The following is a 56618-nucleotide window of genomic DNA, read 5'->3' as shown; positions in this document are numbered from 1 at the left end:
GCACCCCGACCATCGCGGTGATGAAGAGGAACTCGGCGACGAAGTCGCGGTCGGCGACGGCGTCCATCGAGTTGGCGAAGGACGTACGGAAGCCCAGCTCCTTGGAGACGGCCACCGGGTCCAACGGCAGGCCGGAGCCGGCGAGCGCGCCCGCGCCGAGCGGGCTGATCGCGGCCCGGTGGTCCCAGTCGCGCATCCGGTCCAGGTCGCGCAGCAGCGGCTGCACGTGGGCCAGCAGCCAGTGGCCGAAGGTGACCGGCTGGGCGTGCTGGAGGTGGGTCATCCCCGGCGCGGCGGTGTCGACGTGCCGCTCGGCCTGCTCGACGAGGGCCTCGGCCAGCTCGACCAGCCGGGCGGCCACGCCCCGGGCGTGGTCGCGCAGGTACAGCCGCAGGTCGGTGGCGACCTGGTCGTTGCGGGACCGGCCGGCGCGCAGCTTGCCGCCGAGGCTGCCGAGCCGCTCCAGCAGCCCGCGCTCCAGGGCGGTGTGCACGTCCTCGTCGTCCACGGTGGGGCGGAACGCCCCGGAGGCGCAGGCGGCCTCCAGGTCGTCGAGGGCGGCGAGGATCCGGCCCAGTTCCTCCGGGTCGAGCAGGCCCGCGCCCGCCAGGACCCGGGCGTGCGCCCGGGACCCGGCGAGGTCGTACGGGGCGAGGCGCCAGTCGAACTGCACGCTGACCGACAGCCGGGCCAGGGCTTCGGAGGGGCCGCCGGCGAACCGGCCGCCCCACAGGCTCGTACGGTTGGTCGCGGCGCTGTTCTCGGTGAGGCTCTTGTCGTCCACGCCGCTCATTGTGGTTCCCACGGTCAGGAGCCGCTCAACCGGGCGTCCCGCGCGGCGGCCATCCTGCTGGGCAGGCCCCACAGCTGCACGAAGCCCTTGGCCAGGGACTGGTCGAAGGTGTCGCCGGTGTCGTAGGTGGCCATGCCGAAGTCGTACAGGCTGGCCTCGGAGCGCCGGCCGGTCACGGTGGCCCGGCCGCCGTGCAGGGTGAGCCGCACCTCGCCGGAGACCTGCTGCTGGGCGTCGTCGATGAAGGCGTCCAGGGCCTGCTTCAGCGGGGAGAACCACAGGCCGTCGTAGACCAGCTCGCCCCAGCGCTGGTCGACGCCCTTCTTGAACCGGGCCAGGTCCCGCTCGACGGTGACCGCCTCCAGCTCCTGGTGGGCGGCGATCAGCGCGATCGCGCCGGGGGCCTCGTACACCTCGCGGCTCTTGATGCCGACGAGCCGGTCCTCGACCATGTCGAGCCGGCCGACGCCCTGCGCGCCGGCGCGCCGGTTCAGCTCCAGGATCGCCTGGTACGGGGTGACGGTCTCGCCGTCGATCGCGACCGGCACGCCGGCGTCGAAGGTGATGACCACCTCGTCGGCGTCGCGGGGCTCGGCCGGGTCCGACGTGTACGAGTACAGGTCCTCGACGGGGGCGTTCCAGATGTCCTCCAGGAAGCCGGTCTCCACGGCCCGGCCCCACAGGTTCTGGTCGATCGAGTACGGCGACTTGGCCGACACGTCGATCGGCAGCCCCTTCTCCTCGGCGAACGCGATCGCCTTGTCCCGGGTCCAGGCGAAGTCCCGGGCCGGGGCGATGATCTTCAGGTCGGGGGCGAGCGCGGCCAGGCCGACCTCGAAGCGGACCTGGTCGTTGCCCTTGCCGGTGCAGCCGTGCGACACGATGGTGCCGCCGTGCTTGCGGGCCGCGGCCACCAGGTGCTTGACGATCAGCGGCCGGGACAGCGCGGAGACCAGCGGGTACCGGTCCATGTAGAGGGCGTTGGCCCGCATCGCCGGCAGGCAGTAGTCGGCGGCGAACTCGTCGCGCGCGTCGACCACCTCCGACTCGACGGCCCCGCAGTCCAGGGCGCGCTGCCGGATGGCGGCGAGGTCCTCGCCGCCCTGCCCGACGTCCACCGCCACCGCGATGATCTCGGCGCCGGTCTGCTCGGCCAGGTACGGAATCGCGACGGAGGTGTCCAACCCTCCGGAGTACGCAAGGATGACCCGCTCGGTCATGGTGTGGCGTTCCCTTCGACGTTCTCTTCCCGGCGGGACCACGCGGCGAGCTTCTCGCCCAACGCGGCACCGCCGACGGCCTCGCGGGCCACGACGAGGATGGTGTCGTCGCCGGCGATGGTGCCGACGACCTCGGGCAGGCCCGCTCGGTCCAACGCGCTGGCCAGGTATTGGGCTGCGCCCGGCGGGGTGCGCAGCACGGCGATGTTGCCGCTGGAGTCGACCTCGTTGAGCAGCTCCCGCAGCAGCCGGACCAGCCGGGCCGGGGCGGCCTCGGCGTCGCGCAGCGGGCGGTGGCCGTCCTCGGGGATGACGTACACGGGGCGCCCGTCACCGCCCCGGGCGGTGACCGCGCCCAGCTCCTTGAGGTCCCGGGACAGGGTGGCCTGGGTCACTCCGACGCCGTCGCCGGCGAGCAGGTCGGCCAGCTCGGTCTGCGAGCGGACCGCCTTGTCGCGGATCAGCTCGACGATCCGGGCGTGCCGGGCGGCGCGGGTCAGCGGGGCGGTCATACCCGGCTCTCCAACAGGAACGCCAGCAGCGCCTTCTGGGCGTGCAGCCGGTTCTCCGCCTGGTCGAACACGGCGCTCTGCGGGCCGTCGAGCACCTCGTCGGTGATCTCCTCGCCCCGGTGGGCGGGCAGGCAGTGCAGCACGATCGCGTCCGGCGCGGCGTGGCCGAGCAGTTCCTTGTTGAGCTGGTACGGCAGGAACGGGGTGATCCGGTCCAGCCCGTCGGACTCCTGCCCCATCGAGGTCCAGGTGTCGGTGGCCAGCACGTCGGCGTCCCGCACCGCCGCCACCGCGTCGCGCAGCACCCGCACCGACCCGCCGGTGCCGGCGGCGATCTGCGCCGCCCGGGTGACCACCTCGGGGTCGGGGTCGAACCCGTCCGGCCCGGCGACCCGCACGTGCATCCCGGCGGTCGCCCCGGCCAGCAGGTACGAGTGGGACATGTTGTTCGCCGCGTCCCCGACGTACGCCAGCGTCCGGCCCCGCGTGCCGCCGCACCGCTCGCGGACGGTGAGCAGGTCGGCCAGGAGCTGGCAGGGGTGGAAGCCGTCGGTGAGGGCGTTGACCACCGGCACGCTCGCCCCGGCGGCGACCTCGGCGATCCGGTCGTCGCCGTGGGTGCGCAGCACGATCGCGGCCACGTAGCGGGACAGCACCCGGCCGGCGTCGGCGAGGGTCTCGCCCCGACCGAAGTGGGTGACCTGGGTGTCCACCACGAGCGGGTGGCCACCCAGCTCGGCGATGCCGGCGTCGAACGAGATCCGGGTGCGCAGGCTCTGCTTGTCGAACAGCACCGCCACCGACCGCGGGCCGGCCAGCGGCTTGTGGGCGTACCGCTCGGCCTTCATCCGGGCGGCCAGGTCCAGCACGGCCGACTGCTCGGCGGGCGAGAGATCGTCGTCGCGCAGCAGGTGGCGGGTCATGCGGTGGCCTCCGGGGTGGTGGCGTCGAGGACGGCGGGCAGGGCGGCCAGGAAGGCGTCGACCTGGTCGGTGGTCAGGACCAGCGGCGGGGCGAGCCGGACCACGCCGGGCTGCACCGGGTTGACCAGGAAGCCGGCCTCGCGCAGCGCGGTCGCCACCGGGCCGGACACGTCGGCGGTGAGCACGATCCCGAGCAGCAGGCCCGCGCCGCGCACCTCGGCGACCAGGGGGTGGCCGAGCGCCTCGACCCCCCGGCGCAGCCGCTCGCCGACCCGCTTGACGTGGTCGAGCAACCCTTCACTGGCGATGGTCGACACCACCGCGAGGGCGGCGGCACAGCTCACCGGGTTGCCGCCGAAGGTGGTGCCGTGCGAGCCGGCCTTGAGCAGGTCGGCGGCCGGGCCGAAGGCCAGGCACGCGCCGATCGGCAGGCCGCCGCCGAGGCCCTTGGCGAGGGTGACGACGTCGGGTTCGACGCCCTCGGCCTGGTGGGCGAACCAGTGTCCGGTGCGGCCGACGCCGGTCTGCACCTCGTCGAGCACCAGCAGCGCGCCGTGCCGGGTGGCGATCCGCCGGGCCTCGGCGAGGTAGCCGGCGGGCGGGACGACGACCCCGTTCTCGCCCTGGACCGGCTCCAGGATCACCATGGCGGTCGCGTCGGTCACCGCCCCGGCCAGGGCCGCCGCGTCGCCGTACGGGACGTGGGTGACGTCGCCGGGCAGCGGGCGGAACGGGTCGGCCTTGGCGGGCTGGCCGGTGAGCGCGAGCGCGCCCATGGTCCGGCCGTGGAAGCCGCCGACGGTGGCGACCACGTGCGTGCGGCCGGTGAGCCGGGACAGCTTGAACGCGGCCTCGTTGGCCTCGGCGCCGGAGTTGGCGAGGAAGACCCGGCCGGGCCGGCCCGCGAGGGCCAGCAGCAACTCGGCCAGCGCCACCGGCGGCTCGGCGACGAACAGGTTGGACACGTGCCCGAGGGTGGCGACCTGCCGGGACACGGCGGCCACCACGGCCGGGTGGGCGTGGCCGAGGGCGTTGACCGCGATGCCGCCGAGCAGGTCGACGTACTCCCGGCCGGCCTCGTCGACCACGACCGCGCCGGAACCGGAGACCAGCGCGAGCGGCGGCGTGCCGTAGTTGTCCATCAGCGACTGCCGCCAGCGGTCCACCAGCGTGCTCATGGCGCAACCGTGCCTTCCTTGTTAGCGACTGCGGGGCTCGCAGGCTCACTCCTCGCGCTCACCGAGCCATTCTTGTTCGCGACTGCGGGGCTCGCAGGCTCACTCCTCGCGCTCACGACCATCGTTCCGAATCCTTCCGAGGTGAAGACCTCAAGCAGCGTGGAGTGGGCGACCCGGCCGTCGACGACGTGTGCGGCGGGCACGCCGTGGCACACCGCCCGCAGGCAGGCCTCCATCTTCGGGACCATCCCCGATTCCAGGGACGGCAGCAGCTCCGCCAGGTCGTCGGTGGTGATCTCGCTGACCAGGCTGTCGGTGTCGGGCCAGTTCGCGTAGAGGCCGGGGACGTCGGTGAGGACGACCAGCTTGCGGGCCTGGAGCGCGATCGCGAGCGCGGCGGCGGCGGTGTCGGCGTTCAGGTTGTGCAGCACCCCGTCGGCGTCCGGCGCGACGGTGGAGATCACCGGGATGCGGCCGGCCGCGATCAGGTCCGTCACCGCCGAGGTGTCCACGGACTCGACGTCGCCGACCTGGCCGACGTCCACCGGCTCCCCGTCGACGTACGCGGGGCGGCGCACGGCGGTGAACAGGCCGGCGTCCTCGCCGGAGAGGCCGACGGCGAACGGGCCGTGCGCGTTGATCAGCCCGACCAGTTCCCGGCCGACCTGGCCGACCAGCACCATCCGGACGACGTCCATCGCCTCGGGGGTGGTGACCCGCAGGCCGCCCCTGAACTCGCTGTCGATGCCGAGCCGGCCGAGCATGGCGGAGATCTGCGGCCCGCCGCCGTGCACCACGACCGGCTTGAGGCCGGCGTAGCGCAGGAACACCATGTCGGCGGCGAAGGCCCGCTGGAGTTCGGGGTCGACCATGGCGTTGCCGCCGTACTTGACCACGACGGTGGCGCCGGAGAACCGGGCCAGCCAGGGCAGCGCCTCGATCAGCGTCTCGGCCTTGACCTGGGCCCGGGTGAGGTCCGCGGTGAGGCTCACCGCACCAACCTTCCGATCGCGACTGCGGGACTCCGCTGCGCTGCGTTCCTCGCGCTCACGATGCCAACCTTCCGATCGCGACTGCGGGACTCCGCTGCGCTGCGTTCCTCGCGCTCACGTCGAGTACGCCGAGTTCTCGTGCACGTACGCGTGCGACAGGTCGTTGGTCCACACGGTGGCCGCCGCGTCGCCGGCGTGCAGGTCGATGCGGATGGTCACGTCCCGCCCGGTGAGGTCGACCTTCGAGCGGTCCTCGGCGGCGGCGCCGCAGCGGCACACCCAGACCCCGTTCACGGCGACGTCGACGGCGTCCGGCTCGAACGCGGCGGCGGTGGTGCCGACGGCGGCCAGGATCCGGCCCCAGTTCGGGTCGTTGCCGAACAGCGCCGTCTTCACCAGGTTGTTGCGGGCCACCGACCGGCCCACCTCGACCGCGTCGTCCTCGCTGGCGGCGCCGACCACGTCGATGGCGACCTGCTTGGTGGCGCCCTCGGCGTCGGCGATGAGCTGCTGGGCCAGGTCGTGGCAGGCGGCGGTGACGGCGTCGGTCAGCTCCGCCTGGGTGGGCTCGATGCCGGACGCGCCGCTGGACAGCAGCAGCACGGTGTCGTTGGTGGACATGCAGCCGTCGGAGTCGATCCGGTCGAAGGTGACCCGGCAGGCCGCGCGCAGCGCGGCGTCGAGCGCCTCCGGCCCGGCCACCGCGTCGGTGGTCAGCACGCAGAGCATGGTCGCCATGGCCGGGGCGAGCATTCCGGCGCCCTTGGCCATGCCGCCGACGGTCCAGCCGCTGCCGGCGGCCGCGGTGGTCTTCGGCCGGGTGTCGGTGGTCATGATCGCCTCGGCCGCGGCGCTGCCGCCGTCGCGGGACAGGCCGCGGATCGCCGCCCGTACGCCGGGCAGCAGCTTCGGCATCGGCAGCCGCTCGCCGATCAGGCCGGTGGAGCAGACCGCGACGTCGGCGGAGCCGAGCCGCAGCCGGGGGCTGGCGGCGGTCAGCGCGGCGGCGGTGTGCTCAGCGGTGGCGTGGGTGTCCTGGAAGCCGGCCGGGCCGGTGCAGGCGTTCGCGCCACCGGAGTTCAGCACCACGGCGCGGGCCACGCCGCCACGGACCACCTGCTGGGTCCACAGCACCGGCGCGGCCTTGACCCGGTTGGCGGTGAAGACGCCGGCGACTCCGGCGTCCGGGCCGTCGTTGACGACCAGGGCGACGTCGCTGGCGCCGCTGGTCTTGAGCCCGGCGGCGACCCCGGCGGCCCGGAATCCCTTCGGTGTGGTGACAGTCATGGTGCGACCCCCCAGACGGACAGGCCGGTGGTCTCGGGCAGGCCGAGCATCAGGTTGGCGCACTGCACGGCCTGGCCGGCCGCCCCCTTGCCGAGGTTGTCGATGGCGCTGACCACGATCACCCGGCCGGAGTCGACGTCCACGCCCGCCTGGAGGTGGCAGGAGTTCGAGCCGAGGGTGGCGGCGGTGTGCGGCCAGGCCCCCTCGGGCAGCAGGTGCACGAACGGGGCGTCCGCGTACGCCTGCGCGAGCACCGCCCGGGGGTCGGCGTCGCCGGTCGGCACGGCGGTGACCGTGGCGAGGATGCCGCGCGGCATCGGCGCGAGGACCGGGGTGAGGGAGAGGCTGGTCGCTCCGGTGGCCTGCTTGATCTCCGGCACGTGCTGGTGGGCCCCGACCTTGTACGGCGACAGGTCGCCCATCACCTCGCTGCCGAGCAGGTTGGTCTTGGCGGCCCGGCCCGCGCCGGAGGTGCCGGAGGCGGCGACCACCACGACGTCGGCGGGATCGACCGCGCCGGCCGCTACCAGCGGGGCGAGCGCGAGCGTGGTGGCCACCGCGTAGCAGCCGGTGTTGGCGACCCGGGTCGCGGCGGCGATCTCCGGGCGCTGGCCGGGCAGTTCGGGCAGGCCGTAGGTCCAGGTCCCGGCGTGCTCGCCGCCGTAGTACCGCGTCCAGGCGGCGGCGTCGCGCAGCCGGTGGTCGGCGCCCAGGTCGACCACCCGGACCGGCTCCGGCAGGGCGGCGGCCAGGGCCGCCGACTCGCCGTGCGGCAGGGCCAGGAAGACCAGGTCCGCGTCGGCCAGGGTCGCCGGCTCGGTCGCCGCGAACACCAGGTCCAGCCCGACGAGCTGCGGGTGTACGGCGGTGACCGGCGCGCCGGCCTGGCGGTGCGCGGTGGCCGCGACCAGGTCGAGCTCGGGGTGACCGGCGACCAGGCGCAGCAGCTCGCCCCCGGCGTAGCCGCTCGCCCCCGCGACCGCAACTCGGATACCCATTCCCACCTCCGCATGACTATGCAGAGAAGGCTACCTGGTCAGGCTGACACGCTGCAAGGTCATACGCTCCATCGCATGAGCATGTCGGGGTGACGATCGCCACCCCGACCGCTACAGTCACGATTCGGGCGAGCGACGCCGGCACGGCGGCGCGTCACGGCGCCCACGCCAGGATGTCGCACTACCTGGCCGGCGAGGGCATCGTCGACCAGGTAGACACGTAGGCCGGCTTCGTTACAACCCGGTCGCCCGCTGGGAGCACTGCAGGCACACCCAGGGGTCCCTCCCGGAGCGGATCCGCAGGAAGGGGCCCTGGATCAGCTGACCCGCTCAACAAACCCGTGCTGCCGTTCGTACGAGCGCAGCGCCGCGTCCCACGCCTGGGTGTACTCCGACGGGCCCAAGCCGAGGTCGTTGTGCCCCCGTACCGCCTCCCGCAACAACGTCACCAACTCCGGCACCGTCCCCCGGCGCTCCTCGACGTAGCGGCGGAAGACCTCGGCGAACTGCTCTCCCGTCAGCCGCGCCGCGTGCGCGGTGACCGGGTCGTCCTCCAGGGCCTGCAACACCGCGCACCACCGGCGGGTCAGGTCGTCGGCCTGGCGGGCCCGGATCTTCTGCAGTTCGTGGTCGCACTCCAGCTTGATCCGCTCCTCCCAGTACGGCCGAAGCCGTTCCCGGACCCGCTCGTCGGGGCTGACCCGCACCTGCACGCCAAAGTGGGGCAGGCTCTCGTCGCGGGGCCAGCGCTGGCCCACCAGCCGGTTGTTCAGCGCCCGCTCCAGTTCGTGCGAGCGGTGCGGCTCATGCTCACGCGCCAGGTCGACGGCCCGCTCCCGAACGATCCCGCCAGCCCAGCCCAGATAGCGTTCGGCACGGAAGCGCAGCTCCTCGAAGGTCATGTGCTGCGCTCTCCACAGGTAGACGACGTGCAGGCGGAAGTCGAAGGCGTCCCCCTTCGCTGGCACCAGGATCGGCTGCGGCACGTCCTGGCGGAACGACACGGTCGGCGGCGTCAGCGGTGGCGGGGAGGCCACGAGGGCCGGTTCTACGGGCGGGAAGAGGGTGTGCCACCAGCGGCGGTGCTCTAGCTGGCTCGGCGCGGACAGTCGGGTGCCACGGTTCGCATCGGGGTGAGTGCTCATCGGTGATCCTCGTCGGTGAGTCGGCGTACGTCGTCGAGCAAGGCGTTGTGGGGCATGAGGGGTTCCCAGACGTGCCGGAGCTGGTGGTCCAACCGGCGGCGCAACGGCTCCCGGCCCGCCACCACCAGGCCGAGCAGTTCCAGGCAGTGGGCCGCCACCTCGGGCTGGCCGTAAGCCCGGTTCAGCCAAAAGCCGAGCGTCCGCCACGAGCGGTACGCAGTCGCCGGGAGACTGAGCGCCGCAACCCAGCAGGCGGCCAGGTCAGTCATCCGGACCGTGCCGGCGCATACCAGGTGGAGTAGTTCGGGCCAGTGCTCGCGGGGCGCCGGGGCCCACCGGTCGGCGAGCACCCGCAGCGCGCGTCCGGCATGCAGCCGCACCTCGGGGTCTGTCGACGCGGTCCATTCGACCAGGGCCGGCAGCACGCTCGCCGCGTGTCCGGCGACGTACACCTCGACCAGGCCGCGCACCACCGAGTTGTGCCGCCGCTGCATCCGCGCCTCGGCGACGTGGCGCAGCTGCACAAGCGCTGCGTCCGGCCAGAGCCGGGCGAGGCCCAGCGCGTACGCCCGCGCGACGGTGTCCTGCAGGTGCGCGGCCCCGCCCGCCGCCCAGCGGTCCAGCTCCGCCCGGACCCGCTGCCGCAACTGCGGCTGCATGGCCATGGCGACCAGCGCGATGGCGGCGGACTGCCGCACCCCGGCGCGGCGCTCCCTGGCCAACTGGTCCACCGTGCGCAGCGCGGCGAGCACCCCATGGTCCGCGGACCACCCGATCGCCCCTGCGGCGGACTGGCGGACACCGGGCGCGCCGGTCCGTACGAGGTCGGCCAGCCAGCCGAGCAACTGCTCTGGCAGCCACCAGTCCGACCAGGCGACCTCCAGAAGGCTGGCCCGCAACTGCTCGTTGCCCGCAGCGAAATCGATCCGCCGCCCGCCCGGCAGCCGGTCGTCGTCAACCACCAGGACCGCCTGCCGCAGCGTCGGGCCGAGCATCACGTCGAGTCCCCCACCCGCGACGCCGGTGGACGGTGCGTCCGCGAAGGCGTCCGCCGAGCCAGGAAGGGCCAGCTGCCCGGCGGCGGCCCGGATCTCGGCCACCGGCTGCCCGGCGAGCACGGCGCAGGACAGCCGGAACGCCCGGCGCTGGCCGACGCCCCAGCCGGCCGGCCCGTCGCCGCCGAGATCGTCGGCCGCGAGGATCCGCGCCGCCCGCTCCCGCAACTGGCGGGGCAGCAAACGCTCCAGCCGCTCGGTGAGATCCGAACCCCGCGGCGCGGCCTGCGCGATCAGCTCCACCAGGCGAACCACCTCGCCCGGCCGGGGCTCGGCGGCCAAGTGGGCCGAGAGCAGCGGATGCGTGACGCACTCGTCCTCGACGTAGGCGTCGACACAGTCTCCCGCACACGATGCGCACCAACCGACGCAGCGGCCCCTCAACTGGCGGCGCAACTGCGCGCGAAACACGTCCACCGCCGCAGCCGGCCGGTGCTCGACCAGGTGCCCCGCGAGCTCGTGGTCGCGGCGGCCGAAGTCGCCGACCAGGATCAGAGTGATCCCGATCGTCTCCGCGCGGGCGGCCAGGCCCACCAGGGTCATCCCGTCCAGCTCCCGGACGGCGGGATCGGAGAGTTGCAGCACGTAGCCAAAGCCCTCCCGCACCGGCGCGTCGGGGCGCAGCAGGTCGCTCAGCTGCTCCGCGTCGAGCACGCCGACACGGTCGAACCCGTGCCGGCGGCCTGCGGCCAGGCACGCCGCGGTGTGCCGGCCGGCACCCGCCGGCCCGGACAGGCAGACCAGGTGGCGCTGCTTGAGGTGCCGGTCGATCCGCTCGTCGCTCGGCCCTGGGGCATAGCCATCGGCCAGCTGGCGGACCCAGGTTCCGGTGAACGTCTCCGACCAGGTTCGGCTACCACCGGCCACCGCCGCCGTGGTGATGTGCACCGTGCCGATCGCGGTCGCTCCGGGCCCGGTGGCGTTCTGCCCGCGTACCCGCACGTCGCCGACGCCGATCGCGGGCGGGGCACCGAGCAGGGACGCCAGCCTGGCGATGATGTCCCCCGGATCCAGCGAATCCTCCGGTTCCTCCGCCTCGTCGGCCGGATCCTCGTCGTCGGAGTTCCCCGCCTCCGCTGGGGACCCCGACCACCCGTCGTCCGGGCCGCCCGGCCACGCCTCGCCAACACGGGCCGGCACGTCGTCAGGGCCGCTGTCGGGCCCGGCCGGGGCGTTATCGGACCGGTCCCCCGGGTCGCCGGACCGGTGCCCCGCCCCGTTCACCGCCCACCCCCGTCGCGGCCGACGATCGCGTCCCGACCGACCGAGCCGATCGCCGTCGCGTTCGGACCGATCGCGTTCTGACCGCGCACCCGGACATCGCCGGTCTGGATGCCACCGTTCCCCGGCCCCGCGGGGTGACCGGCACCGGGGCGGTCCGCTCCGGGCGGCGCCGGAGTCGGGGCCGGCCCGTCGTCCGGGTCCCCCGGCGGTCGCAGCCCCGCCGGTCCTTCCCCGGCCAGCGGTGGCGCGGACGACAGGTCCTCGTCGACCACGCAGCACCAGGCATGCTCCTCGAAGCCCTTGTCGGGGTGGCTGACTCGCACCCGGCGGAACCGCTCCGGGCGCATCTCCTCCGGGTACTCGGTCACCACGTCCCGGAAGATCTCGGCCGAGACGACCAGTGCGACGCCCGCGTCGGGGAAGGCGGCCAGCGCCCGCTTGACCGGGGCGGCGTCGCAGAGCCGGCAGACGAACACGACGGCGTTGCCGGGAAAGCCGTTCGCGCCGTCGAGGTGCACCAATCCCTGGTGGACGGCGATCCGCAGCCGGATCCGCGCCGCGGGCACCCTGCTGGCGTTGTACGCCCGCAGCCGCCGGTTCAGCTCCGGCACAAACCGACCGATCACACGCGCCTCGGGAGCGTCCCGGGGCAGGATTGCCAGTTCCCCGTCGCCGGCCTGCTGCGTGCTCCAGGCCACCCGGTCCAGTCCGACGTCGCGGGCGGCCTCATGTAGCAGCCGCCGGAAGTCCTGCTGGGCATCGAACTGCTGAAGGTTGCTGCGTCGGCTGTACCGCTCCATGTCCACGGAGATCAACAGTCGCCGCTCGGGATGGTGCATGGGGTGCCGCCCTTCCGTCACCGGGCCCGCCTCCGTCCGGCGGGCCGCAGGGGACATCGAACCGGCGCTGGCCGGCCGGGACCCCGTAGAAGTACGGCATTCCGCCGATCCTGTCGGTCACCGGTCATCCCCTCAAGAGGCGGTATCCACGGGAGCGGGGCGGGGTGTCCTGGGGACATGACGAACGACGTGACCGGGCTGCTGCTGGCCGCCGGCTGGTCGCCCGTCGAGGTGCTGGCGGCGTTGGCCCTCCAGGCGGTGGCGGCCGCCCTGCTCCGGGCAGGGGCATCGCGCTACGCGCATGACCGGCTACGCTTCGACGGTTTCAGTGGCAAGGGGAGGGTGAGGTTGTCGATGCGGCGCCGTGATCTGTCCGGAGTCGAGTGGCCGTACGGGACCTTCCTCTGGCGGCTGGACCCGCCGGTCCGCTCGCTCCTGCTCGACCTGGGCGTACGGCGCCAGGTCCCGACCGGGCAGATCCTGATTCACGAGGGCGTCCAAGAGTCGCACCTGGTGCTGCTAGAGGACGGGTTGACCAAGGTGACGGCGAGCCTGCCCGACGGGCGCTCCGCGCTGCTGTCGCTGCGGGTGAGCGGCGACCTGATGGGCGAGATGTCTGCCCTCAACGACAAGCCCCGGTCGGCGACGGTGACCACCTGCGGACCCACCCGCTACAGCGTCATCCCGCGGGAGCGGTTCAGCCGGTTCCTGCGGGAGCACCCGCAGGCGGCGGTCGAGCTTGCGGCGATGGTGTCCGACCGGCTGCGCTGGTCGAACCGGCGCCGGATCGACTTCACCTCGTACGCGGTGAAGGTCAGGGTGGCCCGGGTGCTCGCTGAGCTGTGCCGCACCCACGGCCGGCGCAGCTGGGACGGGGTGGTCATCGACGTGCGGCTCACCCAGCCGGAGCTGGCCACCATCTGCGGGGCGGCGGAGACGTCGGTCCAGAAGACGCTGCGCGAGCTGCGGGCTGACGGCCTGCTGGACACCGACTACCGGCGGATCACCGTCCGCGACCTGCCCGGGCTGCGCGCTCTCGGTGAGCTAGAGCCGGAGGAAGGCTGACAGGGGCCCCGTCCCGGTGGGACGGGACCCCTGGTCGCACCTCAGGCGCCGCGCAGGGTGGCGCCGAAGCGCTCCGCCGCCCGGGCCACCGCCGCGTCGCGGGCCGCCACCGCCTCCTCGACCGTCAGCGTCCGGTCGGGGGCGCGGAAGGTCAGCTTGTACGCCAGCGACCGGCGTCCCGCGCCGAGCTGCTCGGAGGCGTAGACGTCGAACAGCCGGACGCCCTCCAGCAGCTCGCCGGCCCCCTCGACGAGGGCCCGCTGCACCTCGGCGGCGGGCACCCGCTCGTCCACGACGAGGGCCACGTCGATCAGTGCCGGCGGGAAGCCGGAGACCGTCGGGGCCGGGGCAACCGGGGCGGGCGGCAGCGCGTCCAGGTCCAGCTCCATGGCGCTGGTGCGCCGGGGCAGTTCCAGCGCGGCCACCACGGCCGGGTGCAGCTCACCGGCGTGCCCGACGACGGTCCCGTCGACCAGCAGCTCGGCGCAGCGGCCGGGGTGCCAGGGTGCGTACTCGGCGGCCCGCACCTCGACCCGGTCGGCGGGGACGTCGGCGGCGGCGAGCACAACCCGGCCGGCCTCGACCGCGTCCGCCCAGCCGGCCGGCCGGCCGGCGCCCCACCAGCCGGCCGGCTCGACGTCCCCGGTCAGCACCGCGGCGACGTGCCGGGGCTGGTCGGGCACGACCGCGTCGGCGGCGGCGAACTCGGCGTCGGTGGGCCGCCGGTCCACGCCCATCGCGGGCGGGGCGCCGACGCCGGGGCGTGGGTGGAAGACCGTGCCGATCTCGTAGAGGGCGACGTCGCGGTGGCCCCGGCCGAGGTTGCGCTTGAGGATGCCGAGCAGCGGGCCGAGCAGCGTGGTGCGCAGCAGCGGCTCCTCCTCCGACAGCGGGTTGGCCACCCGCACCGCCGGCCGACGCGGGTCGTCGGCCGGCAGGCCGAGCAGGTCGGCCAGCTCACCGGCGACGAACGGGTGGGCGAGCACCTCGACGTACCCGCGCTCGGCGAGCGAGCGGGCCACGGCCCGGCGGCGGCGCTGCTGCCAGGTCAGCCCCCGGCCGGGCGGCGCGGTGGGCAGCACCGACGGGACCCGGTCGTACCCGTCGAGGCGGACCACCTCCTCGACCAGGTCGGCCGGGTCGGTGAGGTCCGGACGCCAGGTCGGCGGGACGACGGTGAGCACGTCCGCGCCGCCGGCCGCCGGGGTCCCGGCGGCGCCCGGGTCCTCGCCCAGCCGGTCGGTGCCCCGGGTGACGTGGCAACCGACCTGCTCCAGCAGGGACACCACCCGCTCCGGGGAGTAGGTGACCCCGACCCGCCGGCTCGGCAGGTCCGCCGGCAGGACGACCGGGGTACGCGGCCGGACGTGGTCCAGGTCGAGGATCTCCGCCCCGGCGATGCCGCCGGCGTGCTCGGTGAGCAGCCGGACCGCCCGCTCGACGGCGACCAGCGCCAGGGCCGGGTCGACGCCCCGCTCCCAGCGCTTCGCCGCCTCGCTGAACAGCTTGTGCCGGCGGGCGGTGCGCCCGACCATCACCGGGTCCCAGTGCGCGGCCTCGAACAGCACGTCGGTGGTGGAGGCGAGGACCTCGCTGGTCTCGCCGCCCATCACGGCGGCGAGCGAGATGGGCCCGCTGTCGTCGCAGATCACCATGTCCTCGGCGGTCAGGGTGCGGGCCACCCCGTCCAGGGTGGTCAGCTTCTCCCCCGCCTCGGCCCGGCGCACCACCAGCGGCCCGGAGATCCGGTCGGCGTCGAAGGCGTGCATCGGCTGGCCCAGTTCGAGCATCACGTAGTTGGTGACGTCGACCGCCAGCGAGATGCTGCGGACGCCGGCCACGGTGAGCCGCTGCCGCATCCAGCCCGGGGTCGACGCCTTCGGGTCGACCCCGCGCACCATCCGGGCGACGAACCGGTCGCAGCCGACGGTGTCGCGCACCTCGACCGGGTACGCCGGCTCGGCCGTCCCGGCCGGGGCGGGCGCCAGGCCCGGGTCGCGGAACGGCACCCCGAGGGCGTGCGCCAACTCCCGGGCGATGCCGCGGACGCTCAGGGCGTACCCCCGGTCCGGAGTGATCTCCACCTCGACGACCACGTCGTCGAGCCCGACCACCGGGCGGGCGTCGTCGCCGGGCAGGGCCTTGACGTCCTCGGGCAGCACGATGATGCCCGAGTGGTCGTCGCCCAGGCCCAGCTCCTTGGCGGAGCAGATCATGCCGTGGGAGTTACGCCCGTACGTCTTGCGCGCGCCGATGGCGAAGCCGCCGGGCAGCACGCCGCCGGGGAGGATCACCACCACCCGGTCGCCGGGGGCGAAGTTGCGAGCCCCGCAGACGATCTCCTGCGGCTCGCCGGTGCCGTTGGCAGCGCCGACGTCGACCCGGCAGAACCGGATCGGCTTCTTGAAGCCGGTGAGCTCCTCGATCTCCAGGACCTCGCCGACGACCAGGGCGCCGGTGACCGTGGCCCGCAGGTCCACGATCGACTCGACCTCGATGCCGAGGTCGACCAGCGCTTGCTCCAGGTCATCGGCGGGCAGGTCGGCCGGGAGGTCGACGTACTCCCGCAGCCAGCTGACAGAAACTCGCATGTCTCAGATCACCGTCTCCGTAACTCGTGCCCGCACCGTCTACGCCCCGGCCCCGAACGCGCGGGTGAACCGCACGTCGCCCTCGGCCATGTCCCGCATGTCGCTGACCCCGTGGCGGAACATCACGGTCCGGTCGATGCCCATGCCGAAGGCGAATCCGGAGTAGACCTCCGGGTCGATCCCGCAGGCGCGCAGCACCCGGGGGTTGACCATGCCGCAGCCGCCCCACTCGACCCAGCGCGGCCCGTCGCGGTGCTCCGGGAACCACACGTCGAACTCGGCGGACGGCTCGGTGAACGGGAAGTAGTGCGGCCGCCAGCGGGTCTTCGCGCCCTCGCCGAACATGGCCCGGGCGAAGTGGTCGAGGGTGCCGCGCAGGTGCGCCATGGTGATGCCGCGGTCCACCACCAGGCCCTCGACCTGGTGGAACACGGGGGCGTGGGTGGCGTCCAGCTCGTCGGTGCGGTACACCCGGCCGGGCACCACCACGTAGATCGGCGGCCTGCGGGTCAGCATGGTGCGCGCCTGCACCGGGGAGGTGTGGGTGCGCAGCACCAGCCCGGAGCTCTCCGCGCCCGGCGGCGGTGCGATGTGGAAGGTGTCCATCAGGCCGCGCGCCGGGTGGTCGGCGGGGATGTTGAGGGCGTCGAAGTTGGTCCACTCCAGCTCGACCTCGGGCCCCTCGGCCACCTCGTAGCCCATCCCGACGAACAGGTCGCTGATCTGCTCCATCAGCGTGCTCAGCGGGTGCCGGGCGCCGCGCGGCCGGCGGTCGTAGGGCAGCGTGACGTCGACCCGCTCGGTGACCAGCACCCGCTCGGCCTGCTCGCGTTCGAGGACCTCGGCGCGGGCGGCGTAGCCGGCCTCGATCGCCCGGCGGGCCTCGTTGACCCGCTTGCCGGCGTCGGACTTGGCGGCCGGCGGCAGCGCGCCGATCTCCCGGCGGGCCAGCGAGACCGGGGACCGGTCACCGAGGTGCGCGGGTCGCAGCGCGGTCAGCGCGTCGGGGTCGGCGGCGGCGGCGAACGCCTGCTCGGCGTCGGCCACGGCCCCGGCCAGGGCGTCCGGGTCGAGCAGGGCGACCTGCTTCGGGTCGTACGGATCGTTGCGATAGGTCATGGCGTACGGGCACTCCCTCACGGCGGCGCCGGCCCTGCACGGGCGGCGAAGCGAGTCTACGGACGCGCGGCTGTGCCGCAGCCCGCCGGTGGGAGGTCGCGCAGGGGGAAGGGTCAGGCCCGCCGCCCGCCGACACCGGCGGGCTGGCTAAACGAACGCCGTGGCGCGTTCATCATGTGGACGACTCCCCTGCGGTGGGGCCGCGCCGCCGACCGGGCGCCCGACACCGGGTGCGGACACGCTCGGACGTCAGCGCAGCGCTCTCGCTGAAGCGTACAGGCACACGGCGGCAGCCGCAGCCAGGTTGAGGCTCTCGGCGCGCCCGTGCAGCGGCACCCGCACCCGGGCGTCGGCGGCGGCGGTCAGCTCCTCGGGCAGCCCGTGCGCCTCCGAGCCGAACAGCCAGGCGGTCGGGGTGGCCAGCCGGCCGGCGTCGGCCAGGTCGTCGAGGTCGCTGTCGCCGTACCCGGTGGTGGCGAGAACCGAGAGCCCGGCGGCGTGCAGCGCGGCGACCACGGCGAGGGGGTCCGGCGCGCGGACCACGTCGACGTGGAAGAGGCTGCCGGCCGAGGCTCGCACGCACTTGCCGTTGTACGGGTCGACCGCGTCGCCGGCGAAGACCACGGCTCCGGCTCCGGCGGCGTCGGCGGTGCGCAGCACGGTGCCGGCGTTGCCCGGGTCACGGATCTCGGCGAGCACCGCCACCAGTCGGGGGGCGGCGGCGAGCGCGTCGTCCAGCGGCACGTCCAGGTGCCGGCAGACGGCGACCAGGCCCTGCGGGGCGACGGTCTCGGCGAGCGCGGCGAGGGCGTCGTCGGTGACCTCGGACACCGGCACGTCGACGCGGGCGGCGTGGGCGGCCAGGTCGGCGTACCGGTCGAGGGCGGCCGGGGTGCCGAACAGCTCGACGACGGTGCCGGGGCGGGCGAGGGCCTCCCGGACGGCCTGCGGCCCCTCGGCGAGGAACCGGCCGCCGGCGTCACGGTCGCGGCGCCGGTGCAGCCGGCGGGCGGCGACGACCCTGGGGGTACGTGGGGTGAAGGGCATGGTGTCCGGCTCCGGAGCACGGCCGAGGCGCCCGCCGCGCGTCGTGGACGACACGGGGGGCGCCTCGGTCGGGTGCTGGCGGATCAGGCGGCCTGGGCCGCCGCGCCACCGGTGCCCTCGGCCGCCACGGCGACGCGGGCGACCTCGACGATCGCGGCGAACGCGGTGGCGTCGTTGACGGCCAGGTCGGCCAGGATCTTCCGGTCGACCTCGACGCCGGCCAGGCGCAGGCCCTGGATCAGCCGGTTGTAGGTCATCCCGTTGGCGCGGGCACCCGCGTTGATCCGGGTGATCCACAGCTGCCGGAAGTCGCCCTTGCGGTCGCGACGGTCCCGGTAGGCGTACTGCATCGAGTGCAGCACCTGCTCCTTGGCCTTGCGGTACAGCCGGGAGCGCTGACCGCGGTAACCGCTCGCGGACTCCAGCAGGGTACGACGCTTCTTCTGGGCGTTCACAGCCCGCTTGACGCGTGCCATCTCAACTCCTTGTATCCGTGAAGGTGGCGCGCGTCAGCGGCCGAGCAGCTTCTTGATTCGCTTGACGTCAGCCTTGGCCAGCTCGACCGTGCCGGTCAGCCGCCGGGTCTGGGTGGAGGGCTTCTTCTCCAGGTTGTGGCGGAGGCCGGCCTGCTGGGCAACGATCTTGCCCTTGCCGGTCACCTTGACCCGCTTGCCCATGCCCGTGTGGCTCTTCATCTTCGGCATTGAAACGTCTTCTCCCCTGTTACTCGCCGGTGTTGTCGGCGACTGCGCCGGTCTCGCCGGCCGCTGCGGTCTCGCCGGCTGCCGCGGTTTCACCGGCTGCCGGAGCGGCGGACTCGTCCGCGACCCGGTCCCGGGGTGCGCCGCGGGACGCCGTCGCGGCGACCGCGGAGGCCTTGACGGCCCGGTGCGGAGCGAGAACCATGATCATGTTTCGGCCGTCCTGCTTCGGAGCGGCCTCGACGTATCCCAGCTCCGTGATCTCGGACTCGAGCCGGCGCAGGAGCCGGTAACCCAGCTCCGGGCGGCTCTGCTCCCGACCGCGGAACATGATCGTCACCTTGACCTTGTCGCCGGCCTTGAGGAACCGCACCACGTGACCCTTCTTGGTCTCGTAGTCGTGCGGGTCGATCTTCGGCCGGAGCTTCATCTCCTTGATGACGGTCTGCTGCTGGTTACGCCGCGCTTCGCGCGCCTTGAGTGCGCTCTCGTACTTGAACTTGCCGAAGTCCATGAGCTTGCACACCGGCGGGCGCGCCATCGGCGCAACCTCGACCAGGTCCAGATCGACGTCCGCGGCCAGCTGAAGGGCGCGCTCCAGCGGGACGATGCCCACCTGCTCACCCTCGGGGCCGACCAGTCGGACCTCACGTGCCCGGATCTGCTCGTTCACGCGTGGTTCGACGCTGATGGGGCCTCCTCGAGTCGAGTCTCTCCTCTGGTGGCCGACTCCGCGGCCCCCGTGGTGGAGGCCGATCCGGAAAGCAGAAGGCCCCGGCGCATGCCAGGGCCCGCTCGACCGGTCGGCACGATCAAATGATCGCGCATCCGGGCCCGGGGTGTGCCCGGAACCGGTGACCGGACCCGGCCACCGACTGGGGCGACTCGGGTGGGAGCAGGCGCTCCGCTTCTAGACCGCCCGCACGTAGAGACACAGGCAGTCTGGTCGACTCAGCAACACTACACCCTCACCCGATCCGACCCCAAACCGCGCACGCAGGTCAGCCCGCATCGGGCCAGCCCCGGTGAAACCGGCCCGGAACGCGGCGGCGGCCGGCCCGGGACGCGGCGGCTCAGCGGGCGGCCAGGGCCGCGAGGTGGGCCTGGTGCAGCCGGCGCAGGGCGCGGACCCCCTCGACCGCCGACTCCTTGTCGGCCGCCTGGAGGGCCACCATCGGCAGCAGGTCGTCGTCGTGCAGCTCCAGGCTCGCCCACGGCGCGCCCCGGTCGAAGCGCACCCCCCGGACGACCTCCCAGGGCAGCTCGTACGAGCCGATCACGTTACGCACCCGCACTCCGCGCGCGTGCGCCTCCACCCGGGGCCGGGTGAACAGCAGGATGCCGAGCGCGCCGAAGACGCCCAGGCCGATCATGGCTAGCTGGTCGCCGCGCTGGAAGGTGCCGTAACCCTCGCCGGTGGGGCCGGTCAACGAGGTGGCCACCAGGCTGAACACCACCAGCAGGGCGGCGGCCGACACCCAGCAGACCAGCCGGATCCGGCGGGGCCGCAGGATCACCGGTTCGGTATCGCTCACCCCACCAGTCTGCCATCCGACTCCGCCGGCCCGCCCACCGCCACACGTGAGCACCGTCCCCAGCCCAGCCCAGGCGAGATCAACTCCATGTCGTTGACATCGGGGCGTCCACCTCTGTCGATCGCCCCAAGTCAGTGACATGGAGTTGACCATCCGCCGTTCAGTCGTCGCCCGGACCCCAGGAGACCCCCGGGCGCATCGGGGCCGACGGACCCGCCAGGGATCCCGGGTCCGCCCGGGACGGCGGGACAACCGGAGCGGCCGGACCGGCCGGGGCAACCGGAGTCGGTGGCCGGATGCCGCGGCCGGCGACCACCACCGCCAGCAGGGTGAGCAGGGCGCCGACCAGCACCGGCCACCGCGGCCCCGCCCCGCCCGGCAGTGCGACGTCCAGCAGCAGGGCGCCACCGAGCTGGCCGGCGACCAGGGCCAGCCCGGTGCGCAGCACCCCGACCGCCCGGACCCCGAGCATCAGGGCGAACACGATGCCGACGCCGAGCAGGCCGCCGAGGTACAGGTACCAGTCGTGCGGCCAGGTCGGCGCGAGGCCGGTGAAGGCACCGGCGAGCGCGGCCACCGCCACGATGACCGGGGTGCCCACGGCGAAGTTGATCGCGATGCCGGCGGTGGTGGTGCCGGCGGCGGAGACCCGACCGTTGAGCGCGGACTGGAGGGCGACCGCCGCCCCGCCCGCGACGGCGAGCAGGATCCCGCCGACGGCCACCTCACCGATCGGCCGGCCGAGCTGGGCCAGGGCGACAGCGAGCACGCCGAGCAGCGCGCCGGTGACCCGGGGACCGGTCAGCCGCAGCCGCCCGAGCGGGGCCAGCCCGGCCCGGTCCGCCGCAAGGCCGCCGAGGCTGCCCCCGGCCACCTGGGCGATGGTGAACACCGCGATCCCGAGCACCGGGACGACGTACGCGGCGACCGTCACGATCACCGCGCCGCCCAGCCCACCGAGGTACGACCACCACGGCAGCCGGGCCCGGCGCAGCGCGTCGAGCCCGGCCCGGGTGGACCGCAGGCCGAGCAGGCCCACGAGGACCACCAGGCAGCCGCCGAGGTTGTTGACCAGCGCGCCGAGCACCGGATCGCCGGCCCGCTCCCCCAGCTCGGCGTTGCCGGCTCCCTGTGCCGCGGAGGCCGCCCCGGCCAGCACCACCAGGGCGAGGGCGGCCGCCGGGGGCAGCGGTCTCACAGCCGGCAGGCGTGGATGTTGGTGACCAGGATGGCGCGCGCGCCCAGCTCGTACAGCTCGTCCATGATCCGGTGCACGTCGTCGCGCTGCACCATCGCCTGGACCGCGACCCAGCCCTCGCGGTGCAGCGGCGAGACGGTGGGTGACTCGATGCCGGGGGTGAGCGAGCTGGCCCGGTCGAGCAGCCCGGCCGGCACGTCGTACGCGAGCATCACGTAGCGGCGGGCGACCAGCACCCCGTGCAGCCGGCGCAGCAGCTGCGCCTCCTGGGCGTGCCCGGGGGCCTCGACCCGACGGACCAGCACCGCCGAGGAGACCAGCAGCGGGTCGCCGACGATCGCCAGGCCGGCCTGGCGCAGGGTCGCCCCGGTGGAGACCACGTCGGCCACCACGTCGGCCACGCCGAGGCGGACGGCGTTCTCGACCGCGCCGTCGAGCCGGATGACGTCGGCGGTCAGCCCGTGCTCGTCGAGGTAGCGGTGGACCACCCCGGGGTACGCGGTGGCGATCCGGTGCCCGCCCAGCTCCTTGGGCGAGGCGATGGTGTCGGGGCGGGCGGCGAACCGGAAGGTGGCCCCGCCGAAGGCGAGGTCGACCACCTCCTCGGCCGGGGCACCGGAGTCGACCAGCAGGTCCCGGCCGGTGATGCCGAGGTCCAGGTCACCGGAGCCGACGTAGGTGGCGATGTCGCGGGGGCGCAGGTAGAAGAATTCGACGTCGTTGGCCTCGTCCCGGCAGACCAGGTCCTTGGGGTCGCGGCGCTGCCGGTAACCGGCCTCGCGCAGCATCTGGGCGGCCGGCTCGGCCAGGGTGCCCTTGTTCGGAATGGCGACACGCAGCATGACGGAGTGCTCCTTCGATCGGTGGAGAAGATCAACGGACGGGGCACTCACAGATGTCGGTAGACGTCCTTCAGTTCGATACCGGCGGCCAGCATCAGCACCTGCGCCTGGTAGAGCAGCTGGGAGATCTCCTCGGCCGCCCGCTCCGGGCCCTCGTGCTCGGCGGCCATCCACGACTCGGCCGCCTCCTCGACGACCTTCTTGCCGATGAAGTGCACCCCCTTCTCCAGCGCGGCCACCGTGCCCGAGCCGGGGGTGCCGGCGGCGGCCTTGGCCTGCAGCTCGGCGAACAACTCCTCGAACGTCTTCACGGGATGCGATTCTTCCAGCACCGGCCCGCCGGGGCGCGCAGCGGGTCCCCGCCGGTGCGGTGGCCGACCCGCCGGCGCGGGCCGACCGGTGGTGTACGCCGTGGCGGAGAAGCTCGGGTACGCCAGGGCCGACAAGCCGACCGTCGAACCGGCGGTCTACAACAGCGACGACGACGCCAAGAAGGCCCTGCAGAACGGGCAGATCGACGGCCTCGTGGTGGAGCTGCCGACCGCCTTCTACATCACCGGCGCGGAACTCACCGACACGAAGATCGGCCGCCGCGGCACCACGTCACTGACCTCGCGGGATCGGGCGGGCCGGGACACGCGATGTCAGTGACATCGTGCCCCGGCCCGGCCGGCGCGGGACGGGCGTCAGTGGCCGAAGCCGACCCGGTGCCCGGCCGCGGCGTCCAGGCCGCGTACGGCCAGCGCCGCGTCCAGCGCCGCCACCGTGGCCGCCCAGCCCTTGTCCTCCGCCGACCCGGGCAGCCCGGCCCGGTCCCGGGCCTGCTCGATGGTCTCCACCGTGAGCACCCCGTGCGCGACCGGCTTGCCCTCGTCGAGGGCGACCCGGGTCAGCCCGTCGGTGACCGACCGGCAGACGTAGTCGAAGTGGGCGGTGGCGCCGCGCACCACCACGCCGAGGGCGACCACCACGTCGAAGCGGCGGGCCATCGCCTGGGCGACCACCGGCAGCTCCACCGAACCGGCCACCCGGGCCACCACGGCGCGGGCGCCGCACGCCTCGGCGGCGGCGACCGCCCGGTCGACCATGTGGTCGGTCAGCTCGCCGTGCCAGCGCGCGGCGACGATGCCGACCGTCATCCCGGCGGCGTCCACCACCGTCACCCCGGGTTCACCGAATCCCGCCATGGCTATGCTCCGATCTCGTCGCTGGCGACCGGGCGGCCCATCGGCGCCTCGGTCACCCCGTCCAACTCGTCCAACAGGTGGCCCATCCGGTCGCGCTTCGTGCGCAGGTAGCGGACGTTCTCCGGGTGCGGCTGCACCGGCAGCCCCTCCCGGCCGGTGACGGTCAGGCCGTACCCCTCCAGCCCGGCCCGCTTGGCCGGGTTGTTGGTCAGCAGCCGCATCGAGCGAACGCCCAGGTCGTAGAGGACCTGCGCGCCCGTGCCGTAGTCCCGGGCGTCGGCCGGCAGGCCCAGGTCGAGGTTCGCGTCCACGGTGTCGCGGCCCAGGTCCTGCAACTGGTACGCCTGGAGCTTGTGCAGCAGCCCGATCCCGCGCCCCTCGTGCCCGCGCACGTAGAGCACCACCCCGCGGCCCTCCGTGGCGACCCGGGCCAGCGCGGCCTGCAACTGCGGGCCGCAGTCGCAGCGCAGCGAGCCGAACACGTCGCCGGTGAGGCACTCCGAGTGCACCCGGACGAGCACGTCCTCCCCGTCGCCGAGTTCCCCGATGACGAGGGCGATGTGCTCGGCCGGGTCGTGCTCGGCGCGGTACCCCAGCGCCCGGAACACCCCGTACGGGGTGGGCATCCGGGCCGCCGCCACCTGCTCCACCTGCTTCTCGGTGCGCCGCCGGTGCGCCACCAGGTCGGCGATGGTCACCAGGGTCAGGCCGTGCTCGGCGCAGAACTTCTCCAGGTCGGGCACGCGCATCATGGTGCCGTCGTCGTTGACCAGTTCGCAGAGCACGCCGGCGGGCCGCAGCCCGGCCAGCCGGGTCAGGTCGATCGCCGCCTCGGTGTGCCCGGGCCGGCGCAGCACCCCGCCCTCGCGGGCCCGCAACGGCACCACGTGCCCGGGCCGGGCCAGATCGGTCGGGTCGGTGGACGGGTCGGCCAGCAGCCGGATGGTGTGCGCCCGGTCGGCCGCCGAGATGCCCGTGCTGACGCCCTCCCGGGCGTCCACGGTCACCGTGTACGCGGTGCCCCGCCGGTCCTGGTTGGTGTGGTGCATCGGCGGCAGGTCCAGCCGGTCGCACTCGCCCTCGGTGAGCGGCACGCAGATGTAGCCCGAGGTGTAGCGGACCATGAACGCGACCAGTTCCGGGGTGGCCAGCTCGGCCGCGAAGATCAGGTCACCCTCGTTCTCCCGGTCCGCGTCGTCGACCACGACGACGGGCCGGCCGGCGGCGATGTCCGCCACCGCCTGCTCGATGCTGGCGAAAGTGCTCATGCGACGGCCTCCGAGTAGCTGGGCGGGAGCGGGGCCCGGGTCGGGCGGGTGACGCGTGAGGCACGCCACCAGGCGGCGAAGCCCCAGGCGCAGAAGGCGCCGTAGACGAGGTACATGGCGGCGGACGGGTAGAACCCGCCGCGCAGCAGCAGCGGCACGCCGACGGCGTCCACCGCGATCCAGACCAGCCAGAACTCCACCCAGCCGCGGGCCATGCCGTAGGTGGCCAGCAGGCTGCCGGTGAGGATCCAGGCGTCCGGCAGCGGCCCCCAGGAGCCGAGCGCGGCCAGCACCGGGTACCCGACGGCGGTGCCGACGGCGGCGGCCACCAGCAGGCCGAGTCGTTCCCGGCCGGTGGCCCAGCGCGGCGCGACCGGGGCGTGGTCGCCGTCGACGCCGAGGCGGCGGTTGCGCGACCAGCGCCACCAGCCATAGAGGCTGACGGCGAAGAAGAACACCTGCCGGCCGGCCTGGCCGTAGAGGTCGTGCGCCTGCGGGGTGACGAACACCCCGCCGAGGAACACGGTCAGCAGCAGCGCGTTGCCGACCATGCCGACCGGCCACGCCCAGACCACGCGGCGCAGGCCGAGCAGCGCCGAAGCCAGACCGAAGACGTTGCCGACGATCTCCCGCACCAGCACCGGGGAGCCGGCGACGGGCAACTGGGCGTCGAGCAGCCAGCCGAGCGGGCCGGTCACCGCCCGCCACCACCCGCGGCCCGGTCGCCGAGCAGCCGCTCGACGTACTTGGCCAGCACGTCCACCTCCAGGTTGACCGGGTCACCGACGGCGCGGGCGCCGAGGGTGGTCAGCTTGAGGGTGGTGGGAATCAGCCCGACGGAGAACCAGTCTGGCCCGACGTCGGCCACCGTCAGCGACACCCCGTCGATGGTGATCGAGCCCTTCTCCACCACGTACCGGGCCAGGGTGGCGGGCAGGCGGAAGCGGACCGTCTCCCACTGCTCGGCCGGCTCCCGGGACAGCACCTCGCCGACCCCGTCGACGTGGCCCTGCACGATGTGCCCGCCGAGCCGGCTGTTCAGCGCGGCGGCGCGTTCCAGGTTGACCGGGACGCCGGGGCCCAGCCCGCCGAGGGCGGAACGGCGCAGCGTCTCCCCCATCACGTCGGCGGTGAAGACCCCGGCGTCGACGTCGACCACGGTGAGACAGACCCCGTTGACCGCGATGGAGTCGCCGTGCCGGGCGTCGGCGGTGACCAGCGGGCCACGGACGGCGACCAGTGCCGAGTCACCCCCGGTCTCGGTCACTGCGACGACCTCACCCAGCTCCTCGACGATGCCGGTGAACATGTCAGCCCTCCCTCTTCCGGGGCAACGCGGTGATCCGCAGGTCGGGACCGACCTGCGTGACGTCGGTGAGTTCCAGGTCGATGGCGTCGGCGATGGTCGTCACCCCGGCGTCGGCCAGCGCGGTCGGCCCGGCGCCGAGCAGCCGCGGCGCGACGTACCCGACGACCCGGTCGACCAGGCCGGCGGCGAGGAACGCGCCGGCCAGGCTGGGGCCGCCCTCCAGCAGCGCGGCCCGCACCCCCCGGCGGTGCAGCTCGGCCAGCAGCGCCGGCAGGTCGACCCGGCCGTCCGGGCCGGCGCCGACCTGCGCGGCGGTGGCGATCCACGTCGGGGCGGCGCCGTCGCGGACCTGGGCCCCGGCGGGGGTACGCCCGAGGCTGTCCACCACGACCCGCAGCGGCTGCCGGATGGCCGGGGTGCCGTCGCGCGGGTTGCGCACGGTGAGCCGGGGGTCGTCGGCGAGGACGGTGCCCACCCCGGCGATCACCGCGTCGACCGTGCCGCGCAGCGCGTGCACGTCGGCCCGGGCGGCCTCCGAGGTGATCCACATGCTGGTGCCGTCGGCGGCGGCGGAGCGCCCGTCGAGGGTGGCGGCGAACTTCCAGATCACGTACGGCCGGCCCCGGCGCACCGAGGTGAGCCAGGCGACGTTCCCGGCCTCGGCCTCGGCGGCGCGTACCCCGAACTCGACCTGGAGGCCGGCGGCGCGCAGGGTGGCGGCGCCGCCGGCCGCGACCGGGTCGGGGTCGGGCACGGCGACGACCACCCGGGCGACGCCGGCGGCGATCAGGGCGTGGCTGCACGGGCCGGTGCGGCCGGTGTGGTCGCAGGGTTCCAGGGTGACCACGGCGGTGCCGCCCCGGGCCCGCAGGCCGGCCTGGGCGAGCGCGACGATCTCGGCGTGCGGTCCGCCCGCGTACGCGTGGAATCCCTCCCCGACGACCTCGCCGTCCGGATCGAGCAACACGCAGCCGACCACCGGGTTGGGGCTGGCCGTGCCGAGCCCACGGGCGGCGAGCGCGATCGCCCGACGCATCGCCTCGTCCACGGAGCCGCTGGCCATCGCCCCTTGCCCTGCCCTCTCGCTCGCCGGTCCGCGCGCGGGCGGGTCGGGAGGGTACGGGCAGGCGGCGGCGGATTCCGGGAACGGCGGAGCCGGCCCCGGGAGAGCCCGGACAGCGCTGAGTCAGCGGCCGGCAGGGCCCGCCCCGTCCCGCGCGCTGTCTCCCATCCGGACTGTCTGGGGGTGGGCTGGCCCGCCCCCAACCGTCGGCCCCGGAATCTCACCAGGTCCACCGGGCGGCTGTCGCCGTCCGGGTCGCGGGCTTACCACGGTCACACCGTGGATCACCGCCGGTTCGGAATTACACCGAGTCCCGCCAGCGCGTGGTGGGTACCCCAGAAGTGTGGCACGGCACGCGCCGCGCGTCTGCCCTCGGGGGAGCTACCTCACAGAGGTGGGCAATATTCAAGAAACGCTGCGTCGCCGGTCGACCGCCACGTACGAACCGGGCTGGCTCTTGGCCACGGACTTCATCTCGGAGGCGACCGCGATCGCCTCCTGCGGGTTGGTGAGCCGCTTGCCGGAGTCGGAGACGGACACCCCGATCGACAGGGTGACCAGCGCCGCGCGCCGGATGTTGCCCCGGCGGTCCTTCAGCTCGACGTAGCCGCGTTCGGCGTCGGACTGGTCGTAGAGCCGGTCGGCGGCGGTCTCGAAGTCGACCACCGCCCGGGAGGTCAGCGGCCGGACCTGCTCGGGGGTGCAGACGATGACGAAGTCGTCGCCGCCGACGTGGCCGAGGAAGGCCGGCGGCAGCCCGATCGCGACGACCGCCCGGTGCAGGCTGCGGGCCAGCGCCGAGATGAACTCGTCACCCCGGACGAAGCCGTACCGGTCGTTGACGCTCTTGAACCGGTCGATGTCGACGTAGCCGACCGCGTAGTCGACGCCGTTGCGTACCCGGTCGGTGATCTCCCGGCGGATCCGGGAGTTGCCGGGCAGGCCGGTCAGCGGGGAGACCTCGCGGAACTCCTTGTTGCGCCGCAGGGTGGAGCTGACCCGGGCCACCAGTTCGGCGGTGTCGAAGGGCTTGACCAGGTAGTCGTCGGCGCCGGCGCTGAGCCCGTGGACCTTGTCCACGGTCATCCCCTTGGCGGTCAGCATGATCACCGGCAGCGCGGAGGTCATCGGGTCGGCGCGCAGCCGCCGGGTCAGCTCCAGCCCGTCGATGCGCGGCATCATCAGGTCGACCACCGCCAGGTCCGGCCGCTGCCGCTCGATCACCTCGAGCGCCTCCTGGCCGTCGCCGGCATGGATCACCTCGAAGCCGTGCAGCCGCAGGTTGAACTCGACGAACCGGGCGATGTCGGCGTCGTCGTCGACGACCAGGATGACGTCGGGTCGCTCCTCGGCCGGCTCCACCTCAGGCCCCGGGGGCCGCGCGCTCCGCCAGGCCCCGCAGGCGGCGGACCGCCTCGGCCGGGTCGTCGGCGCCGTAGACCGCGGTGCCGGCGACGAAGGCGTCCGCACCGGCGGCGGCGGCCTGCTCGATGGTGTCCGCGGCGATCCCGCCGTCGACCTCGATGCGCAGCTCCAGGTGGCCCGCGTCGACGTGCCGCCGGGCGGCGCGCACCTTGTCCAGCAGCTCCGGGAGGAACCGCTGCCCGCCGAAGCCGGCCTTGATCGTCATGATCAGCAGCGTGTCGAAGCTGGGCAGCAGCTCCAGGTACGGCTCGATCGGGGTGTCCCGGTCGATGGCCAGCCCGGCCTTCGCCCCGGCCGCCCGCAGGTCCTTCGCCAGCGCCACCGGGTTGTCGCACGCCTCGGCGTGGAACGTGACGTTGTACGCTCCCGCGTCGGCGTACCCGGGGGCCCAGCGGCCCGGGTCGGTGATCATCAGGTGCACGTCGAACGGCAGCTCGGTCGCCGCGCGCAGGCTCTGCACGACGGGCAGCCCGATGGTCAGGTTCGGCACGAAGTGGTTGTCCATGACATCGACGTGCAGCCAGTCCGCGGCGCCCTCGACGGCACGGACCTCCTCGGCCAGGCGGGCGAAATCGGCGGCGAGGATGCTGGGCGCGACGATCGGCAGCGGTACGGTCACCGGGCCAGTGTACGAATGCGCTCGTGCGCCGCCCCCAGCGCGGCACCACGTGGGACGCGCTGTGATTCGGCCGTGACTGCCGGTGCGGATTCGCCCGGACCGGCGGAAGATCCCGGAGGGCCAGGCAGCCGCGCCCGTCGATCGACCGAAACGCGGCGAGAGTCCACGCGGGACGAGCGCCGGTGCCGTATGCTCCCGCACCGTGGCGCGATCGGCGACGGAGGCCGGTGACCGCGACCACCGGCGACGGGGAGGTCGGACGGATGCGGCGATGGTGGACGGCGATCGCCGTGGGCGCGGGCGCGGCGGTGGCGCTGGCGGCCTGCGGCACACCCTCCGGGGTGGACGGTGACCTCGCCGACGACTGGCGGGCGATGGCCGCGCCGACGCAGTTCGTGCCGGCCGCCGGGGCCTGCCACACCGCGTCGTCCGACGTCGGCTACCTCAGCAGTTACCACCCGGTGGACTGCGGTACGACCCACCGGGTGGAGACCATCCACGTCGGCACGCTGACCGGCCCGCCGGCCGAGCTGAGCGCTCCCCCGGCCGCCGGATCGGCGGGGATGAGGACCGCCCGCGCCGAGTGCGACCGGGAGGTCGACAAGGCCGTCGGCGCCAGCTGGCGCTCGGGCCGGCTGTTCCTGTCCACGGTCTTCCCGTCCCAGCAGGCGTGGGCGGGCGGGGCGCGGTGGTTCCGCTGCGACCTCAACGAGGTGGAGAGCGTCGACGACTCCAGCGTCGTGCCGCGCAGCGGCAGCCTCAAGGGCGCGTTGACGGGGAACTCCACCCTGGTCCACCGCTGCTTCAACCCGAAGATCGTCAAGAACGTCGTCAAGTCGATGGCCGTCACCCCGTGCACCAGCAAGCACCGGGTCGAGTTCGTCGGGGTCTACCGGGCCCCGGACGTGGCCTACAACCAGATCGACAAGAACCGGCTGCGCATCCACCGGGGGTGCCGGTCCCTGATCGCCTCGTACGCCAAGGTGCCCGACAACAGCGACCTGCAGTACCGGGCGGGGACGATCTTCTACCACCCCGTCGAGGAGGAGTGGAAGGACGGCAACCGGGGGGTGCAGTGCTTCCTCTGGGCCGACCGCAACCTCACCCGCTCGGTGAAGGGCGCCGGGCCCAGGGGCCTGCCGGTCCGGTGACCCGACCCGCCGGGACGGCGGGGAGCTGACGCGCGCAGGGGGGCGGCCGGTCCGGCCGCCCCCCTGCGTTTCTCGCGTCGCTCAGCCCCGGCGCAGCACGGCGAGGAACATCGCGTCGGTGCCGTGCCGGTGCGGCCACAACTGCACCGACGGCCCGTCGCCCAGCCCCGGCATCCCGGCCGGCAGCAGCGGCCGGGCGTCGACGAAGTCCGCCGGCACCCCGGCACGGCGGGCCGCCTCGGTCACCGTCACGTGCGTCTCCACGGTGTGCGGGGAGCAGGTCACGTAGGCCACCAGGCCGCCTGGGCGGGCCGCCCGCAGCGCCGCCACCAGCAGTTCCCGCTGCAACCGGGTCAGCGGCGGCAGGTCCGACGGCTGCTTACGCCAGCGGGCCTCCGGCCGGCGGCGCAACGCGCCCAGCCCGGTGCACGGGGCGTCGACCAGCACCCGGTCGAAGTGCCCCTCCGGCAGCTCCGGATCGGCGCCGACGGTGCGGCCGTCGGTGTGCAGCACGTCGACCGGCAGCCCTCGGGTGGCCTGGGTGACCAGCCGGGCCCGGTGCTCGGAGACCTCGACGGCGGTCAGCCGGGCACCGCGCTGGGCGGCGAGCGCCCCGAGCAGCCCGGACTTCCCGCCGGGGCCGGCGCACAGGTCCAGCCAGTGGCCGTCCGGGCCGTCCAGCGGGGCGACCGCCAGGGCGTTGGCCACCAGCTGGGAGCCCTCGTCCTGGACGTGTGCCCGGCCCTCGGCCAGTGCCCGCAGCTCGCCGGGGGCGCCGCCGCCGAGGTAGACCGCGTACGGGGAGAACGCCCCGGGGGCGCCGCCGACCTCGTCGGCCAGCTCGACCGGATCGGCCAGGCCCGGCCGGGCGCACAGGTGCACCGGCGGGCGCTCGTTGTCCTCGATCAGGAGGCGGGTGGTCTCGCCCAGGTCGCCGCCGAGCGCCTCGGCGAACGCCCGCACGATCCACTGCGGGTGGCTGTAGGCCAGGGCCAGGTGCCCGATCGGGTCGGCCTCGAACGCCGGGGCGAGCTTCGCCACCCAGGCGTCGGCGTCCCGGCCGGCCACCTCGCGCAGCACCGCGTTGGCGAAGCCGGTGGCGCTGATACCGACGGTGCGGACCAGGTCGACCGTCGAGGAGACCGCCGCGTGCGCCGGGACCCGGGTGTGCAGGAGCTGGTACGCGCCCAGCCGCAACGCGTCGCGCACCGGCGGGTCGATCCGGGCCACGTCCCGGCCGGCCGCGTCGGTGAGGATCGCGTCGATGGTGCCGGTGTGCCGCAGCGAGCCGTAGGTCAGCTCGGTGGCGAAGGCGGCGTCCCGGCCGGTCAGCCCCTCCTCGCGCAGCAGCGCCGGCAGCACCAGGTTGGCGTACGCGTCGTCCCGGTGCACCGCCGCGACGGCCTGGTACGCGACGTGCCGGGGCAGGTCCACGGTGGGCCGCGCCGGCCGCCCGCCGCCCCGCCGGTCCTCGCCGCCCCGACCGCCCCGGGCCGACCGGTCACCGTAGCCGGGCCGGTCGCCCCGCGGGCCGCCCGACGACCGCTCGGGACGCCGGTCGGGGCGCGGGTCGCGCTGCTCGTCGTACCGTCGCCCGGGCCGTTCCGTCGGCCCGGTCACGCGAGTTCCTCCCCGGCGGCGACCCGGGCGCCGCGCGCCCAGTCGCTCGCCGGCATGGCCTTCTTGCCGGCCGCCCGTACCTCGCCGAGGGCCACCGGGACGGTGGCCGTACCGGCCAGCACCCGGGACTTCTCCACCAGCAGCTCGCCCGGCCTCAGCTCGGGGCCGTCCGCCACCGGGACGACCGGGCCGAGCTTGACCCGCTCGCCGCGGAACGTGGTCCACGGGCCGGGGGCCGGGGTGCACGCGCGGACCCGCCGGTCCACCGCGAACGCGGGGTCGCCCCAGCGCACCCGGGCGTCCTCGACGGTCAGCTTCGGCGCGAGCGACACCCCGTCGGCCGGCTGCGGCTCGGCCCGGCCGGTGCCCGCCGCGATCGCGTCGAGGACGGCCACCAGCAGGCCGGCGCCGGAGTGGGCGAGCCGCTCCAGCAGGTCGCCGGAGGTGTCGGTGGGGCGGATCTCGTCGGTGAGGGTGCCGTAGACCGGGCCGGTGTCCAGCCCCTCCTCCAGCTCGAAGACGCTCGCGCCGGTCAGCTCGTCGCCGTGCAGCACGGCGTGCTGGACCGGGGCCGCGCCACGCCACGCGGGCAGCAGCGAGAAGTGCAGGTTGACCCAGCCGTACCGGGGGATCTCCAGCGCGGCCGGGGGCACCAGCGCCCCGTACGCGACCACCGGGACGCAGTCGGGGGCCAGCTCGCGCAGCCGGTCGAGGAACTCCGGCTCGCGCGGGCGGGCCGGGGTGAGCACCTCGACACCGTGCTCGTCGGCCCACGCGCCGACGGGCGAGCGGACCAGGCCCCGGCCCCGGCCGGCGGGGGCGTCGGGACGGGTGACGACGGCGACCAGCTCGTGGTCGGAGGCCGCGACGGCGGCCAGGGCGGGGACGGCGACGGCCGGGGTGCCGGCGAAGACGAGACGCACCGGCGTCACCGACCCAGGCCGAAGGGGCTGTCGGCGGTGTGCGGGTTGAGCTTGACCGTCGGCGGGGTGGCCGGGTCGTACCAGTCCGCCTGGCGGATCGCCTTCATCGCCTCCTTGCGGCCGGCCGGGTCCAGCCGGTCGACGAAGAGCACGCCGTCGAGGTGGTCGGTCTCGTGCTGGACGCAGCGGGCCATCAGGCCGGTGCCGACGATCTGCACCGGGTCGCCGTAGCCGTTGAAGCCCTTGGCGATCACGTTCTGCCGGCGCTTGGTGTCGAAGTACAGCCCGGGGATGGACAGGCAGCCCTCGGGGCCGTCCTGTTCCTCGGCGTCCGGGAACTCCAGCACCGGGTTGACCAGGTGGCCGAGCACGTCGTCGACGTCGAAGGCGAACACCCGCAGGCCCACTCCGAGCTGGGGCGCGGCGAGGCCGGCGCCGTTCTGCTCGCGCATCGTGTCGGTCAGGTCGGCGACGAGCTTGCGCAGCTCGGCGTCGAAGTCGACCACCGGATCGGCCGGTGTGCGCAGCACCGGGTCCCCGAACAGACGGATGGGCTGGACGGTCACTCGGGGTGGCTCCTTCGGTCGGACGGCGGTCGGGCCGTACCAGTCTACGGAGTGCGTTCGGTGGCGCCGGCCGGCGTACCGCGATCGGTGGCCGGGGACCCGTCGCGCAGGGTGACGGGCAGGGTGGCGCAGCCGCGCCGGGTCAGCCGGGCGCGGCGCTCGGGCCCGGCGGCCCGCGCCGGCCCCGGGAGCCGGCGCGACAGGGGCGGGACGGCCGTCAGGCGCCCGGGGCGGGGTCGCCGGCGAGCACGGTTTCCCCGGCGCGCAGGCAGTGCTCCGGCAGCGGAAGCTGGATCTTGTGGGCCGCCTCCCAGTCGTACACCGTGCCGGGGCGGACCTGGGCGGTGAAGTAGTCCACCGCGCTCATCCCACCGACCACCGGCTCCTCCACCTCGGCGACCAGCCGGGCGGGGACCAGCGGGAACCCGTTCTGCAGGGCCGCGCTGAGCCGGCGGTGGCCGTCGACGACGAAGAAGTACTCCCCGGAGTAACCGATGGTCAGCGGCTCCAGCGCCTCGTCGCCGCCGTCGGCGACCTCGCCGACGAACCCGGCGTCCCACAGCCCGCGCAGCGTGCCGACGTCCTCCGTCGGGTAGACCCGGGCCGGGTCGAGCAGCAGCAGCGGCGGGGCGTCACGGAGCACGTCGGCGCCGAGCCGGCCCTCGTACACGTCGATGATGTGGCTGATCACCTGCGCCGGGGTGGCCCGGGTGGAGTCGCAGATCAGGTCGTAGTTGCGCAGTCGGGCCTTGTCGACGCCGTAGCGGACGACGAACCGGCCCCGCTCGCTCTCGCTGCGCTCGTGCAGCTTGGCCTTCGCCTCCTCCAGGGAGGCGTAGCTCTCGGCCGGGCCGGAGGGGCGGGCCAGCACCCGGCGGGCCGCCTCGGTCGGCTCGGTGATCATGTGCACCTTGAGCGCGTCGGTGAAGAAGTGCCAGGCCAGCCGGGAGTCCATCACCAGGCTCTCGCCGGAGGCGGCGATGTCCTGCTGGAGCTGGTCGACGTAGCCGTCGACGGCCTGGTCCAGCTCGGCGTGCAGGTTGAGCTGGAGCGCGGTCATCTGCCGTTCCTGGGCCATCTGGCGATAGAGGTCGCCCACGCTGACCCGGCGCAGCCCCAGCCGCTTGGCGATCTCCACGGAGACGGTGCTCTTGCCGCTGCCGAGGTCGCCGTTGAAGACGATCGATTGACGAACGGTCACGACTGGTCCACCCCTGATCACCGGCTGACTGACATCATCGACTTGACGTCGGCTCGACGCGCTCCCGCCATTGTCGCGCGATCCGTGCGCCCGGGCATGACGGGCGATGCTATCACGCACCCGCCAGCACGGATCGTGACGACGCTCAGAACAGGCTCAGCGGGTCGACCTGGAGGCGCACCGGATCGGCCGCCTTGCGGGCGGCGCGGACCCCGGCGGCCGAGTGCAGCGCCCCGGCCAGGGCCGCCGCCCGGGCCCGGGGCACCCGGACCAGCATCCGTTCCCGGTCGCCGTCGGCGGGAACCGGGCCGAGCAGCTCGGCCTCCCCGGGCAGCCGGGCCTCGGCCAGCAGGTCGGCCACCGCGTCGGCCGGGCCGGTGACGCTGGCCATCCGCACCGCCGGGGGGAAGCCCAGCTCGCGGCGCTCGGCCAGCTCCCGGGCGGCGAACCAGGCGGCGTCCCAGCGCAGCAGCGCCTGCACCGGGGCGAGGGCGCCGTCGGCGACCACCACCACCCGGCCGCCGGCCGCGGCGGGCCGGGCCAGCGCGGCGGCGGCCAGCCAGCGACGCAGTGCCTCCTCGCCGGCCCGCAGGTCGGCCCGGGTGAGCAGGGCCCACGAGTCGAGCAGCAGCACCGCGCCGTAGCCGCCCTCGGCGACCGGCTCGGCCCCGGGGGTGGCCACCACCAGGCCGGCCCCGCCGGGCACGGTGGTGAGCACCTCCTCCCGGCCGGAGGTGCGCACCGGCACGCCGGGGAAGGCCCGGCCCAGTTCCTCGGCGGTGCGCCGGGCGCCGGTCACGGCGGCCCGCAGCCGCCGTCCCCCGCACTCCGGGCAGGCGTACGCGGCGGCGACCCGGCCGCACCAGCGGCAGGCCGGCATTCCCTCGGCCGACGGCAGGGCGAGCGGGCCGGCGCAGTGCGGGCAACGCGCCGGGGTGCGGCACTCGGCGCAGGAGACCGAGGGCAGGTAGCCGCGGCGGGGCACCTGGACCAGCACCGGCGCGTCGGCGCGGACCGCGTCGCGGGCGGCGCTCCAGGCCAGGCTGGGCAGCCGGGCCGTGGCCGCGCCGGGGTCGCGGGCCAGTTGCGGGTCGTCGCCGGTCGGCGCGACGGCGGGGGTACGCGCCCGCACGGTGGCCCGGTCGGCGACCACCTCCCGGGCCCAGCCGGTCTCCACCAGCAGTTGCGCCTCGGCGCTGCGCGCGTACCCGCCGACCAGGGCCGCCGCGTCGGCGAGCTGGGCGCGGGTGAGCAGCACCTCGCGGGCGTGCGGGTAGGGCGCGCGCGGCTCGGCGTGCAGGTCGTCGCCGTCGTCGACGACGGCGACCAGGCCGAGCCGGGCCACCGGGGCGAACATGGCGGCCCGGGTGCCGACCACGACGGGCACGTCGCCGCGCCGGGCGGCCAGGAACGCGCGGTAGCGGCGGGCCGGGCCGGCGGCGGCGGCGAGGACGACGTGCCGGCCGGCGCCGAGCGCGGCGGTCAGCGCCGCGTCGAGGCGGTCGAGGTCCCGGGCGTCGGGAACCACGACGACGGCGCCCCGGCCGCCGGCCACGGTGGCGGCGACCGCCTCGGCGTACCGGGCGGGCCAGTCCTCCCCCGGCAGGGCGGACCAGACCGCGCGGACGGGCCGGCCCTCGGTCAGGGCGCGCAGGAACGCCGGCCCGGCCGGGTACGCCCGCCAGCCGTCCGCCGCGGGGGGATTCAGCGGGGCCGGCGGCTCCCCGGGCTCGTGCGGCTCCTTCTCCACCCGGGCGTGCCGGGGCGGCACGGCCAGCCGGAGCACGTCGGCGAGGTTGCCGGCGTACCGGTCGGCGACGGCCCGGGCCAGCCGGGCGACCTCGGGGGCCAGCACGGGCTCCGGCGAGACGACCTTCTCCAGGTAGGCCAGCTTGCCGGTGTGCCCGGAGTCGTCGGCCCGCTCCAGCAGCCAGCCGTCGACGAGCTGGCCGGCGAAGCGCACCTTCACCCGGGTCCCGGGGGCCGCGGCCTCGGCCAGCTCGGCGGGGACCAGGTAGTCGAAGGGGCGGTCGAGATGGGCCAGCGGGACGTCCACGCAGACGCGAGCGACCGGCGACCCGTCCGCGGGTCGCCGGTCGCTGCGCCTGGCGCCGGTCAGGCTCCCGCGGCCGACTTGAGGTCGGCGGCCCGGTCGGTGCTCTCCCAGGTCAGGTCGGGCAGTTCCCGGCCGAAGTGGCCGTACGCCGCGGTCTGCCGGTAGATCGGGCGGAGCAGGTTCAGGTCCCGGATGATGGCGGCCGGGCGCAGGTCGAAGACCTCGGACACGGCCTTCTCGATCGAGGCGACCGCCACGGTCTCGGTGCCGAACGTCTCGATGAACAGGCTCACCGGGTGGGCCTTGCCGATCGCGTACGCGACCTGCGCCTCGCAGCGCTCGGCCAGGCCGGCGGCCACCACGTTCTTGGCCACCCAGCGCATCGCGTACGCCGCCGAGCGGTCCACCTTGGACGGATCCTTGCCGGAGAACGCGCCGCCGCCGTGCCGGGCGTACCCGCCGTAGGTGTCGACGATGATCTTCCGGCCGGTCAGGCCGGCGTCGCCCATCGGGCCGCCGATCTCGAACCGCCCGGTCGGGTTGACCAGCAGCCGGTAGCCGTCGGTGTCGAGGCCGAGGCTCTCCAGCTCCGGGGCGATGACGTGGTCGCGCACGTCCGGGGTGAGCAGGCTGTCCAGCGAGATGTCGGCCGCGTGCTGGCTGGACACGACGACCGTGTTCAGCCGGACCGGGCGCAGCCCCTCGTACTCGATGGTGACCTGGGTCTTGCCGTCCGGCCGCAGGTACGGGATCGTGCCGTCCTTGCGCACCGCGGTCAGCCGGCGGGCCAGCCGGTGGGCCAGGGCGATCGGCAGCGGCATCAGCTCGGGCGTCTCCGAGCAGGCGAAGCCGAACATCATGCCCTGGTCGCCGGCGCCCTGGGCGTCCAGCGCGCTCTCCGACGAGCCGGTGCGCAGCTCCATCGCGTTGTCCACGCCCTGCGCGATGTCCGGGGACTGGGCGCCGATGGACACGCTGACGCCGCAGGAGGCCCCGTCGAAGCCCTTCTTCGAGGAGTCGTACCCGATCTCGAGGATCGTCTCCCGGACGATGGTGGGGATGTCGGCGTACGCCTTTGTCGTCACCTCGCCGGCGACGTGCACCTGCCCGGTGGTGATCAGGGTCTCGACGGCCACGCGACTGTGCGCGTCCTGGGCCAGCAGTGCGTCGAGAATGCCGTCGCTGATCTGGTCGGCGATCTTGTCCGGGTGGCCTTCCGTGACCGATTCGGACGTGAAGAGGCGGCGTGTCACGGCACTCCTAAGTATGTGAAGAGTCGTTCCGCGGAAGTGTAGTCACCCACACTCACGCGGCGCTCGATCGGTCAGGACGACGTCACAATGCGGACGCCTCGGCCAGCCGCGCCACCACGAGGTCCCAGACGCCGTCCGCGAGGTCCTCCTTGGACTGCTCGGGCATGGTGTGCACCGCGCCGTCCGCGCCGATGACGGTCGCCGCGTTGGTCTCGGCGCCGAAGACCTTGTCCGGGCCGACCTCGTTGATGACGATGAGATCCGCCCGCTTGCTGGCGAGCTTTGCCCGGCCGTTGGCTTCGGCGTCGCCGGTCTCGGCCGCGAACACCACCAGCACCTGTTCCGGTCGGCGGCGCCGGCCCAACTCGGCGGCGATGTCCGGGTTCGTGACGAGTTCGATCGTAGGTGGCCCGGCGTTCGATTTCTTGATTTTGCCCGCCGAGTAGGTGGCGGGCCGGAAGTCGGCGGGCGCCGCCGCCATCACCACCGCGTCGGCCCCGGCGGCGGCCTCCAGGGTGGCCACGCGCAGTTCCTCGGTGGTGCCGACCCGGACCAGGTCGACCCCGGCCGGGTCGGCGAGCGTCACGTTGGCGGCGACCAGGGTGACCCGGGCGCCGCGGGCGACCGCGGCGCGGGCGAAGGCGTACCCCTGCTTGCCGGACGAGCGGTTGCCCAGGAACCGGACCGGGTCGAGCGGCTCCCGGGTGCCGCCGGCGGTCACCAGCACGTGGCGGCCGGCCAGGTCGGCCGGGGCGGCGACGCCCCGGGCCAGCGCCCGCTTGGCGACGGCGAAGATCTCGGCCGGGTCGGGCAGCCGCCCCTTGCCGCTGTCGGCGCCGGTGAGCCGGCCGACGGCGGGCTCGATCACCCGGACGCCCCGGGAGCGCAGCGTGGCGACGTTGGCCACGGTGGCCGCGTTCTCCCACATCTCGGTGTGCATCGCCGGGGCGAGCAGCACCGGGCACCGGGCCGTGAGCAGCGTGTTGGTGAGCAGGTCGTCGGCGAGGCCGTGGGCGGCCCGGGCGAGCAGGTCGGCGGTGGCGGGGGCGACCACGACCAGGTCGGCCCGCTGCCCGAGCCGGACGTGCGGCACCTCGTGCACGTCGGACCAGACGTCGTCGGCGACCGGCTGGCCGGACAGGGCGGCCCAGGTCGGCGCACCGACGAAGCGGAGCGCCGACGCGGTCGGCACGACGCGGACCCGGTGGCCCGACTCGGTGAACAGCCGCAGCAGCTCACACGCCTTGTAGGCGGCGACACCGCCGCCGACCCCGAGGACGATCTCGGCGGACATCGACGCGCGGCGGGACTACGGCTGGTCGGTGGGCTCGGCGGTGAGCAGGCCCGCGTTGATCTCGCGCATGGCGATGGAGAGGGGCTTCTCCTGGGGGGTGGTCTCCACGAGGGGGCCGACATACTCCAGCAGACCCTCGCCGAGCTGGCTGTAGTAGGCGTTGACCTGGCGGGCCCGCTTGGCGGCGAAGATCACCAGGGCGTACTTCGACGTCGTCTTCTCGAGGAGCTCGTCGATCGGCGGGTTGGTGATGCCTTCGGGGTTGGCGATGGATCCCACGAAATAACCTCTGCGTCTCTTTACCGCGCGGACGCGGTGGGTCGCTCAACCACGCAGACGCGGTTGAGCCGGAGCCGGGAAAGAAGAACCGAGCAAGCCTACCAGCTCGTCGACCGCCCGCCCGGTCAGGTCGTGCGCCACGACGTGCTCGGCCACGGCCGCGACGGCCAGCTCGGGCCGCCAACCGGGCGGGGCGAGCAGGACCAGCCGGGTCTCCGGGCGCGCCCCGCGGACGGCGAGCGCGCCGCGCAGGTCGAGCGGGAGCAGGACCGGCCGGCCGGCGGCGAGCCGCGCGAGGACCGGCCCGGCCGGGGTGCCGCGAATGTACGGCCCGATCCGGGCCCACTCCAGCAGCCGACCGGCGGCGATCAGCCGGTCGAACTCCGCCGGATCGAGGAACAGCCGGTCGACACCGTCCCGCTCGCCCGCCCGGCGGGGGCGGGTGGTGGCCGGCACCGGCGTCCACACCGACGGAGAACGCGCCCGGAACAGCTCGACGACACTGCCCACACCGACCCCGGAGGGACCGGTCAGGACGGTGAGCCGAGCCGCCGGGCGCGCCTCGTCATCCATGCTCACGGCTCGTTTCTACACGCTGCCGTGGTCAGGTGACGGCGAACCCGCCGTGCTCAGTTGGCGGCGAACTCGCCGAGCAGCGCCTTGCGCTGCTGCTCGCCCAGGCCCCGCAGCCGGCGGCTGTCGGCGATCTTGAGCTTCTCCATGATCTGGGTCGCCCGGATCTTGCCGATGCCCGGCATCGCCTGCAGGACGGCCGAAACCTTGAGCTTGCCGACGACGTCGTCGCCCTCGGCCCGCTCGAGAACGGCGGCGAGGGTGGTCTTGCCCTGCTTGAGCTGCTCCTTCAGCTCAGCACGGGCCTTGCGGATCTCCGCAGCCTTTTCGAGCGCGGCTGCGCGCTGCTCGGGGGTCAGTGACGGGAGGGGCACCAGTTCTCCTCAGGTCCCTATAGCGACGGGCGGGACGCCACGCCGCTTCTGTGAAACGTGGAGTCGCCGGAAACCAAAGGGGTCCATGGTTCCCAGCGCGGGGAAAACTAGCGGTCGCGCGCGCATTCGGCAACGTGGACGCGCGGCGACCACGGCAAAGTGACCGAGCCTTCACTCAGTCAGGCCCCGCTCAGGGCCGCCCGGCACTCGGTCAGGACCCGGTCCGCGGCGGCCCGCAGCGCGGCCACGTCGGGCCCGGCGTGCAGCACCTCGCGGGAGTACGACGGCAGCACCGACGACAGGCCGGAGCCGAAGACCGTACGCAGATCGGCCGCCGTGGCGCCCTGCGCGCCGAGCCCCGGGGCGAGCAGCGGACCGTGCACGGCGGAGAGGTCGTGACCCGTGTCACCGATGGTCGCGCCGACCACCAGGCCGAAGCTGCCGAGCGGCTCGGCACCCTGGTTGAGCTGCGCAATCTCGTCGATCACCGTCTGCGCCACGGTCCGCCCGTCGGCGGTCCGGGCCCGCTGCACGGCGGCCCCCTCGGGGTTGGACGTCAGCGCCAGGACGAACACCCCGCCCCCGTGCGCGGCGGCGAGCTCGAACATCGGGGCCAGCGACCCTACTCCCAGGTAGGGGCTCGCCGTGAGCGCGTCGACATACAGCGGGCTGGATGGATCGAGGTACGCGGCGGCGTACGCGGCGACGGTCGATCCGATGTCCCCACGCTTGACGTCAAGCAGAACGAGCGAGCCGGAATCCCGCAACTGTCGGATAGTTGACTCTAGGACCGACACGCCTCGGGAGCCGAAGCGCTCGAAGAACGCGGACTGGGGCTTGACGACCGCGACCCGGTCACCGAGCGCCTCCACCACGATGCGGCTGAAGCGCTCCAACCCGTCGACGTCGTCCGACAGGCCCCACCGCGCCAGCAGCCCCGGATGCGGGTCGATGCCCACGCACAGCGGCCCACGCTCCGCCACCGCCCGGTACAACCGGGCACCGAAGCTCTCCATCCGACCTCTCCCTCTCTCGACCTCTCCCCGGGGGCGGCGCCCGCCGCGCCCCGCCGCGCGCCGGGACCGGCACGCGGCTGACCGATCCGGGACCCGCCACGCCCCGACCGGTGGACCCGCGGCGCGGGTCAGCCGACCGCCACCGCGGCGGCGATCCCCGCCGCGATCCGGGCGACGTCGGCGTCGCCGGTGACGTACGGCGGCATGGTGTAGACCAGGTCGCGGAACGGCCGCAGCCAGACCCCCTGCTCCACCGCGGCGGCGGTGGCCCTCGCCAGGTCCACCTCGTGGTCGAGCTGGACCACACCGATCGCGCCGAGCACCCGCACGTCGGCCACCCCCGGCGCGCCCCGCAGCGGCTCCAGACCGGCCCGCAGGCCCGCGCCCACCCTCGCCACCTCGGCGGCCCAGTCCCCGGCCCGCAGCAGGCCGATGGAGGCGTTCGCGACCGCGCAGGCGAGCGGATTGCCCATGAACGTCGGACCGTGCGCCAGCACCCCGTCGCGGGAGATGCCCTCCGCCACCTCCGCCGTGCACAGCGCCGCCGCCAGCGTCAGGTACCCGCCGGTGAGCGCCTTGCCGACGCAGAGCACGTCGGGGCTCACCCCGGCGTGCTCCGCGGCGAACATCGTCCCGGTGCGGCCGAAGCCGGTGGCGATCTCGTCGAAGACCAGCAGCACGCCGTGGGCCCGGGTCACCTCGCGCAGCACCCGCAGGTACTCCGGATGGTGGAAGCGCATCCCGCCGGCGCCCTGGACCACCGGCTCGACGATCACGGCGGCCAACTCGTCGGCGTGCCGCTGCACCGCGTCCGTCAGCGCCGTCACGTACGCCGGGTCGGGCGGGGTGTCGAAGCCGCCCGGCGGCACGGGCGCGAACACCTGCCGGGGCAGCACGTCGCCCCAGAGATGGTGCATGCCGCCCTCGGGGTCGCAGACGCTCATCGGGTGGAACGTGTCGCCGTGGTAGCCGCCCCGCCAGGTGCCCAGCCGGCGCCGCCCCGGCCGCCCGGTGGCCCGCTGGTACTGCAGGCACATCTTCACCGCGACCTCGACGCTCACCGAGCCCGAGTCGCACAGGAAGACCCGCTCCAGCCCCTGCGGGGCCAGCTCGACCAGCGTGCCGGCCAGCCGCACCGCCGGCTCGTGGGTCAGCCCGCCGAACATCACGTGGCTCATCCGGCCGAGCTGGTCGGTGACCGCCGCGTCCAGCACCGGGTGCCGGTAGCCGTGGATGGCCGCCCACCAGGACGACATCCCGTCCACCAGTTCCCGGCCGTCGGCCAGCCGCAGCCGCACCCCCCGCGCGCTGTCCACCACGTACGGCGCCGTGGCCGGCGGCAGCGGCGCGTACGGGTGCCACACGTGCGCCCGGTCGGCGGCGAGGACGTCCTCGGGTGTCATCGGCGTTCCCTCCCGCCCCGGGCGGGTCCGGCCGCTGTCGGGGGCTCCCCGGTCATGTCCGGCCGCCCTGGAGCGCCGAGGGGGCCGGGCGGGCGGCCCGGGCGGCGGCCCGGACGAGGGCCGGGCCCCGGTAGATGAACCCGGTGTAGAGCTGGACCAGGGACGCGCCCGCGTCGAACATCCGGGCGGCGTCGTCGGCGTCGACGATGCCGCCCACCCCGACCACCGGGAGCCGCCCGCCGGTCTCCCGGTGGACGAAGGCGACCACCTCCCGGGCGCGGGCAGCCAGCGGGCGCCCGGACAGCCCCCCCTGCTCCGCGCCCCGCGCCCGGTCGGCCGGGGCGAGCCCGTCACGGGCCAGGGTCGTGTTGGTGGCGATCACCCCGGCCGCGCCCCGGGCCAGGCAGACCTCCAGCAACTCGGCGATCGCCGGGTCGGTCAGGTCCGGGGCGATCTTGACCAGCACCGGTTTCTCCCCCACCAGGGCCGCCAGCAGCGCGTCCAGGTGGGACCGGTCCTGCAACGCGCGCAGCCCCGGGGTGTTCGGCGAGGAGACGTTGACCGCGAAGTAGTCGCCGTGCCCGCGCAGCGCCCGGTACGAGGCGAGGTAGTCCTGCACCGCCTCGTCCAGCGGGGTCACCTTGGACTTGCCCAGCGAGATCCCCAGCGGCACCCCGAGCGGGCGGGGCAGTGCGGCCAGCCGGTCCGCCAGCGCCACCGCGCCGGCGTTGTTGAAGCCCATCCGGTTCACCACGGCCTCGCTGTCGCGCAGCCGGAACAGCCGGGGCCGGGGGTTGCCCGGCTGGGCGTACGCGGTGACCGTGCCGACCTCCACGAAGCCGAAGCCCAGCGCCGGCCAGGCCGGCAGCGCCGCCCCGTCCTTGTCCATCCCGGCGGCCAGCCCCACCGGGTTCGGGAACCGCACCCCGAACACCGTCCGGGGCGCCCGCACGGCGTACCGGGCCCGCAGCCCGGCCAGCGCCACCGGCGACCGCGACACGGCGGCCAGCCGCCGCAGCGTCCACTCGTGGGCCGCCTCGGCGTCCCCGCCCCCTACCCGGAACAACCCGGGCCGCACCACCTTCTCGAAGATCACCGCACCCTCCCCCGGGCCACACCGCCGGGTTGATCAAGAAGTTTGCGTCCGGGCAGGGGCCCCTGGGCGACCGAAACCTCTTGATCATCGCCGATCGGGCGGGGGGTGGGGGTGGGGGTCATCGGGTGGCTCGGAGGGTGGCGTGCAGGTCCTGGAGGGGGCGCACGCGCATGTCGCCGCGGATGCGGGCCTCGATGCCCATCACGGCCGCCGCCGCGCCCGGGACCGTGGTGACGCAGGGGATGTCGGCCGTCACGGCGGCGCTGCGGATCTCGTAGCCGTCCGAGCGGGCGCTCGCCCCGGAGCCCTGCGGGGTGTTGACCACCAGGGCCACGTCGCCGCCGAGGATCATCGAGACCGCGTCCTCGCCCGCGCCGGACTCGTAGTGCTTGCGGATCTGCTCACAGGCGATGCCGTGCCGGCGCAGCACCTCGGCGGTGCCGGTGGTGGCGACGATCTCGAAGCCCAGGTCGGCCAGCCGCTTGATCGGGAAGATCATGCCGCGCTTGTCCCGGTTGGCCACCGAGACGAAGATCTTTCCGGCGGTCGGCAGCGACCCGTACGCGGCGGACTGGCTCTTGGCGAAGGCGTGACCGAAGTTGGTGTCGATGCCCATCACCTCGCCGGTGGACTTCATCTCCGGGCCGAGCAGCGAGTCGATGCCCTTGCCCGACGGGGTGCGGAACCGCTTGAACGGCAGCACCGCCTCCTTCACCGCGATCGGCGCGTCGGCCGGCATCGTCCCGCCGTCGCCCGTCGGCGGGAGCAGCCCCTCGGCGCGCAGCTCGGCGATGGTGGCGCCGAGGGCGATCCGGGCCGCCGCCTTGGCCAGCGGCACCGCCGTGGCCTTGGACACGAACGGGACCGTCCGGGACGCCCGCGGGTTGGCCTCCAGCACGTACAGCACGTCGTCCTTGAGCGCGTACTGGACGTTGAGCAGGCCACGCACGCCCACGCCCCTGGCGATCGCCTCGGTGTACCGGCGCACCTGCGCCAGGTGCGAGCCGGCCAGGGTGATCGGCGGCAGCGCGCAGGACGAGTCGCCGGAGTGGATGCCGGCCTCCTCGATGTGCTCCATCACCCCGCCGAGGTACACCTCGCCGTCGGCGTCGCAGAGCGCGTCCACGTCGATCTCGATGGCGTCGTCGAGGAACCGGTCCACCAGCACCGGGTGGTCCGGGGAGATGTCGGTGGCCCGGCCGATGTAGTCGCGCAGTGTCGGGTCGTCGTAGACGATCTCCATGCCCCGCCCGCCCAGCACGTACGACGGGCGGACCAGCACCGGGTAGCCGATCTCCTCGGCGATCGCCTTGGCCTCCTCGTACGAGGTGGCCATGCCGTGCGCGGGGGCGCGCAGCCCGGCCCGGGCCAGCACCGACCCGAACGCGCCGCGCTCCTCGGCCAGGTGGATCGACTCCGGCGAGGTGCCGACCACCGGCACGCCAGCGTTCTTCAGCCGCCGCGCCAGGCCCAGCGGGGTCTGCCCGCCGAGCTGCACGATGACGCCGACCACGCCCGGCCCGCCGGCCGCCTTCCCGGACGAGTCCTCGGCGTACCACACCTCCAGGACGTCCTCGAAGGTCAGCGGCTCGAAGTAGAGCCGGTCGGCGGTGTCGTAGTCGGTGGAGACGGTCTCCGGGTTGCAGTTGACCATCACCGTCTCGTAGCCCACCGCCCGGAGTGCCATCACCGCGTGCACGCACGAGTAGTCGAACTCGATGCCCTGGCCGATCCGGTTCGGCCCGGAGCCCAGGATGAGCACCTTGGGCCGGTCCGACGGCGCGACCTCCGTCTCCTGGTCATAGGTCGAGTAGTGGTACGGGGTGGTCGCCTCGAACTCGGCGGCGCAGGTGTCCACCGTCTTGTAGACCGGCCGGACGCCGAGACGGTGCCGCAGCGTGCGCACCCCGTCCTCGGCCGCCAGCTCGGGGCGCAGCGCGGCGAGCTGCCGGTCGGACAGCCCGGCCCGCTTGGCCCGGCGCAGCAGGTCGGCGTCGAGCACCGGGGCGTCCACGATCTCCGCCCGCAGCTCCACCAGCGCGGCGATCTGGTCCAGGAACCACGGGTCCATCCCGCCGGACGCCTCGGCAACCTCGGCGATCGACGCGCCGAGGCGCAGCGCCCGCTCGACGGTGTACAGCCGTCCGTCGTGCGGGACGCCCAGCGCGGCGAGGGTGTCCTCCTTCGTCGCCCCCCGCGGGTCGGGCTGGGTCCAGAACCCGGCCGCCTTCGTCTCCATCGAGCGCATCGCCTTGTTCAGCGCCTCGGTGAAGTTGCGCCCGAGGCTCATCGCCTCGCCCACCGACTTCATGGTGGTGGTCAGCTCCGGGTCCGCGCCGGGGAACTTCTCGAACGCGAACCGGGGGATCTTCACCACCACGTAGTCCAGGGTCGGCTCGAACGCCGCCGGGGTCTTGAGGGTGATGTCGTTGGGGATCTCGTCGAGGGTGTAGCCGATGGCCAGCTTCGCGGCGATCTTCGCGATCGGGAAGCCGGTGGCCTTCGACGCCAGCGCCGAGGAGCGGGACACCCGGGGGTTCATCTCGATCACGACGATCCGCCCGTCGGCCGGGTTGACCGCGAACTGGATGTTGCAGCCGCCGGTGTCCACCCCGACCTCACGCAGCACGGCGATGCCCAGGTCGCGCAGGCGCTGGTACTCCCGGTCGGTCAGCGTCATCGCCGGGGCCACGGTGACGCTGTCGCCGGTGTGCACGCCCATCGGGTCGACGTTCTCGATCGAGCAGACCACCACCACGTTGTCGTGGCGGTCGCGCATCAGCTCCAGCTCGTACTCCTTCCAGCCGAGCACGCTCTCCTCGATGAGCACCTCGTGCACCGGGCTGGCGGCCAGCCCCGCCCCGGCGATCCGGGCCAGGTCGGCGTCGGTGTGCGCCATGCCGGAGCCCAGGCCACCCATGGTGAACGAGGGCCGGATCACCACCGGCAGGCCCAGCTCGGCGGCGGTGGCCTCGACCTCGGCCATGGAGTGGCAGACCCGGGAACGCGGCACCAGGCCCGTCGGGTCGGCGACGCCGATCCGGGCGCCGGCCTTGGCGACGATGTCCTTGAACAGCTGTCGGTCCTCGCCCCGGTTGATGGCGTCGATGTTGGCGCCGATCAGCTCGACGCCGTACTTGTCCAGCACGCCGGCGGAGTGCAGCGCGACCGCCGTGTTCAGCGCGGTCTGCCCGCCCAGGGTGGGCAGCAGGGCGTCGGGGCGTTCCCTGGCGATGACCAGCTCGACGAACTCCGGGGTGATCGGCTCGACGTACGTGGCGTCGGCGAACTCCGGGTCGGTCATGATGGTCGCCGGGTTGGAGTTGACCAGGCTGACCCGGATCCCCTCGCTGCGCAGCACCCGGCACGCCTGGGTGCCGGAGTAGTCGAACTCGCAGGCCTGCCCGATGACGATCGGCCCGGAGCCGATCACCAGGATGTGCTTGAGATCGGTCCGCTTAGGCATTCGTGCGCCCCTCGCTGTGGGTCCGGCCCTCGATGAGCTCGGCGAAGCGGTCGAAGAGGTAGTCCGCGTCGTGCGGGCCGGCCGCCGCCTCGGGGTGGTACTGGACGGTGAAGGCGGGCACGTCCTTCGCCCGCAGCCCCTCGACCACGTTGTCATTGAGGCAGACGTGCGACACCTGGACGCCGCCGAACTCGGTCTCGATCACCTGGTCGGGGACGACCGCCCCCTGGTCCGCGCCCGGCACCCGCACGGCGAAGCCGTGGTTGTGGCTGGTCACCTCGACCTTGCCGGTGACCCGGTCGAGCACCGGCTGGTTTATGCCGCGGTGGCCGTAGCCGAGCTTGTAGGTGCCGAAGCCCAGCGCCCGGCCGAGGATCTGGCTACCGAAGCAGATGCCGAACAGCGGGATCCGCCGGCGCAGCGCCTCCCGGGCGAGCCCGACCGGGCCGTCGGCGGTGGCCGGGTCGCCCGGGCCGGGCGAGAGGAACACCGCGTCCGCGCCCGTGGCGAGCAGGTCGTCGATGCCCGACGAGGCGGGCAGCACGTGGGTGGTGACCCCGCGCGCGGCGAGCCGGCGCGGCACGTTGCGCTTGATGCCGAGGTCCAGCGCCGCCACCGTGAACCGGTGCGCGCCCTCGGCCTCGACCACGTACGGCTGCGCCGTGGTCACCTCGGCGGACAGGTCCGCGCCGACCATCTGCGGCGCCTGGCGGACCCGGGCCAGCAGGGCGCGCGGGTCGTCGTCGACGCTGGAGATGCCGACCCGCATCGCGCCGCGCTCGCGCAGGTGCCGGGTCAGCGCCCGGGTGTCCACCCCGCCGATGCCGACCACGCCCTCGGCGGCGAGCCGGTCCTCCAGCCCGCCGGTGGCCCGCCAGTTCGAGCCGATCCGGGCCGGGTCACGGACCACGTACCCGGCGACCCAGATCCGGCCGGACTCGTCGTCCTCGCCGTTGACGCCGGTGTTGCCGATGTGCGGCGCGGTCTGCACCACCACCTGCCGGTGGTAGGACGGGTCGGTCAGGGTCTCCTGGTAACCGGTCATGCCGGTGTTGAAGACCGCCTCGCCGAAGGTCTCCCCGACGCTGCCGTACGCCTCGCCGTGGAACGTGCGCCCGTCCTCAAGGACGAGAATCGCGGGACGCCTTCTCATGCTGCACTTCCTTCGATCCGGACTGCGGGGCTCCGCTCCGCTGCACTCCTCGCTCGGATCACCTGACTGCCTTTCCGTCCAGGACCGTCGGCTCGCCGCGCAGGAAGGTCGCCACGATGCGACCTGGCAGCGTCATGCGGGCGTACGGGGTGTTGCGACTGCGGCTGGCCAGCTCGGCGGGCTCGATTACCCGCCGGGCGGCCGGGTCGACCAGGGTGAGGTTGGCCGGCACGCCGGGGGCCGGGTCGAGGCCGTGCGAGTCGAGCCCGGCGATCCGGGCCGGGGCACGGGACATCCGCTCGGCGATCAGTTCCCACTGCGGGCCGAGCACGGCCAGGGCGATCGACAGCGCCGTCTCCAGCCCGAGCATGCCCGGCCGGGCGTACGCCCACTCGCACTCCTTGTCCTCCACGGCGTGCGGGGCGTGGTCGGTGGCGATGACGTCGATCACGCCCTCGGCGAGCGCGGCGCGCAGCGCGGCGACGTCGGCGGCGGTGCGCAGCGGCGGGTTCACCTTGTACACCGGGTCGTAGGCGCCGGCCGGACTCCAGTTGTTCGGGAGTGCGGGGCTCGCAGGCTCACTCCTCCCGCTCACCGAGCTTCCGCTGTTCGCGAGTGCGGGGCTCGCAAGCTCACTCCTCCCGCTCACCGAGCTTCCGCTGTTCGCGAGTGCGGGGCTCGCAAGCTCACTCCTCCCGCTCACGACCTCGTCGGTCAGCAGCAGGTGGTGCGGGGTGACCTCGGCGGTGACCCGGACGCCGCGGGCCCTGGCCTGGCGCAGCACCTCGACGCTGCCGGCGGTGGAGACGTGGCAGACGTGCAGCCGGCTGCCGACGTGCTCGGCGAGCAGCACGTCCCGGGCGATGATCGCCTCCTCGGCGACCGCCGGCCAGCCGGTCAGTCCGAGCCGGGTGGAGACCTCACCCTCGTGCATCTGCGCGCCCTCGGTGAGCCTGGGCTCCTCGGCGTGCTGGGCGATGATCCCGTCGAACGCCTTGACGTATTCGAGGGCCCGGCGCATCAGCAGCGGGTCGGCGACGCAGTGCCCGTCGTCGGAGAAGATCCGCACCCGGGCCGCCGAGTCGGCCATCGCGCCCAGCTCGGCCAGGCGACCGCCGGCCAGTCCGACGGTGACCGCGCCGATCGGCTGCACGTCGACCAGGCCCGCCTCCCGGCCGAGCCGCCAGACCTGCTCGACCACCCCGGCGGTGTCGGCGACCGGGGAGGTGTTGGCCATCGCGCAGACCGCCGTGTACCCGCCCAGCGCCGCCGCCCGGGAGCCGGACTCGACGGTCTCGGCGTCCTCGCGGCCCGGCTCGCGCAGGTGGGTGTGCAGGTCGACGAGGCCGGGCAGGGCGACCAGCCCGGTGCCGTCGAGCACGGCGGCGTCCGGCGCGGCCAGTCCCGGGCCTACCTCGGCGACGACGCCGTCGCGGATCAGCAGGTCGGTCGGCGCGGCGCCGACGACGCTCACGTTGGTGATCAGGTACGCGGTCACAGCTTGTTCCCCCCGAGCAGGAGATAGAGGACGGCCATCCGCACGGAGACCCCGTTGGCGACCTGTTCGACGATGGTGGAGCGGGGCGAGTCGGCGACCTCGGGCGTGATCTCCATGCCCCGGTTCATCGGCCCGGGGTGCATGACGATCGCGTGCTCGGGCAGCCGGCGCATCCGCGGGCCGTCCAGCCCGTAGCGGCGGGCGTACTCGCGGGCGGAGGGGAAGTAGGAGTCGTTCATCCGCTCCCGCTGCACCCGCAGCATCATCACCACGTCCACGTCGGGGAGAACGACGTCGAGGTCGTAGGAGACGTCGGTGCCGGGGGCGAGCGCCGCCGCGATGTCCACCGGGATGAGCGTGGGCGGGCCGACCAGGGTGACCTTCGCGCCGAGGGTGGACAGCAGCAGCACGTTGGAGCGGGCCACCCGGGAGTGCAGCACGTCACCGACCACGGCGACCCGCAGGCCGGCGAGCCGGCCCAGCCGGGAGCGCATCGTGTACGCGTCGAGCAGCGCCTGGGTGGGGTGCTCGTGGGTGCCGTCGCCGGCGTTGACCACCGACCCGGCCACCCAGTCGGCCAGCCGGTGCGGCGCGCCGGAGGCGGGGTGCCGGACGACCACCGCGTCGGCCCCCATGGCCTGGAGGGTGAGCGCGGTGTCCTTCAGGCTCTCCCCCTTGGCGACGCTGGAGCCCTTGGCCGAGAAGTTGATCACGTCGGCGCTGAGCCGCTTCGCCGCCGCCTCGAAGGAGATCCGGGTCCGGGTGGAGTCCTCGTAGAACAGGTTCACCACGGTCCGGCCGCGCAGCGCGGGCAGCTTCTTGACCTCGCGCCCGGCGACGGTGGCCATCTCGGCCGCGGTGTCCAGGATCTGGGTGGCGGCGGCGGCGTCCAGGTCGGCGCCGGAGAGCAGGTGGCGGATCATGAGGGGAGCGCCTCTCCGTACAGCCGGACCTCGTCCGCGCCGTCGGTCTCGGCGAGGGTGACCCGCACGCTCTCGGCCAGCGCGGTCGGGATGTTCTTGCCCACGTAGTCGGCGCGGATGGGCAACTGCCGGTGGCCCCGGTCGACCAGCACGGCGAGTTGCACCGAGGCGGGGCGGCCGACGTCGCCGAGCGCGTCGAGGGCGGCCCGGACCGTGCGGCCGGAGAACAGCACGTCGTCGACGAGGACAACCCGCTGGCCGTCGATCCCGCCGGGCGGAAGCTGGGTCGGGCCGACCGCTCGGGTGGCGTTGCGACGCAGGTCGTCGCGGTAGAGGGTGATGTCGAGCACACCGACCGGGACGACGATGTCCTCGAAGGTGCTGATCCGGGCGGCGAGCCGCCGCGCCAGCGGCGCACCCCGGGTGGGGATGCCGAGCAGCACGGTGTCGGCGGCGCCCTGGGTCTTCTCCAGGATCTGGTGGGCGATGCGGTCCACCACCCGCGAGACGTCCGCTGCGGTGAGGATCACCTTCACCGAGGGTTGTCGCGGTGGCGACGGGTGGGCAGCCGGTGGGTAGGCCACGGCGGACCTCCTTCCCCGCCTCACGGGACGGGTCGTTAAAGGATGTCTGGCACCTCCGGCGGACCGCGAACGGGCCGGACCGGGGCTTCACGCCACGTTACCAGCGGTCACGTGGTACGCCGCCGCCGGCACTGACCCCTGGATCAGGGTGGCGAATCGGGATAAGTCACCCTGCGCTCCCCAACGGTAGGGTCACGACCACTTGACCAGGTGTCGCAATCCCCGTACCGTCACGCTCCGTAGCGATCGCTGGGAGAACCCCGAGCAGCACTGGGAGTGTCCGAATGCCCTCTGAATACGCCAAGTCGCTGGGTGCCCGCCTGCGCTCCATCCGCCAGCAGCAGGGCCTGTCCCTGCAAGGGGTGGAGGAGAAGTCGAACGGGCGGTGGAAGGCCGTGGTGGTCGGCTCGTACGAGCGCGGTGACCGCGCCGTCACGGTGTCCCGCCTGGCCGAGCTGGCCGACTTCTACCGGGTGCCCGTCTCCGAGCTGCTGCCCGACGGCAGCGGGGTACGCCACGAGCCCACCAGCAAGATCGTGCTGGACCTGGAGCGGCTCTACGACGAGGCCTCCGAGGAGCTGGCCTACGTCGCCCGGTACGCCCGCGCCATCCAGCAGCAGCGCGGCGACTACAACGGCCGGGTGCTCTCCATCCGCGCCGACGACCTGCGCGCCCTGGCGATCGTCTACGACGCCTCGCCGTCCGGCCTGATCGAGCGCCTCACCGAGCACGGCGTGCTCGTCGCCGACCCGCGGGCGTTCTTCGCCTCCTGACCCAGGTCGACCGAGCGAAGGGCCCGTGCCGGACGGCACGGGCCCTTCGCTCGTCGTGTGGGGCGCGGCGACGCCGCCGACTCAGCGGGTGGCGTACTCGGCGATCCGGCCGAGCACCCCGTTGAGGAAGCGCGGCGAGTCGTCGGTCGACATCTGCCGGGCCAGCTCGACGGCCTCGCTGATCGCCACCGCGTCGTCGAGCTCGTCGACGTAGAGCAGCTCGTACACCGCGATCCGGGCCAGGTTGCGGTCGACGACCGGCATCCGGTCCAGCGTCCAGCCCTCGGCGTAGCTGGCGATCAGCTCGTCGATCCGGTCCAGGTGCGCGGCCACCCCCTCGACGAGGCCGACCGCGTACCCGAGGTGCTCCGGGTGGGGCTTCTCGATCCGCTCGACGTAGCCGGCGAGCACCTCCACCGGGGGCCGGTTGCGCAGGTCGGCCTCGTAGAGCACGTCCAGCGCCCGCTTGCGCGCCTTGCGGCGCGCCGGCATCTGCTGCTTGGCGCCCTCGGCCATCAGGCGCGGCCGAGGTAACGGCCGTCGCGGGTGTCGACCTTGATCTTCTCGCCGGTGGTGATGAACAGCGGCACCTGCACGGTCGCGCCGGTCTCGACGGTCGCCGGCTTGTTGCCGCCGGTGGACCGGTCGCCCTGCAGGCCCGGCTCGGTGTAGGTGATCTCCAGCACGACGGAGGTCGGCAGCTCGATGTAGAGCGGCACGCCCTCGTGGGTGGCGACGGTCGCCTCGGCCTCCGGGAGGAGGTAGTTGGCCGCCTCCCCCACGGTGCCGCCGGGGACGGTGATCTGGTCGAACGTCTCCAGGTCCATGAAGACGTAGTCCTCGCCGTCGGCGTAGAGGTACTGCATCGTGCGCTTGTCCACGGTCGCGGTCTCGACCTTGGTGCCCGCGTTGAAGGTCTTGTCGACCACCTTGCCGGACAGCACGTTCTTCAGGGTGGTACGCACGAAGGCACCACCCTTACCGGGCTTGACGTGCTGGAACTCGACGACGGACCAGAGCTCTCCGTCGAGGTTGAGTACCAGGCCGTTCTTCAGGTCGTTGGTGGAGGCCATTTCCTGCCTTGATCATCAATTGGCGGACAGACCTGGCAAGTCTACTAGCTGCCGGCACCGGCCGTCCCCGCCGTCAGCCGCCGGTCGCTTCCGCCCCCGCTCGGGCCGCCAGGTGACGCAGGGCGAGACGGTAGCCGTCGACGCCCAGCCCGCAGATCACCCCGGTCGCCACGGCCGAGACCACCGAGTGCCGGCGGAACTCCTCCCGGGCGTGGATGTTGGAGAGGTGCACCTCGACCAGGGGGCCGCGCAGCATCGCGCAGGCGTCCCGGACCGCGATCGAGTAGTGCGACCAGGCGGCCGGGTTGAGCACCACCGCCGCGCCCTCGTCGGCCGCCCCGTGCAGCCAGCCGACCAGCTCGTGCTCGGCGTCGGTCTGCCGGACCACCACGTCCAGCCCCAGCTCCCGGCCGGTCCGCACGCACAGCGTCACCAGGTCGGCGTAGCTGGTCGCCCCGTACACGTCGACCTGGCGGGTGCCCAGCCGGCCCAGGTTCGGCCCGTTCAGCACGTACACCCTCATGTGCTGCCTTTCGTTCGCGACTGCGGGGCTCCGCTGCGCTGCACTCCTCGCGCTCACCGGCATCGCCTCTCGTTCGCGACTGCGGGGCTCCGCTGCGCTGCACTCCTCGCGCTCACCGGGAGGTGATCTCCTCGTACGCGGCGTGCAGCAGCTCGTCGTCCGGGCCCTCCAGGATCGCCGGGCGGGCCAGGCCGTCGAGCACCACGAACCGCAGCCGCGAGCCGCGGGTCTTCTTGTCCACCCGCATCGCGGCCAGCAGCGCCGGCCACGCGTCGGCCCGGTAGCCCGTCGGCAGCCCGAGCGCCGTGAGCACCGTGCGGTGCCGCCGCGCGGTCGCGGGGTCCAGCCGGCCGGCCAGCCGGGCCAGCTCGCCCGCGTAGACCAGGCCGACGGCGACGGCGTGCCCGTGCCGCCAGCGGTACCCCTCCACCTTCTCGATGGCGTGGGCCAGGGTGTGGCCGTAGTTGAGCACCTCACGCACCCCGGACTCGCGCAGGTCGCCGGAGACCACGTCGGCCTTGACCCGGATCGCCCGCTCGACCAGTTCCCGGACCACCGGCGAGGTCGGGTCGGTGGCCGCGGCCCGGTCCCGCTCGACCAGGTCGAGGATCACCGGGTCGGCGATGAACCCGCACTTGACCACCTCGGCCAGGCCGGCCGCCAGGTCGGCCGGCGGGAGGCTGTCGAGCACCGCGAGGTCGCACAGCACCCCGACCGGCGGGTGGAAGCCGCCGACCAGGTTCTTGCCGGCCGCGGTGTTGATCCCGGTCTTGCCGCCGACGGCGGCGTCGACCATGCCGAGCAGCGAGGTCGCCACCGGCACCCAGCGCACCCCGCGCAGCCAGCAGGCCGCGACGAAGCCGGCCAGGTCGGTGACCGCGCCGCCGCCCACCCCGACCACCGCGTCGGTACGGGTGAAGCCCGCCTCGCCGAGCCGGTCCCAGCACGCGGCGGCCACCTCGATGGCCTTGCCCGCCTCGGCGTCCGGCACCTGCACGGTCAGCGGGGCCATCCCGGCGGCGGCCAGGCGGGCGCCGAGCGCGTCGGCCAGCCCCGTCAGCGGCGGCGCGTACAACACCGCCACCCGGGTCGCGCCGGGCAGCAACGTCGGGAGCGTGTCGAGCAGGTCGCGTCCCACCAGCACGTCGTACGGCCGCTCGCCGCCGACCGGAATACGGGTCACCTCGTCCATCGCCCGGCAGCCTAGTCCAGCCGGCGGGGCCCCGGCGGCGACTGTCCACTCCGTGGCGGGCGGATCGTCACCGGGGCGTGACCAGCACGGCCCGGCAGCGTTTAGCCAGGAGAAGCGGGGGGCAGCGTTCAGCACGCACCGGCCTACGAGGCGGAGGTACCCGCGATGACCACACCCACGACCGACGACACCGACACCCGGGCGCCCGCCACGATCGACGGCGTCGACATCCGGGTGCCCGCCACCATCCTCGGCGTCGGCCTCGGCGGCTTCGCCGACGGCATCGTGCTGCACCAGGTGCTCCAGTGGCACCACATGCTCAGCAGCACCGGCAGCGACAACGTCGGGGTGAAGGCATACCCGGTGGACACGGTGCCCGGGCTGGAGATGAACACCCTGTGGGACGGGATCTTCCACGTGGTGACCTGGGTGGCGGTGCTGGCCGGCCTGGCCCTGCTCTACGCCCGGGTGACCCGGTCCCGGGGCCGGCTGTGGCGCTCGCCGGTGCTGTGGGGCTGGGCGCTGGTCGGCTGGGGGTTGTTCAACCTCGTCGAGGGGGTCGTCGACCACCACCTGCTCGGCATCCACCACGTGCGCGGCGGCGCGTACCGGACCTGGTGGGACCTCGGGTTCCTGGCGCTCGGCGCGGTGCTGGTCGCCGCCGGCTGGCTGGTGCAGCGCCGCGGCACGGCCGTGGACCTCTGCGCCGACCGGCGGTGACCCCGGCCCACGCCGGCCACGGCGCGTTCGCCCCGGGGCCGGCGCTGCTCGTACCCCTGGCGTTGTTCTGGATCTACCTCGCCGCCGCGCTGCGGCAGCGGGGCCCGGGCGGCGGCGGGTGGCCGCACCGGCGGACGGCGGCCTTCGGCGCCGGCACGGGTCTGCTCGCGGTCGGGCTCGCCCTGCCGGCCGGCGGCTTCGCCGCGCACATGTGGCAGCACCTGCTGATCGGCATGCTCGCGCCGCTGGGCCTGGTGCTCGGCGCGCCGGGCACCCTGCTGCTGCGCACGGTGCACCGGCGGCGCGGCCGGGCGCTGGTCCGGCTGCTGCGCCGACCGGCCGTGGACGCGCTGGCCCACCCGGTCATCGGACTGGCGCTGACCGCCGGCGGGCTGTACCTGCTGTACCTGACGCCGCTGTACCGGGCCACCCTGACGTCGCCGCCGCTGCACCACCTGGTGCACCTGCACTTCCTGCTCGCCGGTTGCCTGTTCACCTGGTCGGTCGCCGGCCCCGATCCCGGCCCGCACCGGCCCCGGGTGCCGGTCCGGCTGGTGGTGCTCGGCGTCGCCGTCGCCGCCCACGCCACCCTCTCCCAGCTCCTGTACGCCGGGCTGGCCGTGGACGTGCCGGGCCCGCCCGAGCAGCTCCGGGCCGGGGCGACGGTCATGTACTACGGGGGCGACCTGGCCGAGATCGGCCTCGCCCTGGCCCTCCTCGCCACCTGGCGACCGGTGCGGAAGGCCCCGCGGCCGGCGGTTCGGTCGTGTCCG

Annotated in this window: 56 protein-coding genes and 1 pseudogene (2 of these 57 only partly in view); 7 read left to right on the top strand and 50 right to left on the bottom strand. The window is 74.2% G+C overall.

The window, feature by feature from the left end; translation table 11 throughout:
- The 8 genes from argH to argC form a co-directional block, all read right to left on the bottom strand.
- Positions 1 to 793: the 5' portion of an argininosuccinate lyase gene (argH, locus tag C5N14_RS26270; RefSeq protein WP_117671727.1), read on the bottom strand. 671 nt of this gene lie to the left of the window's left edge; the window shows 793 of its 1464 coding nt (coding positions 1-793); it begins with the start codon at positions 791 to 793; its stop codon lies beyond the left edge, outside the window.
- Positions 794 to 807: 14 nt separating this feature from the next.
- On the bottom strand, positions 808 to 2013 hold the full coding sequence (locus C5N14_RS26265; protein WP_117671725.1) for an argininosuccinate synthase: 1206 nt from the start codon (positions 2011 to 2013) through the stop codon (positions 808 to 810).
- The gene (locus C5N14_RS26260; RefSeq protein WP_117671723.1) at positions 2010 to 2525 is read right to left on the bottom strand and encodes an arginine repressor; all 516 of its coding nucleotides are present in this window, start codon (positions 2523 to 2525) and stop codon (positions 2010 to 2012) included. Before C5N14_RS26260 ends, C5N14_RS26265 begins: the two co-directional genes overlap by 4 nt.
- Positions 2522 to 3448: an ornithine carbamoyltransferase gene (argF, locus tag C5N14_RS26255; protein WP_117671721.1), complete on the bottom strand. Its 927-nt coding sequence runs from the start codon at positions 3446 to 3448 to the stop codon at positions 2522 to 2524. Before argF ends, C5N14_RS26260 begins: the two co-directional genes overlap by 4 nt.
- Positions 3445 to 4626 (bottom strand): acetylornithine transaminase, encoded by a 1182-nt coding sequence (locus tag C5N14_RS26250; protein WP_117671719.1) that lies wholly within the window; start codon positions 4624 to 4626, stop codon positions 3445 to 3447. The genes argF and C5N14_RS26250 overlap by 4 nt, the downstream gene beginning before the upstream one ends.
- On the bottom strand, positions 4623 to 5618 hold the full coding sequence (gene argB / locus C5N14_RS26245) for an acetylglutamate kinase (protein WP_117671717.1): 996 nt from the start codon (positions 5616 to 5618) through the stop codon (positions 4623 to 4625). The genes C5N14_RS26250 and argB overlap by 4 nt, the downstream gene beginning before the upstream one ends.
- A gap of 114 nt (positions 5619 to 5732) precedes the next feature.
- Entirely contained in the window at positions 5733 to 6905 is a 1173-nt protein-coding gene (gene argJ / locus C5N14_RS26240; RefSeq protein ID WP_117671715.1) for a bifunctional glutamate N-acetyltransferase/amino-acid acetyltransferase ArgJ, read from the bottom strand.
- A complete protein-coding gene (argC, locus tag C5N14_RS26235) occupies positions 6902 to 7903 on the bottom strand; it encodes an N-acetyl-gamma-glutamyl-phosphate reductase (RefSeq protein WP_117671713.1) in 1002 nt (333 codons plus the stop codon). Before argC ends, argJ begins: the two co-directional genes overlap by 4 nt.
- An 89-nt stretch (positions 7904 to 7992) precedes the next feature.
- On the opposite strand from argC, the gene C5N14_RS33840 reads away from it, so the two are divergent.
- Positions 7993 to 8127, top strand: a complete 135-nt coding sequence (locus C5N14_RS33840) for a hypothetical protein (protein WP_256371555.1) — start codon at positions 7993 to 7995, stop codon at positions 8125 to 8127.
- Between the two features lie 93 nt (positions 8128 to 8220).
- Here the strand turns inward: C5N14_RS33840 and C5N14_RS26230 are convergent, their stop codons facing one another.
- The 3 genes from C5N14_RS26230 to C5N14_RS26220 all read right to left on the bottom strand — a co-directional run bounded on the left by C5N14_RS26230 (position 8221) and on the right by C5N14_RS26220 (position 12187).
- Complete coding sequence (locus C5N14_RS26230) at positions 8221 to 9048, bottom strand: hypothetical protein (RefSeq protein ID WP_243640041.1); 828 nt, start codon at positions 9046 to 9048, stop codon at positions 8221 to 8223.
- Positions 9045 to 11243 (bottom strand): hypothetical protein, encoded by a 2199-nt coding sequence (locus C5N14_RS26225; RefSeq protein WP_128763662.1) that lies wholly within the window; start codon positions 11241 to 11243, stop codon positions 9045 to 9047. Before C5N14_RS26225 ends, C5N14_RS26230 begins: the two co-directional genes overlap by 4 nt.
- An 80-nt stretch (positions 11244 to 11323) precedes the next feature.
- Positions 11324 to 12187, bottom strand: a complete 864-nt coding sequence (locus C5N14_RS26220; protein WP_243640039.1) for a hypothetical protein — start codon at positions 12185 to 12187, stop codon at positions 11324 to 11326.
- A 156-nt stretch (positions 12188 to 12343) separates the two neighbouring features.
- On the opposite strand from C5N14_RS26220, the gene C5N14_RS26215 reads away from it, so the two are divergent.
- A complete protein-coding gene (locus C5N14_RS26215; protein WP_243640037.1) occupies positions 12344 to 13231 on the top strand; it encodes a Crp/Fnr family transcriptional regulator in 888 nt (295 codons plus the stop codon).
- Between the two features lie 41 nt (positions 13232 to 13272).
- Here the strand turns inward: C5N14_RS26215 and pheT are convergent, their stop codons facing one another.
- The 10 genes from pheT to C5N14_RS26165 form a co-directional block, all read right to left on the bottom strand.
- Complete coding sequence (gene pheT / locus C5N14_RS26210) at positions 13273 to 15822, bottom strand: phenylalanine--tRNA ligase subunit beta (protein ID WP_117671706.1); 2550 nt, start codon at positions 15820 to 15822, stop codon at positions 13273 to 13275.
- Between the two features lie 39 nt (positions 15823 to 15861).
- Positions 15862 to 16941 carry a phenylalanine--tRNA ligase subunit alpha gene (gene pheS / locus C5N14_RS26205; RefSeq protein ID WP_117671704.1) on the bottom strand — a complete coding sequence of 360 codons (1080 nt, stop codon included), beginning with the start codon at positions 16939 to 16941 and terminating at the stop codon, positions 15862 to 15864.
- 249 nt (positions 16942 to 17190) lie between these two features.
- Positions 17191 to 17988: an RNA methyltransferase gene (locus C5N14_RS26200; protein WP_117671702.1), complete on the bottom strand. Its 798-nt coding sequence runs from the start codon at positions 17986 to 17988 to the stop codon at positions 17191 to 17193.
- Positions 17989 to 18071: 83 nt separating this feature from the next.
- Positions 18072 to 18464: a 50S ribosomal protein L20 gene (gene rplT, locus C5N14_RS26195; protein WP_117671700.1), complete on the bottom strand. Its 393-nt coding sequence runs from the start codon at positions 18462 to 18464 to the stop codon at positions 18072 to 18074.
- Between the two features lie 33 nt (positions 18465 to 18497).
- A complete protein-coding gene (gene rpmI, locus C5N14_RS26190; protein ID WP_026267805.1) occupies positions 18498 to 18692 on the bottom strand; it encodes a 50S ribosomal protein L35 in 195 nt (64 codons plus the stop codon).
- 19 nt (positions 18693 to 18711) lie between these two features.
- Positions 18712 to 19362 carry a translation initiation factor IF-3 gene (gene infC / locus C5N14_RS26185; protein ID WP_117671698.1) on the bottom strand — a complete coding sequence of 217 codons (651 nt, stop codon included), beginning with the start codon at positions 19360 to 19362 and terminating at the stop codon, positions 18712 to 18714.
- Between the two features lie 400 nt (positions 19363 to 19762).
- Entirely contained in the window at positions 19763 to 20224 is a 462-nt protein-coding gene (locus C5N14_RS26180) for a PH domain-containing protein (protein WP_117671696.1), read from the bottom strand.
- A 160-nt stretch (positions 20225 to 20384) separates the two neighbouring features.
- Positions 20385 to 21422: a DMT family transporter gene (locus tag C5N14_RS26175; protein ID WP_117671694.1), complete on the bottom strand. Its 1038-nt coding sequence runs from the start codon at positions 21420 to 21422 to the stop codon at positions 20385 to 20387.
- Positions 21419 to 22264, bottom strand: a complete 846-nt coding sequence (gene hisG / locus C5N14_RS26170; protein WP_117671692.1) for an ATP phosphoribosyltransferase — start codon at positions 22262 to 22264, stop codon at positions 21419 to 21421. The genes C5N14_RS26175 and hisG overlap by 4 nt, the downstream gene beginning before the upstream one ends.
- A gap of 47 nt (positions 22265 to 22311) precedes the next feature.
- Positions 22312 to 22575: a phosphoribosyl-ATP diphosphatase gene (locus C5N14_RS26165; protein ID WP_117671690.1), complete on the bottom strand. Its 264-nt coding sequence runs from the start codon at positions 22573 to 22575 to the stop codon at positions 22312 to 22314.
- A gap of 133 nt (positions 22576 to 22708) precedes the next feature.
- On the opposite strand from C5N14_RS26165, the pseudogene C5N14_RS26160 reads away from it, so the two are divergent.
- Positions 22709 to 22849: pseudogene (locus tag C5N14_RS26160) on the top strand (amino acid ABC transporter substrate-binding protein); the annotation flags it as partial.
- A 101-nt stretch (positions 22850 to 22950) separates the two neighbouring features.
- On the opposite strand, the gene ribH reads toward C5N14_RS26160, so the two are convergent.
- The 7 genes from ribH to rpe form a co-directional block, all read right to left on the bottom strand.
- Complete coding sequence (gene ribH, locus C5N14_RS26155) at positions 22951 to 23451, bottom strand: 6,7-dimethyl-8-ribityllumazine synthase (RefSeq protein WP_117671688.1); 501 nt, start codon at positions 23449 to 23451, stop codon at positions 22951 to 22953.
- Between the two features lie 2 nt (positions 23452 to 23453).
- Positions 23454 to 24719 (bottom strand): bifunctional 3,4-dihydroxy-2-butanone-4-phosphate synthase/GTP cyclohydrolase II, encoded by a 1266-nt coding sequence (locus C5N14_RS26150; protein ID WP_117671686.1) that lies wholly within the window; start codon positions 24717 to 24719, stop codon positions 23454 to 23456.
- The gene (gene pnuC / locus C5N14_RS26145) at positions 24716 to 25417 is read right to left on the bottom strand and encodes a nicotinamide riboside transporter PnuC (protein WP_117671684.1); all 702 of its coding nucleotides are present in this window, start codon (positions 25415 to 25417) and stop codon (positions 24716 to 24718) included. Before pnuC ends, C5N14_RS26150 begins: the two co-directional genes overlap by 4 nt.
- On the bottom strand, positions 25414 to 26028 hold the full coding sequence (locus C5N14_RS26140; RefSeq protein ID WP_117671682.1) for a riboflavin synthase: 615 nt from the start codon (positions 26026 to 26028) through the stop codon (positions 25414 to 25416). Before C5N14_RS26140 ends, pnuC begins: the two co-directional genes overlap by 4 nt.
- 1 nt (position 26029) lies before the next feature.
- Positions 26030 to 27091: a bifunctional diaminohydroxyphosphoribosylaminopyrimidine deaminase/5-amino-6-(5-phosphoribosylamino)uracil reductase RibD gene (gene ribD / locus C5N14_RS26135; protein WP_117671681.1), complete on the bottom strand. Its 1062-nt coding sequence runs from the start codon at positions 27089 to 27091 to the stop codon at positions 26030 to 26032.
- Positions 27092 to 27496: 405 nt separating this feature from the next.
- The gene (locus tag C5N14_RS26130; RefSeq protein WP_117671679.1) at positions 27497 to 28453 is read right to left on the bottom strand and encodes a response regulator; all 957 of its coding nucleotides are present in this window, start codon (positions 28451 to 28453) and stop codon (positions 27497 to 27499) included.
- Between the two features lies 1 nt (position 28454).
- Positions 28455 to 29135: a ribulose-phosphate 3-epimerase gene (gene rpe, locus C5N14_RS26125; RefSeq protein ID WP_117671677.1), complete on the bottom strand. Its 681-nt coding sequence runs from the start codon at positions 29133 to 29135 to the stop codon at positions 28455 to 28457.
- Positions 29136 to 29398: 263 nt separating this feature from the next.
- Between rpe and C5N14_RS26120 the strand changes: the two genes are divergently transcribed.
- Entirely contained in the window at positions 29399 to 30286 is an 888-nt protein-coding gene (locus tag C5N14_RS26120; protein ID WP_117671771.1) for a septum formation family protein, read from the top strand.
- Between the two features lie 81 nt (positions 30287 to 30367).
- Here C5N14_RS26120 and C5N14_RS26115 read toward each other — a convergent pair whose 3' ends face one another.
- The 18 genes from C5N14_RS26115 to pyrR form a co-directional block, all read right to left on the bottom strand.
- Complete coding sequence (locus C5N14_RS26115) at positions 30368 to 31906, bottom strand: RsmB/NOP family class I SAM-dependent RNA methyltransferase (protein WP_117671675.1); 1539 nt, start codon at positions 31904 to 31906, stop codon at positions 30368 to 30370.
- Positions 31903 to 32829 (bottom strand): methionyl-tRNA formyltransferase, encoded by a 927-nt coding sequence (gene fmt, locus C5N14_RS26110; RefSeq protein WP_117671769.1) that lies wholly within the window; start codon positions 32827 to 32829, stop codon positions 31903 to 31905. Before fmt ends, C5N14_RS26115 begins: the two co-directional genes overlap by 4 nt.
- A 5-nt stretch (positions 32830 to 32834) precedes the next feature.
- A complete protein-coding gene (def, locus tag C5N14_RS26105) occupies positions 32835 to 33395 on the bottom strand; it encodes a peptide deformylase (protein WP_117671673.1) in 561 nt (186 codons plus the stop codon).
- Between the two features lie 217 nt (positions 33396 to 33612).
- A complete protein-coding gene (locus tag C5N14_RS26100; protein WP_117671671.1) occupies positions 33613 to 34596 on the bottom strand; it encodes an AAA family ATPase in 984 nt (327 codons plus the stop codon).
- A gap of 145 nt (positions 34597 to 34741) precedes the next feature.
- Entirely contained in the window at positions 34742 to 36652 is a 1911-nt protein-coding gene (locus tag C5N14_RS26095; protein WP_243640036.1) for a primosomal protein N', read from the bottom strand.
- Between the two features lie 59 nt (positions 36653 to 36711).
- A complete protein-coding gene (gene metK / locus C5N14_RS26090) occupies positions 36712 to 37905 on the bottom strand; it encodes a methionine adenosyltransferase (RefSeq protein ID WP_117671667.1) in 1194 nt (397 codons plus the stop codon).
- Positions 37906 to 37987: 82 nt separating this feature from the next.
- Complete coding sequence (gene coaBC / locus C5N14_RS26085; protein ID WP_117671666.1) at positions 37988 to 39199, bottom strand: bifunctional phosphopantothenoylcysteine decarboxylase/phosphopantothenate--cysteine ligase CoaBC; 1212 nt, start codon at positions 39197 to 39199, stop codon at positions 37988 to 37990.
- Positions 39200 to 39214: 15 nt separating this feature from the next.
- The gene (gene rpoZ, locus C5N14_RS26080; RefSeq protein ID WP_007075826.1) at positions 39215 to 39478 is read right to left on the bottom strand and encodes a DNA-directed RNA polymerase subunit omega; all 264 of its coding nucleotides are present in this window, start codon (positions 39476 to 39478) and stop codon (positions 39215 to 39217) included.
- A 45-nt stretch (positions 39479 to 39523) separates the two neighbouring features.
- Positions 39524 to 40057: a guanylate kinase gene (locus C5N14_RS26075; protein ID WP_117671664.1), complete on the bottom strand. Its 534-nt coding sequence runs from the start codon at positions 40055 to 40057 to the stop codon at positions 39524 to 39526.
- Between the two features lie 50 nt (positions 40058 to 40107).
- Positions 40108 to 40425, bottom strand: a complete 318-nt coding sequence (gene mihF, locus C5N14_RS26070) for an integration host factor, actinobacterial type (protein WP_007075824.1) — start codon at positions 40423 to 40425, stop codon at positions 40108 to 40110.
- 179 nt (positions 40426 to 40604) lie between these two features.
- On the bottom strand, positions 40605 to 41441 hold the full coding sequence (gene pyrF, locus C5N14_RS26065; protein ID WP_117671662.1) for an orotidine-5'-phosphate decarboxylase: 837 nt from the start codon (positions 41439 to 41441) through the stop codon (positions 40605 to 40607).
- Between the two features lie 128 nt (positions 41442 to 41569).
- Entirely contained in the window at positions 41570 to 42844 is a 1275-nt protein-coding gene (locus C5N14_RS26060) for an adenosylmethionine--8-amino-7-oxononanoate transaminase (RefSeq protein WP_117671660.1), read from the bottom strand.
- A 52-nt stretch (positions 42845 to 42896) separates the two neighbouring features.
- The gene (locus C5N14_RS26055) at positions 42897 to 43940 is read right to left on the bottom strand and encodes a quinone-dependent dihydroorotate dehydrogenase (RefSeq protein ID WP_117671658.1); all 1044 of its coding nucleotides are present in this window, start codon (positions 43938 to 43940) and stop codon (positions 42897 to 42899) included.
- Positions 43941 to 44058: 118 nt separating this feature from the next.
- Positions 44059 to 47406: a carbamoyl-phosphate synthase large subunit gene (gene carB, locus C5N14_RS26050; protein WP_117671656.1), complete on the bottom strand. Its 3348-nt coding sequence runs from the start codon at positions 47404 to 47406 to the stop codon at positions 44059 to 44061.
- Entirely contained in the window at positions 47399 to 48559 is a 1161-nt protein-coding gene (gene carA / locus C5N14_RS26045; protein WP_117671654.1) for a glutamine-hydrolyzing carbamoyl-phosphate synthase small subunit, read from the bottom strand. The genes carB and carA overlap by 8 nt, the downstream gene beginning before the upstream one ends.
- 58 nt (positions 48560 to 48617) lie before the next feature.
- Positions 48618 to 49940, bottom strand: a complete 1323-nt coding sequence (locus C5N14_RS26040; protein WP_371685906.1) for a dihydroorotase — start codon at positions 49938 to 49940, stop codon at positions 48618 to 48620.
- A 113-nt stretch (positions 49941 to 50053) separates the two neighbouring features.
- Positions 50054 to 50980, bottom strand: coding sequence for an aspartate carbamoyltransferase catalytic subunit (locus tag C5N14_RS26035; protein WP_117671650.1), 927 nt, complete (start codon positions 50978 to 50980; stop codon positions 50054 to 50056).
- Positions 50977 to 51564 carry a bifunctional pyr operon transcriptional regulator/uracil phosphoribosyltransferase PyrR gene (gene pyrR / locus C5N14_RS26030; RefSeq protein WP_117671648.1) on the bottom strand — a complete coding sequence of 196 codons (588 nt, stop codon included), beginning with the start codon at positions 51562 to 51564 and terminating at the stop codon, positions 50977 to 50979. The genes C5N14_RS26035 and pyrR overlap by 4 nt, the downstream gene beginning before the upstream one ends.
- A gap of 284 nt (positions 51565 to 51848) precedes the next feature.
- Between pyrR and C5N14_RS26025 the strand changes: the two genes are divergently transcribed.
- Positions 51849 to 52337 (top strand): transcriptional regulator, encoded by a 489-nt coding sequence (locus tag C5N14_RS26025; RefSeq protein WP_091436620.1) that lies wholly within the window; start codon positions 51849 to 51851, stop codon positions 52335 to 52337.
- Between the two features lie 81 nt (positions 52338 to 52418).
- Here C5N14_RS26025 and nusB read toward each other — a convergent pair whose 3' ends face one another.
- From nusB to aroB, 4 genes are all read right to left on the bottom strand, one after another.
- Positions 52419 to 52829, bottom strand: coding sequence for a transcription antitermination factor NusB (gene nusB / locus C5N14_RS26020; protein ID WP_207892875.1), 411 nt, complete (start codon positions 52827 to 52829; stop codon positions 52419 to 52421).
- A gap of 23 nt (positions 52830 to 52852) precedes the next feature.
- Positions 52853 to 53410: an elongation factor P gene (efp, locus tag C5N14_RS26015; RefSeq protein ID WP_117671644.1), complete on the bottom strand. Its 558-nt coding sequence runs from the start codon at positions 53408 to 53410 to the stop codon at positions 52853 to 52855.
- Between the two features lie 73 nt (positions 53411 to 53483).
- Positions 53484 to 53933, bottom strand: a complete 450-nt coding sequence (aroQ, locus tag C5N14_RS26010) for a type II 3-dehydroquinate dehydratase (RefSeq protein ID WP_117671642.1) — start codon at positions 53931 to 53933, stop codon at positions 53484 to 53486.
- A 112-nt stretch (positions 53934 to 54045) separates the two neighbouring features.
- The gene (gene aroB, locus C5N14_RS26005) at positions 54046 to 55125 is read right to left on the bottom strand and encodes a 3-dehydroquinate synthase (RefSeq protein ID WP_117671640.1); all 1080 of its coding nucleotides are present in this window, start codon (positions 55123 to 55125) and stop codon (positions 54046 to 54048) included.
- Positions 55126 to 55290: 165 nt separating this feature from the next.
- On the opposite strand from aroB, the gene C5N14_RS26000 reads away from it, so the two are divergent.
- Positions 55291 to 55845, top strand: coding sequence for a DUF2243 domain-containing protein (locus tag C5N14_RS26000; protein WP_243640034.1), 555 nt, complete (start codon positions 55291 to 55293; stop codon positions 55843 to 55845).
- Positions 55842 to 56618, top strand: the 5' portion of a protein-coding gene (locus tag C5N14_RS25995) for a cytochrome c oxidase assembly protein (RefSeq protein ID WP_117671638.1). The gene runs 24 nt beyond the window's last position; only the first 777 of its 801 coding nucleotides appear in the window; its start codon is at positions 55842 to 55844; its stop codon lies beyond the right edge, outside the window. The genes C5N14_RS26000 and C5N14_RS25995 overlap by 4 nt, the downstream gene beginning before the upstream one ends.

It is taken from the genome of Micromonospora sp. MW-13, assembly GCF_003434305.1.
Lineage (GTDB): Bacteria > Actinomycetota > Actinomycetes > Mycobacteriales > Micromonosporaceae > Micromonospora.
Note: the sequence above shows the minus strand (reverse complement) of the source record. Positions and strands in the feature narration are given on the sequence as shown.

Excerpts from the sequence above, each read along its gene's own strand:
- C5N14_RS26265 (WP_117671725.1), bottom strand. The coding sequence starts at position 2,013 with ATGACCGAGCGGGTCATCCTTGCGTACTCCGGAGGGTTGGACACCTCC.
- C5N14_RS26260 (WP_117671723.1), bottom strand. The coding sequence starts at position 2,525 with ATGACCGCCCCGCTGACCCGCGCCGCCCGGCACGCCCGGATCGTCGAG.
- argF (WP_117671721.1), bottom strand. The coding sequence starts at position 3,448 with ATGACCCGCCACCTGCTGCGCGACGACGATCTCTCGCCCGCCGAGCAG.
- C5N14_RS26250 (WP_117671719.1), bottom strand. The coding sequence starts at position 4,626 with ATGAGCACGCTGGTGGACCGCTGGCGGCAGTCGCTGATGGACAACTAC.
- argJ (WP_117671715.1), bottom strand. The coding sequence starts at position 6,905 with ATGACTGTCACCACACCGAAGGGATTCCGGGCCGCCGGGGTCGCCGCC.
- argC (WP_117671713.1), bottom strand. The coding sequence starts at position 7,903 with ATGGGTATCCGAGTTGCGGTCGCGGGGGCGAGCGGCTACGCCGGGGGC.
- C5N14_RS26230 (WP_243640041.1), bottom strand. The coding sequence starts at position 9,048 with ATGAGCACTCACCCCGATGCGAACCGTGGCACCCGACTGTCCGCGCCG.
- C5N14_RS26215 (WP_243640037.1), top strand. The coding sequence starts at position 12,344 with ATGACGAACGACGTGACCGGGCTGCTGCTGGCCGCCGGCTGGTCGCCC.
- pheT (WP_117671706.1), bottom strand. The coding sequence starts at position 15,822 with ATGCGAGTTTCTGTCAGCTGGCTGCGGGAGTACGTCGACCTCCCGGCC.
- pheS (WP_117671704.1), bottom strand. The coding sequence starts at position 16,941 with ATGACCTATCGCAACGATCCGTACGACCCGAAGCAGGTCGCCCTGCTC.
- C5N14_RS26200 (WP_117671702.1), bottom strand. The coding sequence starts at position 17,988 with ATGCCCTTCACCCCACGTACCCCCAGGGTCGTCGCCGCCCGCCGGCTG.
- rplT (WP_117671700.1), bottom strand. The coding sequence starts at position 18,464 with ATGGCACGCGTCAAGCGGGCTGTGAACGCCCAGAAGAAGCGTCGTACC.
- rpmI (WP_026267805.1), bottom strand. The coding sequence starts at position 18,692 with ATGCCGAAGATGAAGAGCCACACGGGCATGGGCAAGCGGGTCAAGGTG.
- hisG (WP_117671692.1), bottom strand. The coding sequence starts at position 22,264 with ATGCTGCGTGTCGCCATTCCGAACAAGGGCACCCTGGCCGAGCCGGCC.
- ribH (WP_117671688.1), bottom strand. The coding sequence starts at position 23,451 with ATGGCGGGATTCGGTGAACCCGGGGTGACGGTGGTGGACGCCGCCGGG.
- C5N14_RS26150 (WP_117671686.1), bottom strand. The coding sequence starts at position 24,719 with ATGAGCACTTTCGCCAGCATCGAGCAGGCGGTGGCGGACATCGCCGCC.
- C5N14_RS26140 (WP_117671682.1), bottom strand. The coding sequence starts at position 26,028 with ATGTTCACCGGCATCGTCGAGGAGCTGGGTGAGGTCGTCGCAGTGACC.
- ribD (WP_117671681.1), bottom strand. The coding sequence starts at position 27,091 with ATGGCCAGCGGCTCCGTGGACGAGGCGATGCGTCGGGCGATCGCGCTC.
- C5N14_RS26120 (WP_117671771.1), top strand. The coding sequence starts at position 29,399 with ATGCGGCGATGGTGGACGGCGATCGCCGTGGGCGCGGGCGCGGCGGTG.
- coaBC (WP_117671666.1), bottom strand. The coding sequence starts at position 39,199 with ATGTCCGCCGAGATCGTCCTCGGGGTCGGCGGCGGTGTCGCCGCCTAC.
- pyrF (WP_117671662.1), bottom strand. The coding sequence starts at position 41,441 with ATGGAGAGCTTCGGTGCCCGGTTGTACCGGGCGGTGGCGGAGCGTGGG.
- C5N14_RS26060 (WP_117671660.1), bottom strand. The coding sequence starts at position 42,844 with ATGACACCCGAGGACGTCCTCGCCGCCGACCGGGCGCACGTGTGGCAC.
- carB (WP_117671656.1), bottom strand. The coding sequence starts at position 47,406 with ATGCCTAAGCGGACCGATCTCAAGCACATCCTGGTGATCGGCTCCGGG.
- carA (WP_117671654.1), bottom strand. The coding sequence starts at position 48,559 with ATGAGAAGGCGTCCCGCGATTCTCGTCCTTGAGGACGGGCGCACGTTC.
- C5N14_RS26035 (WP_117671650.1), bottom strand. The coding sequence starts at position 50,980 with ATGATCCGCCACCTGCTCTCCGGCGCCGACCTGGACGCCGCCGCCGCC.
- C5N14_RS26025 (WP_091436620.1), top strand. The coding sequence starts at position 51,849 with ATGCCCTCTGAATACGCCAAGTCGCTGGGTGCCCGCCTGCGCTCCATC.
- nusB (WP_207892875.1), bottom strand. The coding sequence starts at position 52,829 with ATGCCGGCGCGCCGCAAGGCGCGCAAGCGGGCGCTGGACGTGCTCTAC.
- efp (WP_117671644.1), bottom strand. The coding sequence starts at position 53,410 with ATGGCCTCCACCAACGACCTGAAGAACGGCCTGGTACTCAACCTCGAC.
- aroQ (WP_117671642.1), bottom strand. The coding sequence starts at position 53,933 with ATGAGGGTGTACGTGCTGAACGGGCCGAACCTGGGCCGGCTGGGCACC.
- aroB (WP_117671640.1), bottom strand. The coding sequence starts at position 55,125 with ATGGACGAGGTGACCCGTATTCCGGTCGGCGGCGAGCGGCCGTACGAC.
- C5N14_RS26000 (WP_243640034.1), top strand. The coding sequence starts at position 55,291 with ATGACCACACCCACGACCGACGACACCGACACCCGGGCGCCCGCCACG.